General features: G+C 65.5%; 60 protein-coding genes (1 of these 60 running past the window's edge). 48 read left to right on the top strand and 12 right to left on the bottom strand.

The annotated features are described in order from the left end of the window. The 3 genes in view from rplP to rpsQ are tightly spaced (each overlapping or abutting the next) and all read left to right on the top strand, a layout consistent with a single transcriptional unit that may run on beyond the window. Positions 1-390: the 3' portion of a 50S ribosomal protein L16 gene (gene rplP, locus BH95_RS09160; protein ID WP_019663550.1), read on the top strand. Its footprint begins 27 nt before the window's first position; 390 of the gene's 417 nt are visible here — the last part of the coding sequence; its start codon lies off the left edge, out of view; it ends in the stop codon at positions 388-390. After that, positions 390-635 carry a 50S ribosomal protein L29 gene (gene rpmC / locus BH95_RS09155; RefSeq protein WP_019663551.1) on the top strand — a complete coding sequence of 82 codons (246 nt, stop codon included), beginning with the start codon at positions 390-392 and terminating at the stop codon, positions 633-635. Before rplP ends, rpmC begins: the two co-directional genes overlap by 1 nt. Beyond that, entirely contained in the window at positions 632-910 is a 279-nt protein-coding gene (gene rpsQ, locus BH95_RS09150) for a 30S ribosomal protein S17 (RefSeq protein WP_019663552.1), read from the top strand. Before rpmC ends, rpsQ begins: the two co-directional genes overlap by 4 nt. 75 nt (positions 911-985) lie before the next feature. Here the strand turns inward: rpsQ and BH95_RS09145 are convergent, their stop codons facing one another. The 4 genes from BH95_RS09145 to BH95_RS09130 form a co-directional block, all read right to left on the bottom strand. After that, a complete protein-coding gene (locus tag BH95_RS09145) occupies positions 986-4,150 on the bottom strand; it encodes a helicase HerA domain-containing protein (protein ID WP_037144520.1) in 3,165 nt (1,054 codons plus the stop codon). Then, positions 4,147-4,794: a hypothetical protein gene (locus BH95_RS09140; protein WP_020111159.1), complete on the bottom strand. Its 648-nt coding sequence runs from the start codon at positions 4,792-4,794 to the stop codon at positions 4,147-4,149. The genes BH95_RS09145 and BH95_RS09140 overlap by 4 nt, the downstream gene beginning before the upstream one ends. 3 nt (positions 4,795-4,797) lie before the next feature. Then, positions 4,798-5,844 (bottom strand): endonuclease domain-containing protein, encoded by a 1,047-nt coding sequence (locus BH95_RS09135; RefSeq protein ID WP_037181630.1) that lies wholly within the window; start codon positions 5,842-5,844, stop codon positions 4,798-4,800. A gap of 82 nt (positions 5,845-5,926) precedes the next feature. After that, the gene (locus BH95_RS09130) at positions 5,927-7,246 is read right to left on the bottom strand and encodes an AIM24 family protein (RefSeq protein ID WP_037181628.1); all 1,320 of its coding nucleotides are present in this window, start codon (positions 7,244-7,246) and stop codon (positions 5,927-5,929) included. Positions 7,247-7,494: 248 nt separating this feature from the next. Here BH95_RS09130 and rplN point away from each other — a divergent pair, with 248 nt between their 5' ends. The 14 genes from rplN (at position 7,495) to map (ending at position 16,619) form a co-directional block, all read left to right on the top strand. Beyond that, positions 7,495-7,863 (top strand): 50S ribosomal protein L14, encoded by a 369-nt coding sequence (gene rplN / locus BH95_RS09125; RefSeq protein ID WP_008718280.1) that lies wholly within the window; start codon positions 7,495-7,497, stop codon positions 7,861-7,863. Next, positions 7,864-8,181 (top strand): 50S ribosomal protein L24, encoded by a 318-nt coding sequence (rplX, locus tag BH95_RS09120; protein ID WP_019663557.1) that lies wholly within the window; start codon positions 7,864-7,866, stop codon positions 8,179-8,181. It abuts the gene before it with no gap. 1 nt (position 8,182) lies between these two features. Next, positions 8,183-8,746: a 50S ribosomal protein L5 gene (gene rplE, locus BH95_RS09115; protein WP_019663558.1), complete on the top strand. Its 564-nt coding sequence runs from the start codon at positions 8,183-8,185 to the stop codon at positions 8,744-8,746. Positions 8,747-8,750: 4 nt separating this feature from the next. After that, positions 8,751-8,936: a type Z 30S ribosomal protein S14 gene (locus BH95_RS09110; RefSeq protein WP_019663559.1), complete on the top strand. Its 186-nt coding sequence runs from the start codon at positions 8,751-8,753 to the stop codon at positions 8,934-8,936. A gap of 229 nt (positions 8,937-9,165) precedes the next feature. After that, positions 9,166-10,632, top strand: coding sequence for an APC family permease (locus tag BH95_RS09105; protein ID WP_019663560.1), 1,467 nt, complete (start codon positions 9,166-9,168; stop codon positions 10,630-10,632). A 330-nt stretch (positions 10,633-10,962) separates the two neighbouring features. Next, complete coding sequence (gene rpsH / locus BH95_RS09100) at positions 10,963-11,361, top strand: 30S ribosomal protein S8 (protein ID WP_019663561.1); 399 nt, start codon at positions 10,963-10,965, stop codon at positions 11,359-11,361. A gap of 14 nt (positions 11,362-11,375) precedes the next feature. Beyond that, on the top strand, positions 11,376-11,915 hold the full coding sequence (gene rplF / locus BH95_RS09095; RefSeq protein ID WP_026347514.1) for a 50S ribosomal protein L6: 540 nt from the start codon (positions 11,376-11,378) through the stop codon (positions 11,913-11,915). Between the two features lies 1 nt (position 11,916). Continuing rightward, positions 11,917-12,330 carry a 50S ribosomal protein L18 gene (rplR, locus tag BH95_RS09090; RefSeq protein ID WP_020111156.1) on the top strand — a complete coding sequence of 138 codons (414 nt, stop codon included), beginning with the start codon at positions 11,917-11,919 and terminating at the stop codon, positions 12,328-12,330. A gap of 34 nt (positions 12,331-12,364) precedes the next feature. Next, entirely contained in the window at positions 12,365-13,027 is a 663-nt protein-coding gene (gene rpsE, locus BH95_RS09085) for a 30S ribosomal protein S5 (protein WP_019663564.1), read from the top strand. Next, entirely contained in the window at positions 13,027-13,206 is a 180-nt protein-coding gene (rpmD, locus tag BH95_RS09080) for a 50S ribosomal protein L30 (protein WP_019663565.1), read from the top strand. The genes rpsE and rpmD overlap by 1 nt, the downstream gene beginning before the upstream one ends. Positions 13,207-13,208: 2 nt before the next feature. Continuing rightward, a complete protein-coding gene (gene rplO / locus BH95_RS09075) occupies positions 13,209-13,652 on the top strand; it encodes a 50S ribosomal protein L15 (RefSeq protein ID WP_019663566.1) in 444 nt (147 codons plus the stop codon). A 296-nt stretch (positions 13,653-13,948) separates the two neighbouring features. Beyond that, complete coding sequence (gene secY / locus BH95_RS09070) at positions 13,949-15,271, top strand: preprotein translocase subunit SecY (protein ID WP_019663567.1); 1,323 nt, start codon at positions 13,949-13,951, stop codon at positions 15,269-15,271. Next, positions 15,268-15,822, top strand: coding sequence for an adenylate kinase (locus BH95_RS09065; RefSeq protein WP_019663568.1), 555 nt, complete (start codon positions 15,268-15,270; stop codon positions 15,820-15,822). Before secY ends, BH95_RS09065 begins: the two co-directional genes overlap by 4 nt. Further along, positions 15,822-16,619, top strand: coding sequence for a type I methionyl aminopeptidase (map, locus tag BH95_RS09060; protein ID WP_020111155.1), 798 nt, complete (start codon positions 15,822-15,824; stop codon positions 16,617-16,619). Before BH95_RS09065 ends, map begins: the two co-directional genes overlap by 1 nt. 65 nt (positions 16,620-16,684) lie before the next feature. Here the strand turns inward: map and dtd are convergent, their stop codons facing one another. After that, positions 16,685-17,122 carry a D-aminoacyl-tRNA deacylase gene (gene dtd, locus BH95_RS09055; RefSeq protein ID WP_033189899.1) on the bottom strand — a complete coding sequence of 146 codons (438 nt, stop codon included), beginning with the start codon at positions 17,120-17,122 and terminating at the stop codon, positions 16,685-16,687. Positions 17,123-17,344: 222 nt separating this feature from the next. On the opposite strand from dtd, the gene infA reads away from it, so the two are divergent. The 9 genes from infA (at position 17,345) to BH95_RS09010 (ending at position 22,676) form a co-directional block, all read left to right on the top strand. Beyond that, a complete protein-coding gene (infA, locus tag BH95_RS09050; RefSeq protein WP_005140011.1) occupies positions 17,345-17,566 on the top strand; it encodes a translation initiation factor IF-1 in 222 nt (73 codons plus the stop codon). Positions 17,567-17,658: 92 nt separating this feature from the next. After that, on the top strand, positions 17,659-17,772 hold the full coding sequence (rpmJ, locus tag BH95_RS09045) for a 50S ribosomal protein L36 (protein WP_025347279.1): 114 nt from the start codon (positions 17,659-17,661) through the stop codon (positions 17,770-17,772). A gap of 200 nt (positions 17,773-17,972) precedes the next feature. Continuing rightward, positions 17,973-18,347 carry a 30S ribosomal protein S13 gene (rpsM, locus tag BH95_RS09040; RefSeq protein WP_019663573.1) on the top strand — a complete coding sequence of 125 codons (375 nt, stop codon included), beginning with the start codon at positions 17,973-17,975 and terminating at the stop codon, positions 18,345-18,347. Beyond that, entirely contained in the window at positions 18,347-18,760 is a 414-nt protein-coding gene (rpsK, locus tag BH95_RS09035) for a 30S ribosomal protein S11 (RefSeq protein WP_019663574.1), read from the top strand. Before rpsM ends, rpsK begins: the two co-directional genes overlap by 1 nt. Before the next feature lie 20 nt (positions 18,761-18,780). Beyond that, positions 18,781-19,386: a 30S ribosomal protein S4 gene (gene rpsD / locus BH95_RS09030; RefSeq protein ID WP_019663575.1), complete on the top strand. Its 606-nt coding sequence runs from the start codon at positions 18,781-18,783 to the stop codon at positions 19,384-19,386. 97 nt (positions 19,387-19,483) lie between these two features. Next, the gene (locus BH95_RS09025) at positions 19,484-20,548 is read left to right on the top strand and encodes a DNA-directed RNA polymerase subunit alpha (protein ID WP_019663576.1); all 1,065 of its coding nucleotides are present in this window, start codon (positions 19,484-19,486) and stop codon (positions 20,546-20,548) included. Between the two features lie 35 nt (positions 20,549-20,583). Continuing rightward, complete coding sequence (gene rplQ / locus BH95_RS09020; RefSeq protein WP_019663577.1) at positions 20,584-21,192, top strand: 50S ribosomal protein L17; 609 nt, start codon at positions 20,584-20,586, stop codon at positions 21,190-21,192. A gap of 6 nt (positions 21,193-21,198) precedes the next feature. Next, a complete protein-coding gene (gene truA, locus BH95_RS09015; RefSeq protein ID WP_019663578.1) occupies positions 21,199-22,086 on the top strand; it encodes a tRNA pseudouridine(38-40) synthase TruA in 888 nt (295 codons plus the stop codon). A gap of 23 nt (positions 22,087-22,109) precedes the next feature. Beyond that, the gene (locus BH95_RS09010; RefSeq protein ID WP_037181626.1) at positions 22,110-22,676 is read left to right on the top strand and encodes an NADPH-dependent FMN reductase; all 567 of its coding nucleotides are present in this window, start codon (positions 22,110-22,112) and stop codon (positions 22,674-22,676) included. Between the two features lie 7 nt (positions 22,677-22,683). Here the strand turns inward: BH95_RS09010 and eccE are convergent, their stop codons facing one another. Beyond that, a complete protein-coding gene (eccE, locus tag BH95_RS09005; protein ID WP_244164866.1) occupies positions 22,684-24,354 on the bottom strand; it encodes a type VII secretion protein EccE in 1,671 nt (556 codons plus the stop codon). A 213-nt stretch (positions 24,355-24,567) separates the two neighbouring features. Here eccE and eccB point away from each other — a divergent pair, with 213 nt between their 5' ends. Further along, on the top strand, positions 24,568-26,019 hold the full coding sequence (gene eccB, locus BH95_RS09000) for a type VII secretion protein EccB (RefSeq protein ID WP_037181622.1): 1,452 nt from the start codon (positions 24,568-24,570) through the stop codon (positions 26,017-26,019). On the opposite strand, the gene mycP is transcribed toward eccB, so the two are convergent. From mycP to BH95_RS08985, 3 genes are all read right to left on the bottom strand, one after another. Continuing rightward, on the bottom strand, positions 25,968-27,464 hold the full coding sequence (gene mycP / locus BH95_RS08995) for a type VII secretion-associated serine protease mycosin (RefSeq protein ID WP_037181620.1): 1,497 nt from the start codon (positions 27,462-27,464) through the stop codon (positions 25,968-25,970). The genes eccB and mycP overlap by 52 nt on opposite strands. Next, positions 27,422-28,969, bottom strand: a complete 1,548-nt coding sequence (eccD, locus tag BH95_RS08990; RefSeq protein ID WP_244164864.1) for a type VII secretion integral membrane protein EccD — start codon at positions 28,967-28,969, stop codon at positions 27,422-27,424. Before eccD ends, mycP begins: the two co-directional genes overlap by 43 nt. A gap of 125 nt (positions 28,970-29,094) precedes the next feature. Beyond that, entirely contained in the window at positions 29,095-30,129 is a 1,035-nt protein-coding gene (locus BH95_RS08985; protein ID WP_037144545.1) for an LLM class flavin-dependent oxidoreductase, read from the bottom strand. Between the two features lie 219 nt (positions 30,130-30,348). On the opposite strand from BH95_RS08985, the gene eccCa reads away from it, so the two are divergent. The 8 genes from eccCa (at position 30,349) to glmM (ending at position 40,131) form a co-directional block, all read left to right on the top strand. Beyond that, positions 30,349-34,368, top strand: coding sequence for a type VII secretion protein EccCa (gene eccCa, locus BH95_RS08980; RefSeq protein WP_208601152.1), 4,020 nt, complete (start codon positions 30,349-30,351; stop codon positions 34,366-34,368). Further along, positions 34,365-36,137, top strand: a complete 1,773-nt coding sequence (locus BH95_RS08975) for a type VII secretion-associated protein (RefSeq protein WP_037181612.1) — start codon at positions 34,365-34,367, stop codon at positions 36,135-36,137. Before eccCa ends, BH95_RS08975 begins: the two co-directional genes overlap by 4 nt. Before the next feature lie 166 nt (positions 36,138-36,303). After that, positions 36,304-36,612, top strand: a complete 309-nt coding sequence (locus BH95_RS08970; RefSeq protein ID WP_230593817.1) for a WXG100 family type VII secretion target — start codon at positions 36,304-36,306, stop codon at positions 36,610-36,612. Between the two features lie 79 nt (positions 36,613-36,691). Then, positions 36,692-36,985, top strand: coding sequence for a WXG100 family type VII secretion target (locus BH95_RS08965; RefSeq protein ID WP_019663588.1), 294 nt, complete (start codon positions 36,692-36,694; stop codon positions 36,983-36,985). Between the two features lie 118 nt (positions 36,986-37,103). Next, on the top strand, positions 37,104-37,445 hold the full coding sequence (locus tag BH95_RS08960; protein ID WP_019663589.1) for a TraR/DksA family transcriptional regulator: 342 nt from the start codon (positions 37,104-37,106) through the stop codon (positions 37,443-37,445). A 192-nt stretch (positions 37,446-37,637) separates the two neighbouring features. Then, complete coding sequence (gene rplM / locus BH95_RS08955) at positions 37,638-38,081, top strand: 50S ribosomal protein L13 (RefSeq protein WP_019663590.1); 444 nt, start codon at positions 37,638-37,640, stop codon at positions 38,079-38,081. Beyond that, on the top strand, positions 38,078-38,614 hold the full coding sequence (rpsI, locus tag BH95_RS08950) for a 30S ribosomal protein S9 (protein ID WP_019663591.1): 537 nt from the start codon (positions 38,078-38,080) through the stop codon (positions 38,612-38,614). The genes rplM and rpsI overlap by 4 nt, the downstream gene beginning before the upstream one ends. Positions 38,615-38,793: 179 nt before the next feature. Next, positions 38,794-40,131: a phosphoglucosamine mutase gene (gene glmM / locus BH95_RS08945; RefSeq protein ID WP_037181611.1), complete on the top strand. Its 1,338-nt coding sequence runs from the start codon at positions 38,794-38,796 to the stop codon at positions 40,129-40,131. Between the two features lie 7 nt (positions 40,132-40,138). Here the strand turns inward: glmM and BH95_RS08940 are convergent, their stop codons facing one another. After that, positions 40,139-41,179: an LLM class F420-dependent oxidoreductase gene (locus BH95_RS08940; protein WP_037181609.1), complete on the bottom strand. Its 1,041-nt coding sequence runs from the start codon at positions 41,177-41,179 to the stop codon at positions 40,139-40,141. Positions 41,180-41,275: 96 nt separating this feature from the next. Between BH95_RS08940 and BH95_RS08935 the strand changes: the two genes are divergently transcribed. The 3 genes from BH95_RS08935 to BH95_RS08925 are packed head-to-tail and all read left to right on the top strand — an operon-like array spanning position 41,276 to position 43,882. Further along, entirely contained in the window at positions 41,276-41,668 is a 393-nt protein-coding gene (locus BH95_RS08935) for a hypothetical protein (protein ID WP_037181607.1), read from the top strand. Continuing rightward, positions 41,665-43,509 carry a hypothetical protein gene (locus BH95_RS08930; RefSeq protein WP_244164906.1) on the top strand — a complete coding sequence of 615 codons (1,845 nt, stop codon included), beginning with the start codon at positions 41,665-41,667 and terminating at the stop codon, positions 43,507-43,509. The genes BH95_RS08935 and BH95_RS08930 overlap by 4 nt, the downstream gene beginning before the upstream one ends. Positions 43,510-43,525: 16 nt before the next feature. Further along, complete coding sequence (locus BH95_RS08925; RefSeq protein ID WP_230595861.1) at positions 43,526-43,882, top strand: hypothetical protein; 357 nt, start codon at positions 43,526-43,528, stop codon at positions 43,880-43,882. Between the two features lie 24 nt (positions 43,883-43,906). Here the strand turns inward: BH95_RS08925 and BH95_RS08920 are convergent, their stop codons facing one another. Next, a complete protein-coding gene (locus tag BH95_RS08920) occupies positions 43,907-44,761 on the bottom strand; it encodes a dienelactone hydrolase family protein (protein WP_037181602.1) in 855 nt (284 codons plus the stop codon). A 103-nt stretch (positions 44,762-44,864) separates the two neighbouring features. Here BH95_RS08920 and glmS point away from each other — a divergent pair, with 103 nt between their 5' ends. From glmS to tsaD, 8 genes are read left to right on the top strand one after another with little or no spacing between them, the layout of a single operon-like run. After that, complete coding sequence (gene glmS / locus BH95_RS08915; protein WP_026347516.1) at positions 44,865-46,727, top strand: glutamine--fructose-6-phosphate transaminase (isomerizing); 1,863 nt, start codon at positions 44,865-44,867, stop codon at positions 46,725-46,727. An 18-nt stretch (positions 46,728-46,745) separates the two neighbouring features. Beyond that, positions 46,746-48,185: a bifunctional ADP-dependent NAD(P)H-hydrate dehydratase/NAD(P)H-hydrate epimerase gene (locus BH95_RS08910; RefSeq protein WP_037181600.1), complete on the top strand. Its 1,440-nt coding sequence runs from the start codon at positions 46,746-46,748 to the stop codon at positions 48,183-48,185. Beyond that, entirely contained in the window at positions 48,178-49,473 is a 1,296-nt protein-coding gene (gene alr, locus BH95_RS08905) for an alanine racemase (RefSeq protein ID WP_037157529.1), read from the top strand. Before BH95_RS08910 ends, alr begins: the two co-directional genes overlap by 8 nt. Then, a complete protein-coding gene (locus tag BH95_RS08900; protein WP_037144569.1) occupies positions 49,470-50,510 on the top strand; it encodes an alpha/beta fold hydrolase in 1,041 nt (346 codons plus the stop codon). Before alr ends, BH95_RS08900 begins: the two co-directional genes overlap by 4 nt. A 34-nt stretch (positions 50,511-50,544) precedes the next feature. Then, positions 50,545-51,018 (top strand): tRNA (adenosine(37)-N6)-threonylcarbamoyltransferase complex ATPase subunit type 1 TsaE, encoded by a 474-nt coding sequence (tsaE, locus tag BH95_RS08895; protein WP_026347517.1) that lies wholly within the window; start codon positions 50,545-50,547, stop codon positions 51,016-51,018. A 33-nt stretch (positions 51,019-51,051) separates the two neighbouring features. After that, positions 51,052-51,714 carry a tRNA (adenosine(37)-N6)-threonylcarbamoyltransferase complex dimerization subunit type 1 TsaB gene (tsaB, locus tag BH95_RS08890; protein ID WP_037157531.1) on the top strand — a complete coding sequence of 221 codons (663 nt, stop codon included), beginning with the start codon at positions 51,052-51,054 and terminating at the stop codon, positions 51,712-51,714. Beyond that, a complete protein-coding gene (gene rimI, locus BH95_RS08885; protein WP_037181598.1) occupies positions 51,711-52,187 on the top strand; it encodes a ribosomal protein S18-alanine N-acetyltransferase in 477 nt (158 codons plus the stop codon). Before tsaB ends, rimI begins: the two co-directional genes overlap by 4 nt. Continuing rightward, positions 52,184-53,227, top strand: a complete 1,044-nt coding sequence (tsaD, locus tag BH95_RS08880; protein WP_037144573.1) for a tRNA (adenosine(37)-N6)-threonylcarbamoyltransferase complex transferase subunit TsaD — start codon at positions 52,184-52,186, stop codon at positions 53,225-53,227. Before rimI ends, tsaD begins: the two co-directional genes overlap by 4 nt. 12 nt (positions 53,228-53,239) lie before the next feature. Here the strand turns inward: tsaD and BH95_RS08875 are convergent, their stop codons facing one another. Next, a complete protein-coding gene (locus tag BH95_RS08875; protein ID WP_037181597.1) occupies positions 53,240-54,814 on the bottom strand; it encodes an Hsp70 family protein in 1,575 nt (524 codons plus the stop codon). 438 nt (positions 54,815-55,252) lie between these two features. Between BH95_RS08875 and groES the strand changes: the two genes are divergently transcribed. Together groES and groL are read left to right on the top strand one after the other, a co-directional pair. After that, entirely contained in the window at positions 55,253-55,552 is a 300-nt protein-coding gene (groES, locus tag BH95_RS08870) for a co-chaperone GroES (RefSeq protein WP_008718149.1), read from the top strand. A gap of 98 nt (positions 55,553-55,650) precedes the next feature. After that, the coding region (groL, locus tag BH95_RS08865) for a chaperonin GroEL (RefSeq protein ID WP_037181938.1) at positions 55,651-57,231 on the top strand (1,581 nt) is incomplete at its 3' end.

Genomic DNA, 57,231 nt, shown 5'->3' with positions numbered 1-57,231 from the left:
CGGAAGCAGCACCACCCGAAGCGATCGGGTGCGTCCAAGGGCGGCAACCACGTGACGTTCGGTGACTACGGCATCCAGGCTCTCGAGCCCGCCTACATCACCAACCGTCAGATCGAGGCCTCCCGTATCGCGATCACCCGCCACATCAAGCGTGGCGGCAAGGTCTGGATCAACATCTTCCCGGACCGTCCGCTCACCAAGAAGCCTGCCGAGACCCGAATGGGTTCCGGTAAGGGTTCGCCCGAGTGGTGGGTCGCGAACGTCAAGCCGGGTCGCGTGCTCTTCGAGCTCTCGTTCCCCGACGAGGCCGTCGCACGTCAGGCCCTGACGCGCGCAATCCACAAGCTGCCGATGAAGGCACGCATCATCACCAGGGAGGAGCAGTTCTGATGGCTACCGGAACCCCAGCCGCAGAGCTCCGCGAGCTCACCGGTGAAGAGCTGGTCACCAAGCTGCGTGAGTCGAAGGAAGAGCTGTTCAACCTTCGCTTCCAGATGGCTACCGGCCAGCTGGACAACAACCGTCGACTGCGCACCGTTCGTCACGAGATCGCGCGCATCTACACCGTCCTGCGTGAGCGTGAGCTCGGTCTGGCCACAGGTCCTGCCGACGACACTGCAGGTGACGCGGCATGAGCGAGGAAAAGACTGTGACTGAAGGACGCAACAACCGCAAGACCCGCATCGGATACGTCGTATCCGACAAGATGGAGAAGACGATCGTGGTCGAGCTGGAAGACAGGGTCAAGCACCCTCTCTACAGCAAGGTCATCCGTCGGACCACCAAGGTCAAGGCACATGACGAGAAGGGCGACGCCGGCGTAGGCGATCGCGTTCAGCTCATGGAGACCCGCCCGCTGTCCGCCACGAAGCACTGGCGACTGGTCGAGGTCCTCGAAAAGGCCAAGTAAGCATTCACTGCTGCGAAAAAGCCCACTTCCCTTCGGAAGTGGGCTTTTTCGTGTTTCGCTGCTTCGGACTCCGCATCAGCCCCGCGCGATGAGCAGAACCTCTTCTTCGGTCGGCGGACTCTTCGGGTGGTATGTCAGGCAGAGGGGAGTGGCGGTGCGACGGAACTCCGTCCCTTCGATCGCGGCGTAGAACTGCCCTGCGGGCAGGCGCCCGACATCGGGAACATGTCCTCCCTTCACCCGCGCCATCTCCTTGGCGGCCTCCACGTGGGACGGGCTGTTGAGCAACCCGTAGAACTGGGTCGACGCGTTGCCGGCTATGCGGTTGTGCAGCCCCTTCGGAGACTGAGTGGCGTACACGAGCCCCAATCCGTACTTCCGCGCCTGCGACGCGAGGGCCAAGGTGCTCTGCGTTGCCGGGGTCGATCGATCCGATGGCGCGAAGTTCTGAGCCTCGTCCATGACGAACAACCCGCCCAGGGGGCGATCGCCTGCCGGATTTTTCTTGATCCACGCGAACAGCCCCATTTGAAGCTGGTTGACGAAGCTGTGCTTTTGTTCGTCGGTCGTCAAACCCGAGAGGTTGATGACCGAGACCCGAGCCTTCTTGCCGTCGGCTGGTGTCAGTAACACTGCCGGGTCGATCGGCGTTCCCGAGCCCGCGAACATCGGATCGTTGGCCGACGCAGCCTTCAGGTTCTCCGCGAGGCCTGCGGCGATGCGCACCGCGTCGCGCATCTCGCTCGCGTCCTCGGGAAACTCTTCGAGCAGGTCGATGAAGTCCCCGAGTGTGCCTCCTCGAGAACGCCTTCCGAAACCGTCCAGCGCTTGGCGCAGGACGGCTCGTCCGTGCCTCGCCTTCTGTGAGGAACCCATGACCCCCGCGGCGGGTTCGAGCGCAGCCAGCGCAGACTCGACGGAGGCATCGAATTCGTCCGCGTCACCGACAACGCTGGCGAAGTCGGGGAGCGGCTGAAAACTCAGCGGGCGACCCGCTGACTTGCGAGGCGTCCACACCACGATGTCGGTGTTGCGTAGGTAGGCGTCGGCCTTGTTCTCGTCACCGGGCGGCCAGGTTCGTTCATCCGAGGGCCAGGGCGTACCGAGCCGGGCCAAGTCGTTGTTCACGTCGAGAACGATTGCCGAGACACCCTGCAGGGCACATTCTTCGATCAGTCTCCGTATCAGCACCGTTTTTCCCGATCCGGAGCCGGCGAAGATCGCGGTGTGCTTGCGTAGCGCTTCGAGTGGGACCGTGACGTCGGCATTGGTACTGGTTTCCTGGCCGATGACGATCTTGTTCGGTTCGGTTGCAGAGCGGTCTCGAGGAGGAACAGCGTCGGCCGCCGCTGTATCGACAACGGCCGTTCCGTTTCCGTCAGCGGCGGCGGGCGGTGCGATCAGTGCAGTCTCGTCGTCGACGACACTCACTTCGGGGAGAACCGTCCGGAACAGATCTATGGAGTGCGCCGGTTTCCGGGCGAGGAGCCACGACGTCAGGGCAGGCGCGTTTTCCGCAAGCAGGACGCCCAACGCGGTCAGCGCACGTCGATCGTCGTCGCCGAGTCGAACTTCGACTCCACCGGCGCGTCGGAGCGCAGCGATGGTTTGCGCGGTTTTCGCCCCGGACGGCCACGGCTCGTTACGAATCAGGATCAGCCGTCTCCGCGGCATGTCGATGTGAAGTCCTGCCGTGGTGACGGCGCGTTCGACGCGAGCGAGTGCAGCCCGAGCGTTGGGAGACGTGACGGCGCGGAAGCACCAGTGCTCCTCGTCGTCGGTGTCGGTGTCGACGGTATGACGAAGGCGAGCGTGCAGGGCGGGCTTGCCACTGGGCGGAGGATCCTGAGCGAGACTGTCGTCGGAGCTCTGATGTTCGTGAATCCACGCGGTCAAACCGGAGGTCAGCAGGGCGGGTACGACTGAATCTTCGCTGTCGGGCGACAACGGCACGGACACGTCGGCGTTGTTCACCAGGTCCGCATAGTGCTCGTCGAGAGCCAGGAGCTCGCTCGCAGGAGCGACCAACGTGGTTGCCGTCGCCCCGCTCCGGTCCGCAAAGCTGGTCAGTTCCGACGCCGTGGCTGTGTCGAGGCAGTGGCGAATGTGCCGATCCACCGCGATCAGAAGTTGGCGCGGCGTGAAGTCCGGGGCCTGTTCGAATGCCTCGGGAGCGACCGGCCACGTCGGATGAGGAGGCGCGAAGCCCGCCTCGTCGAAGCACGCCGCGAGACGTCGGCCCAGAAGCAGACGGCCGACCTCCGACGACGGAATCGGCTTGAGCGGTTGCATGACCCGGAAGCGATCCTGCACCGGCGCCACGCCGCGCGCCGCGATCAGCTCCCACGCACTGGACAGCGCCGACAAGATCGACGCCGTTCGAGGCAGGGTCTCGCGTAGGGACATCAGGCCGTGAGCGAGGTGCTCGACGACCTTGTCCTCCTGTGCTTCGGCGAATGCCTGATCGGTTCCGGTCCTGGCCTGCGCAACGAGCGTGTCGATCTGGTCGATCGCCAACACCGTGGGTCCGGTGATCGCAAGCAAACGCGAGATGTTCTCCGCAATACCCTGGTGGCCGAGCTCGGCCCGGCGAATACCCCACTCGGAGAATTCTTCGGGATCGACGTCGTCGATGGACTGCAGGTACGCATCGCCCAGATCCTGGACGGACGAGTCGGGTGCGATGGACAACACGAGCGCTCGCAGCGTGTGCTGCGAAGTACGACGATGCCGAGGATGCGCCTTGTACAACGCAGTCACGAACGCGTTCAACGTATCTGCGTCGATCATCGACTCGCCCATGACCTTGCTGCGCTCTGAATCGGCCAGTCCGGCGATGGCGGTCAATCGCCTCAACAGAAGTGCGAGCTGGCTGTCCGACCCATCGCCCGACGGCCGCATCAGGTCGTCCAACATGCCCATGAGCGTCGACCGCCAGAATGCTGCGGCGTCGAGGAGCCGGATGAGGAAGAAATACCCGCCCTTCGCCTGAACTTCCTCCCGCACCTGACCGAGGAGATGAGTCTTACCGGAGCCGGCAGGACCGCGAACCACGACGCCGAGCGGGCTGGCATCGTCCGAGTGCACGGCATCGTCGTAGGCACGCATGACTTCGGCGAACACCCGCTCGTGCATGCCAGGGACATGAACGTTGGACTGCGATCGCCAGACATCGTCCGGTGTGGGCGCCCAGCTCAGCCTGACCGACTCGAGCGCTCGGATCTGTTGGTCGGCGGTCACAGCTCGATCTCGATCAGGTGATTGCGCTGGTTGCCGACGACGACGGCTGCGGCGTGATCTTCTGCGGTCAACGTTTTCTGATTCTCCTCGGGAATGAGCGATACATCGGGGGCTCGGCGAAGCCGCGCCAGGGCCGCGTCGAGCGCGTCTCGGGGGATGTCGGACAGCTCCGGTCGAAGGCGCGACAAGCGGACCGCGGTGCCAGGTTCCCTGACCAGCCGCGCATACACCTCCCGGATCCGTGTTTCGACCTCGTGATCCGTCGGTGCGTCGCTCGCCGTCGTCGACGCAGCCGCGGCACGAGGCGAGAAGATCTCGGCGGGCCGGGTGTCGGATTCGTCGAACCAGCGACGCAGGCCTGCGAGAACGGTGAAGAGTGCCTTTCCCGGCCCCGACGAACGAGCGGGAGGCGCAGTGCCCATCAGATCAGCACACGCCTTCCAACCCTTGTCGGTCAACTCGAGCGTCATCGACCTCCCGGCACGGCCCACTTCGATGAGGCCCGACTTCGTCAACTTGTCGCGAGAGGCCTTCTTCAGCTCGGGCCCGAGATTGTTCAGCTGTGGATTGGGTACCGCGGTGGCTTCGGCCATGAGAACGAGGAGTACGGCTGCCTCGGTGCCAGTCAGGTCGGCGGTGCTCATCGGTCAATTCCCTCTCGATCGTCGTGCTGTCACTACTCGGCGGATGGCCGCCACCACTTGTTGTGGGTCGGATACGACATAAGCATTTGTGAAACGCAACACGACGTAACCGTGAGTCTGAAGTTGATTGTCGCGCAAGCGGTCCTGCGAGAATCGAACTGCCGCACGGTGTTCGTCACCATCGATCTCGACCACGACCTTTTCGGCACGCCAGAGTACGTCGACGGTGAACGGTTGCGACAGATCGGAGAGTTTGACCGAACGATTGTGTTCGCGACCTGTAGCCCAGTCGGAGGCGTCGAGCATCCGGTACAGCGTCGTCTCGGGCACGCTGCCCGGGTGCGGGCTTCCTTCGACTGGGGGATAGCCGAGCGGCCGGATTCGATCCACGACGGTGGACACGGTGTCCGAGACCGCGGGCGCCGCCACTCGAACGGTGGGGAATCGGTCGACGGTGTGTGAGCCGGTGCCCGTGAGCCAGACCCCGAGTCGTCCGTGTGCGCACAGCCATTCGGCGGCGGTGGCGACCTCGGTGGGGTCGTGAGAGTCCGTCACGTCGACCACCAAGGCGCATGCATCACGACCATGGGCGGCAGCGATGATTCCTGCCGCTCCCTCGGCCCGTGTCTCGATCGGAAACGCGAGCGGCCGCGGTGGACTCCCGACGACGGCGGCGTCGGCGAGAGCTGCCAGGTACGGTCCGAAATGTGGCCCCGACGCAGCGACTCTGCGTGCAGCGAGTCGCGCGGCGTGCCGGTCGAGGAGCGACGAACCCGAACTCGAGCCTGCGTCGGGAAGCCAAAGCGACGTCAGTTGTACCGCAGCCGATTCCAGCGCGTTGACTACCTCGCCGACGATCGAGGGCGCGGAGGAGACACGGACGGACGACAACGAATAGAACGTCACCGCAGGCGCGGGCGGCGGAAGCGGATCCACCGACTCTGCGAGGCTCCGGTACGTCGAGCCGTGGAGCCGAGTGACCCTGTCCAGCGGTAGAGTCCGCCACCAGTCAGTGTCGTTGTCGCGCGCTGCAGCCGGCAATTCGATCAAGCACGACCCCCTGGTGCTTCGGACTTTTTCCCCACTCCGTGAACCGTACCGAGATATCGGTTTCGGTGCCCACCGCCACCGGTCACCGACCGAGCAGACCACCCAACGCCCCGCCGACCCCCGCCTGCTCTCCGCTTCCGCTGCCACCGATCAAACCGCCCGGAGGCTGTTCCGACGGTTGAACCACGACGAAACCCTGGCCGCCGAACTCCAGGGTGAACCGCTCGCCGGTGCTGCGCCCGATCAATGTCCCGAGCCCGAAAGAATCGTTCTTCTTCACACGGGTGGACAAGCTCGACGACCAGGCAACCGCGGCTTGCGGGTCCGCGAAAGTGGGCTGATCCACCTGGAGAACCACCGGCACACCGTCGGTCGTGATCGCTATCCGCCCACGCCCGGTGAACACACAGTTGAAGAAGCCGGCGTTACCGCCGGACGCAGCACCTTGAACGCGTTTGACGTCGTAGGACAGGCTGGATTCGAACGCCAGCACGTTGGCGCCGTTGATCGTGAGGCCGTCGGTACCGTCGAGGTCGATCAGATGGACGTCCTGAGCCGCGTTGGCGAGAAACAGATCCCCGCGGCCCGAGACTTTCATCAGTGGTACGCCCTCTCCGGACAGCGCCTGCTTCAGCGCACGGCCGAGCCCGCCGGATCCTTTGGCCTCGAACTGAAGATCGCCTTGGTAGGCGACCATCGAACCAGCCCTGGCCATGATCTCGCCGTTCATGCCGACGCGACACATCTTGCTGCCTTGCTTCTGGATACCCGCCCCTGGCACTTCCGCGTGGGCGGGTGCGAACAATTCGCTTCTCATGGGGAGGTGTCCTCCTGATGTCGGGGTCGGGGTCGGGGTCGGAACTGTGATCGGGGCGGGACTCGGGGGGTCGGCCGGCGCGCTGTCGTCGTCGATGGTGATCCCGAACGCGGTCGCGACACCGGCCAAGCCGTCGGTAAAGCCTTGCCCGACGGCACGGATCTTCCAGGCGTCACCGCGTCGGTAGATCTCGAGGCACACGAGTGCATTCTCGGCGCCCAATGCGTCGGCCGGGTACGTGACGACGGTGGTCCCGGTGGAGTCGACGACACTTGTCTCGACGGGCCCGGAGGCAGCAAACGTCGGTGCACCGGTGCCGTCGAGCGAGGCAGTGATGGCCACTGTGTCGACACCTGCGGGAATTCGTTCGGGTTCGACGGTGATCCGGTGCCCGCTCGGGTCCCGGTGGTACTGCACTCCGGGGCCGGAAGGCTGGTTGTAGAAGATCAGGTCGTCGTCCGAGCTCACTCTTCCGCCAGCGCCGAGCAGCAGTGCCGATACGTCGACTGTCGCTGAAGTTCGGAGCGTGACAGTCAACGTCCCAGGGGGAGCGGGGCAATTCTCCCCGCGGGCGAGGGTCTTCACGTGTTCCAGTGTGCACGACGTGCGGCGCGGCCCACAGGCGCAGGCCGCCACGCGTCGGGTTACCCGGAGACGTAGTGGATGCGTACGTGTCGACCAGCCACGATTTGGATTCGATCCGGTGCGTCCCCTACACTTGACCGGTTGCCTGTGGCAGCGGTGTGCCTTCGTGCGCCCGCTCCGCGGTAGCCGACCGCGCGTGTCGGGACGGAAATCCGGCACGTATGCACATCCAGGTCTAGGAGAAGTTTGTGATTCAGCAGGAGTCGCGAGTACGCGTTGCTGATAACACGGGCGCGAAGGAAATCCTTTGCATCCGCGTTCTCGGTGGCTCGTCACGTCGCTACGCCGGAATCGGCGACATCATCGTAGCTACGGTGAAGGACGCCATCCCCGGTGGAAACATCAAGAAGGGCGAGGTCGTCAAGGCCGTCATCGTCCGCACCGTCAAGGAGCGTCGTCGCCCGGACGGTTCCTACATCCGTTTCGACGAGAACGCTGCCGTGCTGATCAAGCCGGACAACGACCCTCGCGGAACCCGCATCTTCGGCCCGGTCGGCCGCGAGCTGCGTGAGAAGAAGTTCATGAAGATCGTCTCGCTCGCCCCGGAGGTGCTGTAAATGAAGGTGCACAAGGGCGACACCGTTCTCGTGATCGCCGGTAAGGACAAGGGCGCCAAGGGCAAGGTCATTCAGGCTTACCCCGCTGACTCCAAGGTCCTCGTCGAGGGCGTGAACCGGATCAAGAAGCACACCGCGGTTTCCGCGAACCAGCGTGGCGCATCCTCGGGCGGAATCGTCACGCAGGAAGCCCCGATCCACGTATCGAACGTTGCAGTCATCGACTCGGACGGAAACCCAACTCGCGTGGGCTACCGGACCGACGAAGAGACCGGCAAGCGCGTTCGTGTTTCCCGGAAGAACGGGAAGGACATCTGAGATGACTACCACTGAGAACACGCAGCCCCGGCTGAAGGCGCGCTACCGCGCCGAGATCAAGGACGCCCTGAACACCGAGTTCGCATACGACAACGTCATGCAGATCCCCGGTGTCGTCAAGGTCGTCGTCAACATGGGTGTCGGCGACGCCGCCCGTGACGCGAAGCTGATCAACGGTGCAGTTGCCGACCTGGCAGCGATCACCGGCCAGAAGCCGGAGATCCGCAAGGCCCGCAAGTCCATCGCACAGTTCAAGCTTCGCGAAGGAATGCCCATCGGTGCCCGCGTCACGCTTCGCGGCGACCGCATGTGGGAGTTCCTGGACCGCCTGACTTCCATTGCCCTTCCCCGAATCAGGGACTTCCGCGGCCTGAGCGGCACGCAGTTCGACGGCAACGGCAACTACACGTTCGGCCTCAACGAGCAGTCGATGTTCCACGAGATCGACGTGGACAAGATCGATCGTCCGCGCGGCATGGACATCACCGTGGTGACCACCGCAACCAACAACGAAGAAGGCCGCGCGCTGCTCAAGCACCTCGGCTTCCCGTTCAAGGAGAACTGAGTCCATGGCGAAGAAGGCATTGGTCAACAAGGCCAACAAGAAGCCGAAGTTCGCAGTGCGTGGTTACACGCGTTGCAACCGCTGCGGCCGTCCCCACTCCGTGTTCCGCAAGTTCGGCCTGTGCCGTATCTGCGTTCGCGAAATGGCGCACCGCGGAGAACTCCCCGGCGTTCACAAGAGCTCCTGGTGACCTCCAGGCCCTGAAACGGCGATGTCTCAGGGCCTCGCGTAGTTACCACGCTGACGCATCACGCTGACGGGCGTGGGTTCCGACAGGAACCCACGCCCGTTTTTCGTGTGCGCCCTCTACCTGCACTATCGACCTCGATCGACCCGGCTGCAACGGGTGGACGTTTCGAGTATCCAGACCACGCCTGCAGGTCTATCGTGAACCGAACCGACGCTTTCGGAGGTTCGCCATGGCAACACTGAAGCACGACGAAGCGCAAGAAGAACAAGGCGAACTGAAACGCGTCCTCGGGCCAGGGCTACTGCTTCTGTTCATCGTCGGCGACATCCTCGGTGCAGGTGTGTACGCCGTCACGGGCGACATGATCTCCAACGTCGGTGGTATCGCGTGGGTACCGTTCGTGCTCGCATTCGTCGTCGCGACTCTGACGGCCTTTTCCTACCTGGAATTGGTGACGAAATACCCGCAGGCTGCGGGCGCGGCTCTGTACACCCACAAAGCTTTCGGAATTCATTTCGCGACATTCATCGTGGCTTTCGCCGTCATCTGTTCCGGCATCACCAGCGCGGCGACGTCGTCGAACGTCGTGGCCGGTAATTTGCTCGCCGGGCTACACGAAACATTCAGCACCACAGACGGACTCGGTTGGTTCGACATACCAACAGGCTCGACGGCTCAGCTCGTCGTCGCGCTGCTGTTCATGGGCTTTCTCGCAGCGATCAACCTCAGGGGCGTCGGAGAATCCGTGAAATTCAACGTTGTCCTGACCGGAATCGAAATGGCTGCGTTGGCAATCGTCATCGTGATCGGATTCGTCGCGGTGGGCCGGGGGAGTGCCGAGGGCGATATCGCCAACCTCGTGGTGTTCGAGGACCAGAACGAGAAAGGCATGTTTCTCGCGGTGACGGTCGCCACGACGATCGCGTTCTTCGCCATGGTCGGTTTCGAGGATTCCGTGAACATGGTCGAGGAGACGAAAGAGCCGCAGAAGATCTTCCCGAAGATGATGTTGTCCGGTCTCGGCATCGCCTGCCTGATCTACGTGCTGGTCGTCGTCGCGGTCATCGCCGTTCTACCGCTGAACTACGATTCGGGAAGCGAAGGAATTCTGTTGCACGTCGTGCGCGTCGGTGCACCGAGTCTCCCCATCGACGAGATATTCCCCTACATGACGGTGTTCGCCGTGGCCAACACTGCACTCATCAACATGCTGATGGCCAGCAGATGCATTTACGGTCTCGCCCGGCAGCGAGTCCTGCCGACGGCACTCGGAGCAGTACTTCCGAAACGTCGATCGCCCTGGACCGCAATCCTTTTCACGACTGTTCTTGCGGTGGTGCTGATCGTCGTGGTCAATCGGCTGTCCGGCAATTCGGTGGTCAGCGCCCTGTCGGGAACCACCGGCTTGTTGCTGCTCGGAGTGTTCGCCGTGGTCAACGTCGCCTGCCTGGTGTTGAAGCAACGGGCGGACAAGACCTTCTTCCGAGCGCCGTTTTGGGTACCGGTCGCCGGAGCAGTGCTGTGCCTGTTCCTGGTGGGCCCGTGGGCTCGAACCGATGCACAGATGATTCAGTACAAGATCGCCGGTGCCATGCTGCTGCTCGGCGTCGTCCTGTGGGCGGTCACCTACGTCGTCAACCGAGCGACGGGGCAGGGTGCGCCGCGTATCGACGTCGACAGGCTGGATCAGGACTGAGGGCGAACGATTTGGAGTTTGCCCACCGGTTGCCTACACTAGTGCGGTTGCCCGGGCTTCGTCGTGCCTGCACACGAGTCCTTGCAATACAGACGCAACCTCGAGTTCTCCGCACGCGGCATCACCACGCGGAAGCTCGAAACACCTGGCAGTGCAGAGATGCATTGCTTGGAGCGCAACCCCTGACCGGCAACAGTCGGTCAGGACATGTTCACTTCGTTGTAGGCCCACGATGTGACGAGCCAGGCCCGGGTTGTTCGCCAACCCAGGGGGCACCAGTTCGCACGTGTTGCATGGGAACCGCTGCGAGAAAGGTGCACAGGTCACACCATGACGATGACCGATCCAATTGCAGACTTCTTGACCCGTCTGCGCAACGCCAACTCGGCGTACCACGACCAGGTGAAGCTTCCCCACTCGAAGCTGAAGGCGAACATCGCCGACATCCTGAAGCGTGAGGGCTACATCGCTGATTTCCGCACCGAAGACGCCGAGGTCGGCAAGACCCTCATCGTCGATCTGAAGTACGGGCCCAGCCGTGAGCGCAGCCTCGCGGGCGTGCGTCGTATCTCGAAGCCTGGTCTTCGCGTATACGCAAAATCCACCAATCTGCCCAAGGTTCTCGGCGGCCTGGGCGTGGCGATCATCTCCACGTCCACCGGTCTGCTCACAGAACGTCAGGCGGCCAAGCAGGGTGTGGGCGGAGAAGTCCTCGCCTACGTCTGGTAGGGGAGGCCACCACCATGTCACGTATTGGAAAATTGCCGGTCGCGGTCCCCGCGGGCGTCGACATCACGATCGACGGCCAGAACGTCGCGGTCAAGGGCCCCAAGGGTGCCCTGAGCCTGACGATCGCCGAGCCCATCCAGATCGCACGTGCGGATGACGGCAGTATCGCCGTGACCCGCCCCGACGACGAGCGTCGTAGCCGTGCATTGCACGGTCTCTCGCGCACCCTGGTCGCGAACCTCATCACCGGTGTCACCAACGGTTACACCACCAAGATGGAGATTCACGGCGTCGGTTACCGAACGGTGCTGAAGGGCAAGGATCTCGAATTCGCACTCGGGTACAGCCACCCTGTGCTGATCGAGGCGCCGGAAGGCATCACCTTCACGGTCGAGTCGCCCACGCGTTTCACCATCACCGGTATCGACAAGCAGGCAGTCGGCCAGATCGCTGCCAACATTCGTCGTCTGCGGCGTCCGGACCCGTACAAGGGCAAGGGCATCCGCTACGAGGGTGAAGTTATCCGCCGCAAGGTCGGAAAGACGGGTAAGTGATATGAGCCAGCAAACAGCAGACAAGGCGAAGGTCGACCGCACGCCTCGCGGCACGGACATCTCGACGAAGCGTCGCCTCTCGAAGGCGCGTCGCCACTTCCGTCTCCGCAAGAAGATCTCCGGAACGCCCGAGCGTCCTCGCTTGGTCGTCAACCGCTCTTCGCGCCACATCCACGTTCAGCTCGTCGACGATCTGGCAGGCCACACCCTGGCTTCCGCATCGACGATCGAAGCCGACGTGCGTGCGCTCGACGGAGACAAGAAGGCGCAGAGCGCAAAGGTCGGCGAGCTCATCGCCAGCCGCGCCAAGGCAGCTGGAATCGACGCGGTCGTCTTCGACCGTGGCGGCAACAGCTACAGCGGCCGCATCGCGGCTCTGGCCGATGCCGCTCGTGAAGGCGGGTTGGCATTCTGATGATGACTGCAACTGACAACGGAAGGACAGCCTGATGCCGGGACGTCAACGGCGTGACGGCGGAAATGGCCCCGCCGGACAGAACAGTGGACCCAACAGTGGTGGCGACAACCGCGGTGACAACCGTGGTGGACGCGACCGCCGTGACAACTCGCGTGGCGGAAACGCTGCCGAGAAGTCGAACTTCATCGAGCGCGTAGTCGCGATCAACCGCGTCTCCAAGGTCGTCAAGGGTGGTCGTCGCTTCAGCTTCACCGCCCTCGTCATCGTCGGAGACGGCAACGGCTTGGTCGGCGTCGGCTACGGCAAGGCCAAGGAAGTTCCCGCAGCCATCCAGAAGGGTGTCGAAGAGGCCCGCAAGAGCTTCTTCCGCGTCCCGATGATCGGCGGCACCATCACGCACCCCGTCCAGGGTGAAGCAGCAGCAGGCGTCGTCATGCTCCGCCCGGCCAGCGCCGGTACCGGTGTCATCGCCGGTGGTGCTGTTCGCGCCGTGCTGGAGTGCGCAGGCATCCACGACGTGCTGTCGAAGTCGCTCGGTAGCGACAACGCCATCAACGTCGTTCACGCCACCGTCGCAGCCCTCAAGGATCTGCAGCGTCCCGAGGAAGTCGCGGCTCGCCGTGGACTCACCCTCGAAGAGGTTGCACCTGCCGGAATGCTGCGTGCGCGTGCACAGGCAGGAGCGGTGAAGTAATGGCACAGCTGAAGGTCACTCAGATCAAGAGCACCATCGGCCAGAAGTCGAACCAGCGGGACAGTCTGCGGACCCTCGGACTCAAAGGCATCCGCCAGTCCGTCGTCCGCGAGGACACCCCGCAGACTCGCGGACTGGTCAACGTGGTGCGCCACCTCGTAACAGTTGAGGAGGTCTAACCATGACCATCAAACTGCACCACCTGCGCCCCGCACCCGGATCCAAGTCGGCGAAGATTCGCGTCGGCCGCGGTGAAGGTGGCAAGCGTGGCAAGACCGCAGGTCGCGGTACCAAGGGAACCGGCGCACGCAAGAACGTGCCGGCACGCTTCGAGGGTGGCCAGATGCCCCTTCACATGCGTCTCCCGAAGCTCAAGGGCTTCACCAACCCGAACCGTGTCGAGTTCCAGGTCGTGAACCTTCGCGACATCGAGCGCCTGTTCCCCGAGGGTGGCCAGATCAGCATCGCTGACCTGATTGCCAAGGGCGCAGTCCGCAAGAACGAGCCCGTCAAGGTTCTGGGCGACGGCAAGCTGACCGTGAAGGTCGACATCTCCGTCAACAAGTTCACCGGTTCCGCCAAGGAAAAGATCGCCGCTGCCGGCGGTTCTGCAACCGAGGTATAGCCGCGAACTCGACTCCGGTCGAGTGAGCACACAGTGTGACGATGGCCGCAGCGGCAACCCCTTTCGAGGGCAACGCTGCGGCCATCGCTGCAGTGCAGTAGTTCGCCCGCCGACCGGTCGGGTGGTGCGCGGACTGTCCGTCCGGCGGTTCGTCGCGCACTGTTAGAGTTCTAGAGTTACGTGAACATGCGTTTCATGCGGACGACCCGTGTCGTGCGCAATCCAAGATCGAACAGCCGAGAGCCTGGTGGCTCGATGCAAGTTTCGATGCCATCGCAGTCGTGCCAGGAGGATCTTTGCTTTCCGCCTTCGTGTCGGCCCTCAGGACCCCTGACCTGAGACGGAAGATCCTGTTCACACTCGGTCTGGTCGCCCTGTACCGCTTCGGCGCTACGCTTCCGTCGCCGGGTGTGGATTACGCCAACGTCCGAGCCTGCATCGACCAGGTCTCCGGTGGCGACCAAGCGGGTATCTACTCGCTCATCAACCTTTTCTCCGGTGGTGCGCTGCTGCAGTTGTCGGTCTTCGCGATCGGCATCATGCCGTACATCACTGCGAGCATCATCGTTCAGCTCCTGACGGTCGTCATCCCGAAGTTCGAGCAGCTCCGCAAGGAGGGCCAGTCCGGCCAGGCGAAAATGACGCAGTACACCCGTTACCTGTCGATCGCGCTCGCGATCCTGCAGGCGACCGGCCTCGTCGCTCTCGCTTCACGCGGACAGCTCCTTCAGGGATGCCAGCAGGACATCATCGCCGACCAGTCGATCTTCGGACTCGTCATCATCGTTCTCGTCATGACCGCAGGTGCGGCCGTGGTGATGTGGTTCGGTGAGGTCATCACCGAACGTGGTGTGGGCAACGGTATGTCGCTGCTGATCTTCGCCGGAATCGCGTCGCGTATCCCGTCCGAGGGCAAGTCCATCCTCGACAGCCGCGGAGGCCTCGTCTTCGCGCTCGTCTGCGTCGCTGCGTTCCTCATCATCGCCGGCGTCGTGTTCGTCGAGCAGGGCCAGCGCCGAATCCCTGTCCAGTACGCCAAGCGCATGGTGGGCCGGAAGATGTACGGCGGCTCGTCGACGTACCTCCCTCTGAAGGTCAACCAGGCCGGAGTCATCCCGGTGATCTTCGCGTCCTCGCTTCTGTACCTACCGAACTTGATCGCCCAGCTCACGTCCGCAAGCACCGCCGTGGACCCCAGTTGGTGGCAGCGAATCATCAACGAGTACCTGGTGAATCCGGCGAACCCGGTCTACATCGCCATCTACTTCGGCCTCATCGTCTTCTTCACGTACTTCTACGTCGCCATCACCTTCAATCCAGAAGAACGCGCCGACGAGATGAAGAAGTTCGGAGGCTTCATCCCCGGAATCCGTCCGGGCAGGCCGACCGCCGATTATCTGAACTACGTCCTCAGCCGCATCACCCTGCCGGGCGCTATCTACCTGGGCACCATCGCCGTGCTGCCCAACCTGTTCCTCGACATCGGAAGCTCCGGCGGCGCGCAGAACCTGCCGTTCGGTGGCACCGCCGTGCTGATCATGGTCAGCGTCGGCCTCGATACCGTGAAGCAGATCGAAAGTCAGTTGATGCAGCGTAACTACGAAGGGTTCCTCAAGTGAGACTCGTTCTTCTTGGTCCTCCCGGTGCAGGCAAAGGCACCCAAGCAGCAGTCCTGTCGGAGAAGCTGGGCGTTCCCCACATCTCGACCGGCGATCTGTTTCGCGCCAACATCGGTGAGAAGACTCCACTGGGAATCGAAGCGAAGAAGTACCTCGACGCCGGTGATCTCGTCCCGAGCGAGCTGACCGTCGACATGGTCCGCAGCCGCCTCGCAGAGCCGGATGCCGTCAACGGCTTCCTGCTCGACGGGTTCCCCCGATCCGTCGGCCAGGCGGAAGCACTCGTCGGAATCCTCGCCGATCTCGGCGCCAAGCTCGACGCCGTCCTGTCCTTCGTCGTGGACGAGGACGTCGTGGTCGAGCGCATGCTCGCTCGCGGACGTGAGGACGACAAGGAAGACGTCATCCGCAATCGCCTCAAGGTCTACCGCGACGAGACCGCACCGTTGCTGGACTACTACACGGACCAGATCGTCACCGTCGACGCGATCGGCGACGTGGAAGAAGTCAGTGCTCGCGCACTGAAGGCGATCGAGGGCACCGACAAGTAATGGCGTTCGGTCGTAAGCGCAAGGTAGTGCCGTTTCGCAGCCCTGGCGAACTCGACGCCATGGCTGCGGCCGGCGCCGTGGTCGGCGCCGCACTGGTTGCCGTGCGCGACGCGGCCAAGCCGGGTGTCTCGACGTTGGAGCTCGACCGCGTCGCGGAAGCGGTCATCCGTGACGCGGGCGCAGTTCCGTCCTTTCTGGGTTACCACGGGTTCACCGGCAGCATCTGCTCGTCGGTGAACGACCGTGTGGTTCACGGAATCCCTTCCGCGTCGGATGTTCTCGTTGCCGGTGACCTGATCTCCATCGACTGCGGCGCAATTCTCGACGGCTGGCACGGCGACTCCGCCTGGACGTTCGGCGTCGGAGACATCATCGAAGCCGACGAGTTGCTCAGTGAGGCCACGAGGTTGTCGATGGAGGCAGGAATCGCTGCCATGCTGCCGGGCAACCGGCTGACCGACGTCTCACACGCCATCGAGAACGGAACGTACGCCGCCGAGAAGTTGCACGGCCGCAAGTACGGAATCGTCGACGGCTACGGTGGCCACGGCATCGGCCGCGAGATGCACATGGAACCGTTTCTGGCCAACGAAGGCGCTCCGGGCAAAGGTCCCGAACTCGTGGTCGGGTCCACTCTCGCGATCGAACCGATGCTGACACTCGGTACGTACGAAACCGAGATTCTCGACGACGAATGGACTGTCGTCACCACCGATGGCTCTCGTGCCGCGCACTGGGAGCACACTGTCGCCGTGACCGAGGACGGCCCCCGCATTCTGACATTGCGGCCGGAGTAGTTCGACGTACGAGTAGTCCGAGGTTCGAGTAGTTCGACGCACGAGTAGTTCGGCGCTCGAGTAATTCACAGTTCGACGGTGATGGTGACCGGTCCGTCGTTGACCAGTGACACTTTCATGTGCGCTCCGAATTGCCCGGTCTCGACGGTGGCGCCGAGGTCGCGTAGTCGATGTACGACGTGGTCGACCAACGGCTCGGCCGCGGCGCCGGGCGCAGCGCGGTTCCAGGACGGTCGACGTCCTTTCGAGGTGTCGGCGTACAGCGTGAACTGACTGATCACCAGGATCGGCGCGAGTTCGTCGGCTGCAGACTTCTCGCCGTCGAGGATTCGCATCCGCCATATCTTGTCCGCCAGCGCGTCGGCGATCCGTGCGTCGTCGGACTGGGTGACGCCGACGAGGACGACCAGGCCCTGGCCTCCGGGGGCCGGTATCAGGGAGCCGACGACGTGGCCGTCGACCGTGACGGATGCTTCCGAAACCCGTTGGATCACCGCGCGCATCAGTTCAGCTTGCCATGGGTCGATCATGCATTTGGCCTGGTGCGACTTTGCCGGTAGCATAGGTCGGCGGTGCGCTCTGCGTTCCGGTTGTTCGCATGCCTGCGCAAGCTGGCGGTTGTTCGACCGGTTGCTTCCCCCGGCCTTCGGTCGGTGGCCAGTGAGCATCACGGTAACGCAAAACAGATGCAATCAACCAGGTGTTAAGCCAGGGACGCGGAGGATATGGCTAAGAAAGACGGTGCCATCGAGGTCGAGGGCCGGGTAGTCGAACCCTTGCCCAATGCGATGTTTCGCATTGAGCTCGAGAACGGCCACAAGGTGCTCGCACACATCAGTGGAAAGATGCGCCAGCACTACATTCGCATCCTCCCCGAGGATCGCGTCGTAGTGGAGCTCTCTCCGTACGACCTCACGCGTGGACGCATCGTTTACCGCTACAAGTAACAAGCTTCTCCGGCCAGGTCCGGTCGGAGAGAACCATGCTCGCGACGTACCGCTGTGCGGTGCGCGAGGGCTACACACAGGAGATCAACGACGTGAAGGTTCAGCCGAGCGTCAAGAAGATCTGCGAGAAGTGCAAGGTGATTCGTCGTAACGGACGAGTCATGGTCATCTGCGACAACCTGCGTCACAAGCAGCGTCAGGGATAACCACCGAGCATTCGCGTTTCTGCTTGGCACATAGCTAGAAGAAGACCTCCCAGCACCAACCGCAACATTCGAGTTGCGGCACACCCCCGGCACGGAGGCCGGGGCCCCACTGAGTTTTGGAGAGCCGCAAGGTTCTCGGCAGTACAGAGGCACAGGGGACGGACTGGGAGCAGACCTCCGGACATGAAAAGGAATGCCACATGGCACGTCTCGCAGGTGTGGATCTGCCGCGCGAAAAGCGCATGGAGATCGCACTGACTTACATCTACGGCGTCGGCCGTACCCGCTCGAAGGAGATTCTCGACGCAACCGGCGTGAGCCCGGATCTGCGTTCGAAGGATCTGTCCGACGAAGATCTGACCAAGCTCCGCGAGTACATCGAGGAGTCCCTCAAGGTCGAGGGCGACCTGCGCCGCGAGGTGCAGGCCGACATCCGTCGCAAGATCGAAATCGGCTGCTACCAGGGCCTTCGCCACCGTCGTGGTCTGCCCGTACGTGGACAGCGCACCAAGACCAATGCGCGCACCCGTAAGGGCCCCAAGCGCACCATTGCCGGCAAGAAGAAGGCGAAGTAATGCCCCCTAAAGCACGCGGTACAGGCCCGAAGAAGACGCAGAAGACGCGTCGCAGGGACAAGAAGAACGTCCCGCACGGATCTGCGCACATCAAGAGCACGTTCAACAACACGATCGTGTCGATCACCGACCCGGCAGGCAACGTCATCTCGTGGGCGTCGTCGGGACACGTGGGCTTCAAGGGCTCGCGTAAGTCGACTCCGTTCGCCGCGCAGCTCGCAGCCGAGAACGCTGCCCGCAAGGCGCAGGAGCACGGCGTCAAGAAGGTCGACGTGTTCGTCAAGGGTCCCGGCTCCGGCCGTGAGACCGCTATCCGTTCGCTCCAGGCTGCTGGCCTGGAGGTCGGCACCATCTCCGATGTCACCCCTCAGCCGCACAACGGCTGCCGTCCGCCCAAGCGGCGTCGGGTCTAGCGGGAAGGAAGGTTTAGAAAATGGCACGTTATACCGGTCCCGCTACCCGCAAGTCGCGTCGTCTGCGCGTCGACCTCGTCGGAGGCGACCAGGCGTTCGAGCGTCGCCCCTACCCGCCCGGCCAGCACGGTCGCGCGCGGATCAAGGAGAGCGAGTACCTGCTCCAGCTGCAGGAGAAGCAGAAGGCACGCTTCACCTACGGCGTCATGGAGAAGCAGTTCCGTCTCTACTACAAGGAAGCCAACAAGCGCCCCGGCAAGACCGGTGAGAACCTGTTGACGATCCTCGAGACGCGACTCGACAACGTCATCTACCGTGCGGGCCTCGCTCGCACGCGTCGTCAGGCACGCCAGCTGGTCACGCACGGACACTTCCTGGTCAACAACCAGCGAGTGGACATCCCCAGCTACCGCGTCTCGCAGTACGACATCATCGATGTCCGCGAGAAGTCCGCACAGACTCTCCCGATCCAGGTTGCACGCGAGAGCTACGGCGATCGTCCGGTTGCCCCGTGGCTGCAGGTCGTTCCCAACCGCCTTCGCATCCTGGTTCACCGGGTACCGGAGCGCGCACAGATCGATGTGCCGCTCCAGGAGCAGCTCATCGTCGAGTACTACTCGAAGTAAGGCGCAGCACGCCTGCGGGTGTCATCGATACCCGCAGGCGTTCTCGCCTCCACACGTGGACGTCAAATAGCGGACGTCCGTACAGGAGGAATACACAATGCTCATTTCACAGCGCCCGACGTTGACCGAAGAGGTCATCGCCGACAACCGCTCGAAATTCGTCATCGAGCCGCTCGAGCCTGGCTTCGGTTACACCCTCGGCAACTCGCTCCGCCGTACCCTGCTGTCGTCGATCCCCGGCGCTGCTGTCACCAGCATCCGCATCGACGGCGTTCTCCACGAGTTCACCACTGTCCCCGGAGTCAAGGAAGATGTCACCGACATCATCCTGAACCTCAAGGGTCTCGTCGTGAGCTCCGAAGAGGACGAGCCGGTCACCATGTACGTCCGCAAGCAGGGCCCCGGCTCTGTCACCGCAGGCGACATCGTTCCCCCGGCCGGCGTCACGGTGAACAACCCGGATCTGCACATCGCGACCTTGAACGACAAGGGCAAGCTGGAGATCGAGCTCGTCGTAGAGCGCGGTCGCGGTTACGTCCCCGCCGTTCAGAACAAGGCTTCGGGCGCAGAGATCGGCCGTATCCCGGTCGACTCGATCTACTCGCCCGTGCTCAAGGTCACCTACAAGGTGGAGGCCACTCGCGTCGAACAGCGCACCGACTTCGATCGGCTCGTTCTCGACGTGGAGACCAAGAACTCCATCACCGCGCGGGACGCGCTCGCATCTGCGGGCAAGACCCTGGTTGAGCTCTTCGGCCTCGCCCGTGAGCTGAACGTCGAAGCAGAAGGAATCGAGATCGGACCCTCGCCCGCCGAGGCCGACCACATCGCTTCCTTCGGACTCCCCATCGAGGACCTGGACCTCACCGTCCGTTCCTACAACTGCCTCAAGCGCGAGGGTGTTCACACCGTCGGCGAGCTGGTTGGCCGTACCGAGTCCGATCTGCTGGACATCCGTAACTTCGGACAGAAGTCCATCGACGAGGTGAAGGTCAAGCTGCACTCGCTCGGCCTCTCGCTCAAGGACAGCCCCGCGTCCTTCGATCCGACCACCGTGCCCGGATACGACGCCACCACGGGAACGTGGAGCGACACCGATGCTGGATCCTTCGCGGACAGCGAAGGCGCCGAGCAGGACTACGCCGAGACAGAACAGCTGTAATCAGCTCGCTTTGAGCTCTTACTAGGAGATTCATCATGCCCAAGCCCACCAAGGGCCGCCGTCTCGGCGGGTCGGCGTCGCACCAGAAGGCCATCCTGGCCAACCTGGCGACGGCACTCTTCGAGCACGGCCGCATCACCACCACCGAGTCGAAGGCCAAGCGCCTTCGTCCGCACGCCGAGAAGCTTGTCACCCACGCCAAGAAGGGTGATCTCGCTCATCGTCGTGAGGTTCTCAAGACGATCAACAACAAAGATGTCGTGCACAAGCTGTTCGCCGAGATCGGGCCGTTCTTCGCCGATCGCGACGGTGGCTACACACGCATCATCAAGACCGTCCCCCGCAAGGGCGACAATGCACCGATGGCCATCATCGAACTCGTCAACGAGCAGACGGTGTCCAACGAGGCCGATCGCGCTCGTCGCGTGAAGGCGTCGCAGACCGCACCGGCTGCTGCAGAGGCTCCCGCCGCTGCAGAGTCGGCCGAGGAGAACGTCGTCGAGGCTGTCGAAGCCGACGCGACCGACGCTCAGGTCGAGAACGCCGACGCCGTCGTCGAGGGCATCGAGGACAAGGACGCCCACGCGTCGGACGCGTCCGAGGCCGAAGCTGTGTCCACCGAAGACCAGGGCAAGAAGGACTAGTCCACTTTGGTCTCGGAGTTCAGCGCAAGCGGACCCGTCGTTCCCACCGGGAACGGCGGGTCCGCTTTTTCGGCGTCCCGGAGACTGCGCCTCGACATCTCCTACGATGGAACCGACTTCTCCGGCTGGGCACGTCAGCCAGGGATCCGCACGGTGTGTGGTGTTCTCGAGGAAGCCTTCTCGACAGTGCTACGTCAGCCCGTCGAGTTGACCGTCGCCGGCCGCACCGATGCGGGCGTCCACGCACGCGGACAGGTCGCGCATGCCGACGTCGTCGGTGGCGTCGACGAACCGGATCGACTGATACGACGAATGGCCAGGTTTCTACCGACCGACGTGCGTGTCACGGCATTGACGACGGTCAGCAAGGACTTCGACGCACGCTTCTCGGCGCTGCGACGACATTACGAGTACCGGTTCAGCGTGGCACGCTACGGAGTCGACCCGTTGGACCGTCGATCAATCGTGTCGTGGCCGCGGGAGATCGACCTCGACGCGATGCGCGACGCATCGGCGAGGCTCGTCGGGCTCCACGATTTCGCCGCATTCTGCAAGCGCCGCGAGGGTGCAACCACGGTCCGGGAGCTTCAACGGTTCGACTGGAAGCGGGACGGCGACCACGTCACGGCCTACGTGAGCGCCGACGCGTTCTGCTGGTCGATGGTCAGAAGCTTGGTGGGCGCTCTCCAGGCGGTGGGGGAGGGACGACGAAGTCCGGAGTGGACAGCGTCGTTGCTCGAGACCCGCTCGAGGTCCAGCGCGGTGACGGTCGCTCCGGCACACGGTCTTTCCCTGGTGGGTGTCGACTATCCACGGGACGAGGAACTCGCCGAACGTAATGCAGCAACCCGCGAAGTCCGTCCGGAGATTCCGGCCTCCGGATTCTGTTGTTGACCGGTCGCCGTTAGGCTCGACCGATGAGCAGTGGTCGCATCGAACTCGTGGTGATCGTCGGGAGCGTCAGGCCGCAGCGGTTGGGGCCTTCGGTGGCCCAGTGGTTCGTGGATGTCGCCGGGCAGCGGGCGGAGTTCTCCGTGTCGCTGCTCGATCTGCTGGAATTGGAGCTGCAGTCGGATCTGTCGCCGTCGGCGGGTGCCGAGAGACTGGCCGAGACGATCTCGTCGGCCGCCGCGGTCGTCGTCGTGACGCCCGAATACAACCACGGTTACCCGGCGTCGGTGAAGACCGCCCTCGACACGTTGAAGTACGAATGGCGAGGCAAGCCGATCGGGTTCGTGTCCTACGGTGGCATGTTCGGAGGTGCGCGAGCGGTGGAGCAGTTGCGTTCGGTTGCAACCGAACTGCACATGGTGACGGTGCGAGACAGCGTCGGATTCGCACGTGCGCGAAAGGTGTTCGGCGGCAATCGGATTCCTGAGACCGGCCCCGAGTTGGATTCAGCGAACCGAATGCTCGATCAGCTGTGGTGGTGGGCGTCGGCTGCAGCGGCACGAGGCGCTGTCGACCCGTATCCGCATTCCTAGGAGCCGGTCAGTAGGTCGAGTTCGAACGTCGCAGACTGCGCGGTCGGCCGATGAAGGCTGTCTCCTGTGGGATGGTGACCAGGACCAGTTCCACCTCGCTCGTGGACGTTCGAACCCGGATGCGATCACCGGCCGCGCCCGGCTGGTGAATGGACACCGTCGGGTCCGGCATCGGTGTTCGTGAAATCTGCTCGGTGAGTGTCAGCACGGTGACCCCGTCGTTGCGGACCTGACCCGGTGTGCTCATCGTGTCGGAGAAGTCGTGCACCACCAGATCCACCCGTGTACCGGTTCGGTGTGGGCCTCCGTCGATTCTCAACCGCTCCGGAGTTGCGAGCGAGTCGACGAGTGGACCCCACGCGTGGGGTCTGTCGGTACGAATCAGAATACGTGCACCCGTGGCGACAGCCCTGAAGACCAGCTGCTGGGCGAGATACAGCTCGCCGGCGACGTGAACCGATCCGATGTCCGTGCCGTGGATCCGCGCCGCGACTCCGTGGCCGGATGCGTCCGAACCGAGAAGTTGCCCACATCCCGACGTCGGCAACCGGAGCTGTGCTGCGTGATCGTGGTCGATGGATCTGACGGGATCGGCGTACCCGCGGGCGGTGATCGCGAGTGGCAGTGACGTGAGCAGAGCTTCCCGTTGGCGACCACGCATCGACACCGGACGCGGAATGGACGGCGTCGGGACTGCCGACCTGGTGACGAATCCGCAGGATCCGGAGAGCAACACCCCGCCGACACCCGAACTCGGCTGGATGCGGAGGACGACGGTCGACGTGGACGCGGGCACCGACCACAGATCTTCGAGAGTTTCGGTGTCCAGCCCTCGGCAATCGATCCCGAAACCGGTCCTGATCACTCCCGGCAGCGGAGCGAACGACCAACGCTGGGTGAGGGATTCGAACGACGTCCCGCGGCACATGCGTGAGGCGGCGGCGTGAATCTCCGAGCGTGTGAGCGTCCGAGTACGTACGCGACCGGCCTCCAACGCCCGCGCAATCCGTCGGGTAGCGATCGCGATCGTCCGGTCCAGACCGTCGCGGCCGCCGCCACGGGCGTCGACTGCTTCACGGTTCTTCCGCTCGTCCAGCGTCACGGTGACCCACACCGACCGAGCCGAGACGGCGGGGAGCGGGCCGATCAGGTTCTCGTACACGTCCGTCGCAGGTGATCCCGGTGCCGTTCTCGACCCGTGCGAGACGATGTCGATTCGGCTCAGAGAAATGTCGTGTTGGACAAGAGATTCAGTGAGGTCGCCGAGGCCGAACGCAGAGTCGGTCATGGCGGTCGACCGTCCGAGCCTGGTGGTGGCTCCAGGTGTCGGGAGAAGTTCCAACACACACGAGACCATGGTCCCTCGCCTGTGCACTCCGACGGCGGTTCCGTCGCCGTCGATGTACTCCGTGGTGACGCCTGTCGAGGGGACGGTCCCCGCCAGATATCGAGCCGACGCGAACCCCCAGTCGAGGAGGGGGCGTCCGCCCACGACGACGAACGGAAGCAGCGCGAACGGCAGTGCACACAGCACGACGGTGAGGGGCGGAAGCTCGGCAAGAACCGCCGAGAGGCAGACCAGGACCGCGAATACTTCGACTCCCAGAGCTCGACGCAGGGTCGGTGCTCGAAATACCGACGTGCGGGCCGGGCGACGGCGCCCCGGTAGCGCGGCCATCATGAAATCCTCCCCCCGAAGGCTGTCCGTGTGACGAGCCGGACCCCCATCGCGGCTCAGCGGCGACTCTACGCTGTGCGCAACGATGTTGAAACCTCGTGCTCGCCGTCCCCGAGCGGTCGTCGACGGCGGTCGTGGCCGGGTGGGTAGTAGGGTGTGCGCCGGGGACGGACCCGAGGGTGTGTCGGGTCCGAAGAAACGGTAGGGGGCACCGTGGCGGCGACGCCGACAACGAAATGGCAGGTCGGCGGATACAGATTCCTCGTTCGCCGAATGGAACACGCATTGGTTCGGCGGGACGTGCGAATGCTGCACGACCCCATGCGCTCTCAATCCCGTGCACTCGCAGTCGGTCTCGTGATCGCGTGCATCGGACTTGCCGGGTGCGCAGCGCTCGCTCTGCTGCGGCCCCAGGACAAGATCGGCGACTCGGCGATCGTAGTCGGCAAGGAATCCGGCGCGATGTTCGTCCGCGTCGACGAAACCTTCCATCCCGTGCTGAATCTCGCGTCGGCACGCCTCGTCGTCGGGCAGGCGGACGATCCGACGATCGTCAAGGACAGCGAGCTCGCGAACAGGCCGCGAGGGGCGTTGGTGGGCATACCCGGTGCGCCGTCGTCGCTGCCGTACGACGTCGACGGTACGTCGGTCGCGTGGAGCGTCTGCGACACCGTTGGCGCGGCGGGGTCCGTGGCGGGCACGACCGTGATCGCAGGCGATCCCCGACACGGTGACGGCATCGAACAATTGCAGGACACCCAGGCTTTCCTGTGGGAGACCGGAGACGGGGTCTTTCTCGTCTACGACGGTGTACGCGCCGCGATCGATCTGAACGACAGGTCGGTCGTTCGAGCGCTCGGGCTAGAGAACACCGTGCCCTCCGGAGTCAGCGAGGCACTGGCCAACACCGTGCCCGTGGTTCCTCCGATCACACCGCCGCTGATTCCGCGGGCGGGCGAGTCACCCGCCTACTCGCTCGCGGGGAAGACCGTCGGCTCGGTGGTGAAAGTGGTCGACACCGAGGATCGTTACTACGTGGTCCTTTCCGAGGGGATTCAGGAGGTCAGCGTTGCCACCGCGCAGCTGATCACGTTCGCCGACTCGCAGGGGAGTCCGGAGATCGACTCGTTGACTCCCGACGCACTCAGCGATGCACCGTCGGCCGACTCGCTCGCGGTGAAGACTTTTCCGCGGTCCCGTCCGTCGATCGTCGATCGAGAGTCCGAGCCGGTGGGCTGCGTGGCCTGGCTCCCACAGAACGCGCCCGACGGCGGCCCCACCGCACGTCTCGAATTCTCCTCGGGCCGAGTGCTTCCGCTGCCGGACTCTGCTCGACCCGTTGCGTTGGCGCAGGCCGACGGTGGGGGACCTGCGGCCGACGAAGTGTTCGCGGCGCCGGGTAGCGGAGGTTTCGTGCAGACCACGGGGATCTCGCCGACGAGCGTGCGACGAGACGGATACTTCTTCGTGGCCGACACCGGCGTGCGGTACGGGGTCGCGGATGCGGACGCGGCCAAGGCACTCGGCTTCGGAGCGGCTGCGTCCGCACCCTGGCAGATAGTCGAATTGCTCGGCGTGGGGCCGGCTTTGAGTCGAGACGCAGCCTTGACCGCTCACGACGGTGTCGGACCAGATCCGGACGCAGCCCTGCTTCCGTTCGAATGAGGAACGACCCTGCGCCGCAGGGGCAGTGACAATCCGAGACCGAGAACGAGGACGACACCGACCGCCGCCGCGCCGGTCAGAGCCACCGTCCGCGGCTGGGTGTCGGGCGGCTCCGGCACGAGTGGCGCGGCGATGTCGACCGGCGAGGCAGGGAAATGCGCAGAGTCGTCGAGTACCTGCCCGGTAACCGCGGCCAGCGGATCGACGACGCCGTGACCGACGAAAGGATTCCAGCCCTCGGCGGGTGCGTGCGCTGTGGCCTCGATGCGTTCGATGACCTGGGCAGCCCGAAGGTCGGGCCGGTGCGCCCTGATCAGTGCAGCAACCGCGGCGACCAGGGGAGCCGAGAAACTCGTTCCTTGAATCGGAGTCACACCGCCCTGATTGTCGATGGTGCCGCCGGCGAGTCCGGTGCCCGTCGGCGACAGAGACGTCATCGCCGTGCCCGGTGCCGCGACGTCGACCCACGGGCCCGCGAGGGTGAACGCCGCCGGTGATCCGTCGGGGTTCACCGACCCGACGGTGAGAACCTGATCGTCGAACCATGCCGGTGTTGCGATCGTGGCGACGCGATCCCATTGATCGGCGAACGGATCGGTCGGGTCGGGTAGGGGGTTCTGCGTGGCGCACGCGGACCCGCCGCCTCCGGTGTTGCCTGCGGCTGCGACCACGACGACGTCCTTGACCGTGGCGGCGTACTCGACGGCCGCGCCCAGGGGGCCGTCGACAGGACCCGTCCCACCCGGTACGCACGCCACCTCGGAGATGTTGATGACGGTCGCGCCGAGGTCCGCGGCAGTGCGTACGGCCATCGCCATCGTCATCACGTTGCCGTAGCCCGACGCGTTCGCTGCAGCAGGATCCTCGGAGTCGGGCTCACCGCCTTCGCGGACGATCCGAAACGCGTTGCTCGACTGACGGATCGACAGAATCTGTGCTTCCGGAGCGCCGCCGGCGAAGCCGCTGCCCTCCACCCGTGACCCGGCGATGAGACCGGCGACGAGAGTTCCGTGGGCGTCGCAATCGGACAGTCCGTCGCCCGTGTGAACGTAGTCGCCTCCCGGCCGCAGACCAGGCAGTCGCGGGTGCGGTGAGACGCCCGTGTCGATAACGGCGACGACCTGCCCGGCGCCTCGGGTGATGGGCCACACGGACGCGAAGTCCAGAGCCTGAAGCTCGGCGGGAATCGCGCTGCCGTCCGGGATCTCCGAGACAGGAACACAGGCGTTTCGTTGCTCGGTGGGATCGAGAGGGGCGGCAGGCCCCGGTTCGGGCAGCAGCCCCGGATCGACGACGGGCCGGTCCGCGCTCGCGACTCCGGCTCCGACGGTCGCCGATATCATCGCGGCAACGATCGGAACCGTCAGTGTTCGTGCCCGGGCGCGCCGACTCGATCGGACCGTCACAGCGCGCGCATGGCCGTGTACAAACCACACACCCAGCACGCCAGTGGGATCACGGTGGCGATCGCCGCGTACTCGATCAGTTCTGCAGTGCGCCGAAGGACCGGGGAGTACTCCCGGGTGGGCACGGCCGAACCGAAGAACAGCGCCACGAGCGCCACAGCGACGCATGCGACGAAGACTGCCGGCTGGATCGCGTCCGAATCGGATACGGCCGGCGTGAACACGACGGCCGCGAGCAAAGTCAGAAGGATCGAAGCACCGCCGAGGACGAGAGGAAGCGCGTGGGTCACCTGCGCGAAGGTTCGCCCGCGCAACAGCAGGAGCAAGGCCGTCGCGAGTGCAAGGGACACGCCCGGCCGATAGATGGCGTCGCTCGATCCGAGCGCAGCCAGAAGGGCGCCACCCGTGGCCGCCGCGCCGCCGGCACACACGAGACCGGTCAGGTGACTACGGGCTCGCCGCGCCCGATCGGCGAGTTCGGCCGCGCTGGTGGGGTCTTCGTCGCCTGCGTCGTCGAGCGGAGCTCCTGCCGTCGGTACGGGAGGTAGTGGAAGTCCTGCCTGCATCATCGACACACGAGGTGCGGCCGCCAAGGCGGCCAACGCAACCACGGTGGTCCCCGCTCCGATGGTGCTCACCGGAAGATCGGTGAACATCGACACCGTTGCGCCTGCGCACACGGTGACTGCTGCGGCACTCGCCGCGGTGAACACTGCGGATCCGTGGCCGCCGGTACGCAGTGCAAGAACGGCTGAGGCGCCGACCAGAGCCCCGCCGAGCAGGAGGTGTGGTGCCCCGAATTCTCCTGGAACGAACCGAGATCCGGCCACGAACATAAGTGGGAGCGCGCATGCGGACAGAAAAACACCGGTGCTGTCGTCCCGATAGAATCTCCCGACGACGGTTCCCGCGACGATCATCAGCACTGCGGTCGTCGCCGCGGCCACGGCTGCAGTGACGCTCCGGGCGCCGACCTCACCGGCGTCGACGCGACCGCCGAGTTGCAGCAGTGGAAGCATCACGGCGATGCAGGCGAGCAACACCGCCGACGCACTTGTCACGAAACCCACTCGCCGCGCGGTGGCGGCTGTCCAGAGGCCGTCCCTCGAGCCATCCCCCGAGCTGTCGACGGACGCCACCGCGAACATCAGATCGTCGTGAAGGGGAGGTAGCGCCGGGGAGTCGGCGGTACCGAGAACGAGCAGCTCACCGTCGCGAACCGATGCCTCGTTGAGCGTTGCCGTGCCCGAGATCGGCGGCATCCCCACTTTCGACAGCACCCAGTCTCGGCCGTGTCTGTCGTTGGCAGCTGTTGCACGGGAGTCGACGATGTCCACGATGCCGGGGATCAACAGCGAGATCGGCACGTCGGTGGGTAGAGCCATGTCCACCTGTGCGGATTTGCCGAGCACCGTCAGTCGACACAGGTCGAGCGGCGCTGCAGCGCCACGATCCCGCACGTCGCTCCTGGTGCTCGGTTCCACCGAGTTCGGCTGCAACCGCGCGCCGAGTCCGTTCACGGCCTGCGAAACATCCCCCGTCACTGCTCGTCCCTCGTCACTGATGTTCCCCCGTCGTGCACAGTCACCCCGCTCGTGCCCCCCTGGCTACGAGCGTGGCCCACGATACTCGGAAGCAAGGGCCTGCGGCGACGTGCCGGACGGTTCGATCAGACTGCGCTGGTCGCAGGTTCCTCGTTCCGCAGATTCGTCGCCTCGGCAAGGAGTTCGTAGGACCGCAGCCACGACGCTCGGTCGACGACCCCGGACGCCACGATCAACTCGTCGGCGTCGGCGTGGCGTACGAACCGATCGAGGTAATCCCGGACCGTTGCCGGTGTTCCCACCGCCGAATACTTGGTCATCTGCATGATCTGTCGGCCCTGCGGCGCGTCGAGAAGCATGTCCGCTTCCTCGTCGGTGAAGGTTCGCCCACGGCCGAGCAGCAGGCTGACGCGACTGCGTTTGGTCGCGAGGAACTGTTGCTGCGCATCGGCTTCGGTGTCGGCCGCGATCACGTTGACACCTGCGATGACATAGGGGGCGTCCAGCTGGTCCGACGGGCGGAACTCACGGCGATAGATCGATACGGCCTGCTCGAGCGCATCGGGTGCGAAGTGCGACGCGAAAGCGAACGGCAGACCGAGCGCGGCCGCGAGCTGCGCGCCGAACAACGACGACCCCAGAATGTACAGCGGTACCCCCGTGCCTGCTCCCGGCGTGGCCACCACGCCCGGCACGAGAGAATTGTCGGAGAGGAACCCCTGCAATTCCTGAACTTCCTGCGGGAAGCGGTCCGCCGACGACGGGTCTCGGCGCATCGCACGCATGGTCTGTTGGTCGCTGCCCGGTGCTCGGCCGAGGCCCAGATCGATGCGTCCCGGGTGCAGCGTGGCCAGGGTGCCGAACTGCTCTGCGATCGTCAGCGGCGCGTGGTTGGGCAACATCACTCCGCCCGACCCGAGCCGGATGGTGGTTGTGTTCGCGGCGACGTGACCGATCAGCACACTGGTCGCCGACGACGCGATGGTGCGCATGTTGTGGTGCTCGGCGTACCAGATTCGCCGGTAACCCCATTTCTCCGCGTGTCGAGCGAGTTCGACGCTCGCATCGAAGCTGTCCCTGACGCTTTCACCTGGACCTATGTGTGCCAGATCGAGGATCGACACCGGTACGGAGAACGGTTGCGACGGGGATGAGGACATGCGCGCTGCCAGCCTTTCGACGAGAAATATCGTGTTCGAGAGCGACCGAACGCTCTTCGTGAAGACAACCAGCGAGGACTGCGAGCTATTCCGACGCTCGACGCGAGGGCTGGCTCACCGTGCGCGCATGCGTTAGCCTTCGGGCCGGAGTCGCTCTCGCCTGGGAACGAGCGCGGGCTTCGTGTCGGGGGGACAGCGCGAGACGGTGGGGGCAGCAGCGTGAGTACGGTTCGTTTCGTTCGTGGTGCCCGCCGTCCGGTGCCCAGAACCCCTGGTGGCGAGGTCACCCTTCAGGCGCCGCCGGAAATTCCTCGGATCGTGCCGGGAAATCTGCTGATGAAGCTCATGCCGGTGGTCATGGTGGCGGCGATGGTCGGCATGGTCGCGTTGATGTTCACCTCCGGCATGGCCGCGAACCCCATGATGCTGATGTTCCCGGCGATGATGCTGGTATCGATGCTGGGGATGGTCGCGGGCGGAGGAAAAGGCGGCGGCGCGCGGACCGCCGAGGCGAACGAGGACCGCAAGGACTACCTGCGTTACCTGGACCAATTGCGCAAGGACGTGCGCGTCACGGCCGACGCGCAGCGCACAGCCCTCGAATGGTCGCATCCGGATCCGGCCGTCCTCTGGTCGTTCGCCGGAACCCACCGAATGTGGGAACGACGCACCGCGGACCCCGATTTCTGCCACGTGCGGATCGGCCGTGGCACGCAGAGATTGGCCACCCGGCTCGTGCCACCGGAAACCGGCCCGGTCGAGGAATTGGAGCCGGTGTCGGCGGTATCCCTCAGGCGCTTCGTGCGTGCGCATTCGGTCGTGAACGACCTGCCGACCGCGGTGTCGCTGCGCGGATTCGCGGCGATCGCCCTCACCGGGGACCGTTCCGCTGCGAGGGCGACGGTGCGTGCGATGATCGCGTCGCTGTGCACCTTCCACGACCCGGATCAGGTGCGCATCGCAGTGGTGTGCGGGCCGGACACGGTGATGCACTGGGACTGGATCAAGTGGCTCCCGCACGCGCAGCACGAGCTTCTCGAAGACGGAGTCGGCAGTGCTCGGATGATCTACGGCTCGTTCCTCGAACTCGAAGGTGCTCTGGGCGAGCAACTTTCACTGCGCAACAGGTTCACGCGCGGCGCGCCGGCAACAGCCGGTGTCGCGCACATCGTGATCGTCGTCGACGGGGGATTGCTGGACAACAGTGGCACCGACGTGACACGAACCGGGTTGGAGGCGGTCACGGTGCTGGATCTCTCCGGATTCGCGACGTCGCTCGCGTCCAGTCGAGGGCTGCGACTCGTCACCGAGAACGGAACGGTGGGTGCGGTCAGCGGCCCCGGCGTCGAGATCTTCGGGCAGGCGGACACGCTGAGTGTCGCAGCAGCGGAAACGGTGGCGCGGCGGCTGTCTCCCTTCCGTACGACCACCGCTCGGCACAGCGACGTCACCGTCGACGAGGGTGAGTCGATATCGACATGGAACCGACTGCTCGCGATCCCCGATGTCGGTGACCTCGATCCGATGCGTGTGTGGACGCCGAGGCGTGGGCGCGACCGGCTGCGAGTACCGATAGGCGTCGCGCCCGACGGAAGCGCGGTCGAGATCGACCTGAAGGAATCCGCGGAGAACGGCATGGGTCCGCACGGACTGTGCATCGGTGCAACGGGATCGGGAAAATCGGAGTTTCTCCGGACATTGGTTCTGGGGTTGGTGGCGACCCACTCCCCGGATCAGTTGAACCTGGTCCTCGTGGACTTCAAGGGTGGCGCGACGTTCGCCGGGCTCGAGGACGCGCCGCACGTCGCCGCCGTGATCACCAACCTGTCCGACGACCTCGCACTCGTGGACCGGATGAAGGATGCGCTGGCCGGTGAGATGAACCGCCGTCAGGAACTCCTCCGAGACGCCGGTAACTTCGCCAACGTCACGGACTACGAGAAAGCCCGATCGTCCGGCGCGGCCCTGGCGCCGATGCCCGCACTGTTCATCGTCGTCGACGAATTCTCGGAGTTGCTCAGTCAGCAGCCGGAATTCGCCGATCTCTTCGTCGCCATCGGACGTCTCGGACGATCGCTGCACATGCACCTGTTGCTGGCCAGTCAGCGACTCGAGGAAGGCAAGCTTCGCGGGCTGGACAGCCACCTGTCGTACCGGATCGGATTGAAGACGTTCTCGGCGAACGAGTCTCGGACGGTCCTGGGGGTTCCCGACGCCTACCACCTGCCGGCGCAACCCGGCGCGGGCTACCTCAAGTGCGACTCTGCCGAGATCATGCGGTTCGCGGCGTCCTACGTGTCGGGTCCGTACGTTCGTCCGCGTACGGCACGTCAGGTGAACGGACGTACGGACGTCGACATCGTTCCGAAGCTGTTCGGTGCGTTCCCCGTACCGGTTTCGCCCGGCGACCGGGCGCGCGAGGTGGACGAAGCGCACCCGGTCGACACCGCGGACCTCCGGGCGGACGGCGCCACGAGCGTGGACGACACTCAGGACGTCCGTACGGTTCTGGACGTCGTCGTCGAACGTGTTCGTGGGCACGGTAACCCGGCTCACGACGTCTGGCTCCCTCCGCTCGACCGGTCGCCGGCGCTCGACAGCCTGGTCGGAGCCACGGATCCGGCGGCGCTCGCCCAGCGACCGGCGACGCTGCGGGCACCGATCGGCATCGTCGACAGACCGTTCGATCAGCGCCGAGATCTCCTGCAGGTCGATCTGTCCGGCGCACAGGGGCATCTGGCGATAGTCGGTGGTCCCCAGACCGGAAAGTCGACTGCCGTGCGCACTCTGATCATGTCCATGGCGTCGACGCACACGCCGGAGCAAGTGCAGTTCTACTGCCTCGATTTCGGCGGTGGAACCCTCAACGCATTGATCGACCTCCCTCACGTGGGCTCGACGGCGAGCAGGCTCGACGTCGATCGTGTTCGTCGCACGGTCGCCGAGGTGACGTCGGTGATCAGTCGCCGTGAGCGTCTCTTCCGCCAACGGGGTATCGATTCGATGGCCGAATTCAGACGCCGACGGACCGAGCATCCCGTCGATCCCGAGGATTCGTTCGGAGACGTGTTCCTGGTCATCGACGGGTGGGGGAGCATCAGAACGGATTTCGAGCCGCTGGAGCAGCAGCTCGCCGCCGTCGCCGCGCAGGGGCTGTCGTACGGCGTCCATCTCGTCGTCACTGCGACGCGGTGGGCCGAGATCCGGCCCGCGACGAAGGACCTGATCGGTACTCGAATCGAGCTCCGTCTCGGTGACGCATCGGACTCGGAGTTCGGACGGGTCAAGGCGGCCAGGGTGCCGGAGAACAGGCCCGGCCGCGGAATCACGAAGGACGGGCTGCACCTGCTGATCGGCCTACCGCGCCTCGACGGTGCGTCGTCGACCACGGATTTGGGCGCAGGAATCACCGCTGCGCTGCGCAGTGTTTCGGCTCGATACGGCGACAGAGCCGCTCCTGCCGTACGCATGCTTCCGGACAGCTTGCCCCTCGCGGACCTCAGGCGGGTACTGGTCGGTCGATGGCCGCGGGTGCGCGGAGACGTCGCGGAGCTGTGGGTTCCGCTCGGCATCGACGAGGCCGAACTGAAACCCGTCGCGATCGACTTCGCCGAGCAAGCCCACTTCCTCGTGTTCGGAGACACCGAATGCGGAAAGACGTCGTTGCTGAAGTCCATCAGCTCCTCACTCGTGGAAGCGAACACGCCTCAGCAGGTCAAGATCATCTTCGCGGACTATCGACGGACGATGCTCGGTCTGGTGGACACCGATCATCTGGCCGGATACGCCGCGTCGCAGCCGGTTCTGACCACCATGATGACCGAGCTGGCGTCCAAACTGGCCGAACGCATGCCAGGCCCGGACGTCACGTCGCAGCAACTTCGCGAACGGTCGTGGTGGACCGGGCCGGACATCTTCGTGATCGTCGACGATTACGATCTCGTGGCCACCGCGTCGGGAAATCCCCTGACGCCGTTGACGGAATACCTTCCGCACGCGCGAGACATCGGCCTGCACCTCGTCGTCGCGCGGCGGTCCGGCGGAGCCTCGCGGACGATGTACGACCCGGTGATCTCGCGCATCCGCGATCTCGTGTCACCGGGGTTGGTGATGAGCGGCTCTCGTGACGAGGGCAACCTCGTCGGAACGGTCAAACCGTCGCCGATGCCGCCGGGACGGGGAATGTTGGTGGACCGGCGTGGACAGTCGCTCGTGCAACTGGCCTGGTCCCCGGCATGAGAGTGCGGGCCGCCGACTCCGCTGGAACCTATGCCGCAGTTCACCTCGGTGAGGATTGCGTGTCCGTGCTGGTGAGTTCGGCGGCCGGAGTGCAGTGCACCAGGTTCGACATCGCGCTGACGATGGACGAGGGCACCCTGCTCTTCCTGCGCTCCGATCCGCCGGACGTGGCAGCCGAGCATGCAGCGGCCGTCTCCGAGACCGAGCGGCGACCGTGGTCGTTCGTCGACGACGAAGCCGTACTCGTCGGATCGACCGTAGTGCCCACGGCTCGCGTGTTCGGCGGAATCGTGGGCGACGCACTCGCACGGTCCGGCGTCGTGGGCCACGTGGACCTGCTCGAGATCGCGTGTCCGTCGGCGTGGGGTGACGCCCGCCGCGACGTCGTACGGCGAGCCGTCCGTTCCTCGGCCGGTGAGGTGACGGTGATCGACTCCGCGACGGCGGTCGTTCGATCGCTCGGAGAGCGTGCCCCCGAGTCTGCTGTGGTCGTCGAGGTCGACGATCTCAGCTCGGTCGTCGTCGGTCTCGATCGGCGGCGAGACGAGCCGGGGGTCGACGGGCAGCCACACGGCTACGTTTGCGATGTGCGCTGGGACGCGGTGGGCAGCAGAGACATCGACGTCGACGCCGCCGCGAGCCGCTCCGTTCTCGACCGTGTGGCTGCTCTCGTCGCGGCCGAACCCAGGCGTGGACGAGTCGACGTCTTCGTCCTCTCGACGACAGGCGATGAACCCGTCCTGCCCGGACTCACCGGACCCGGCGTCGGCGAGCCAGCGTCGGACGACCTGCACGCGTATCGGATTCACCGTGCGACGGGTCCGACCGTCGTTCGATCGATGGCGGCCGCCGTCGGACTGTCGGATCCGGGTGACGCACCCGGGGATTCGTACCGTTCGGCAGACGCGGGCTCGGCGTACGAGCCGGCCGCGGACACCCCCGACTGGGCCAGTCCGTTCGCAGCAGACATCTACGCGGCCGGGGTGCGCGGTGAAGTGGGGGCCGGTGACTTTCGAGCAGATCCCACGGTGCACCCGCCGGTGCCGTTGGGCCGAGCCGCGGCGTGGTTGACCGAGGCGACCGCGCCGCCGCCTCCGACGCGCCGTGTTCCCGCGCCGGCTATCGGCGCGCTGGCTCTCGTCCTCCTGCTCGGCGGGCTGGTGTTCTTCGTGTTCCGCGCGGAGAAACCTGTACCTTCCGCCCAGCCTGTTTCCGCCCAGCCTGCATCCTCTCGACCCGTCCCGGCAGTGGCGCCGACGTCCGAGCCGCCGGTAGCCGGATCGTCGACGCGGGCCGCCGAGCGCTCGACGCCCGTGTCGACACCGGATTCGACGCCGGACCCGGTCTCACGGTCGGAGTTCGGGAGAGTCAGTATCGCCGGGCCTGCGACCTGGACGACGCGCAGCGAGCAGACGCGAATTCTGTTGATACCGCCGGACTTTCCCGAGCGGCGGATCGTCCTCTCCTCGACGGAACTGACACCGGGTGCATCGTTGGATTCGGTGGCCGAGGATCTGCAGCGACAACTCGACGCGCGCAGCGACGACGGGTCGATCGTGGAATTCACCGCCGCGACCGATTTCGGTGAGCGAGTAGGAATCTCGTACGTGGAGAACCCGCCCGACGGCTCGACGGTGCAATGGCACGTCTTCGTCGACGGCGGGCTGCAGGTCAGCATCGGATGCCAGAGTTCTGCGGGCTTCGCGGACGCGTTGATCGACGACTGTGCGCGGGCGGTGTCGAGCCTGTCCGTCTCGCCGGCTCGGTAGATTCGCACATCGCTTCGAAGATTCTTCGGATCCGATGGAACCGAACCACCGGCCGGGTGCGTCCAATCAGATGTAGGGGGAGATCTGCTGGTACGCCATGGCGAACCGGTGCCTCGACCGAGCATTCACCAGAGTGCTCGACACCGATGAACACGAAGGGGTCGACATGGCACAAACCGATATTCAGACCATGCTCGCAGTGTCTGCAAAGGTCGACGGCCTGCGAGGCGAAATTCACGATCTGCTGTCCGCGCTGCGCGGCGATGTGAACCACGCGGCGTCCGGTATCTGGCAGGGTTCGGCATCGACGACATTCGCCCAGGTCATGACCAACTGGGATTCCAGCGCCAACAAGCTGGAGAACGCTCTGTCCGGCATCGGGGAGTCGATCAAGACCAGTGGTGTGCAGTACGACCAGTCGGAGCAGGACAACACGTCTCAGCTCAACTCCGTCGCGAGCAGCTTGAACCTCTGATCGCTCGCGCTCGGCTCTCGAACGTACGGACCAATCAACTCGTCGGCCTGAAGTCGATGGACACGAATGCGAGGAAACGATGACCAGCGGTGAAATCAAGTACAACTTCGGTGCGATCGGCGATCTGGCCGGCGGCATGACCACCAAGTGGTCGCAGCTCAACGAGAAGCTCGACGACGTCAAGTCGTCCATCCAGCCGCTCGTCGCGACGTGGCAGGGTGCCGACTCCGATCAGTACCAGGTCAAGCAGAACGAGTGGAACGCTGCGCAGGCCGAACTCAACGGCGTTCTGCAGAGCCTGATCGGCGCGGTGAACTCCGGCAACCAGCGGATGCAGGAGCAGGAAGCGGCCAACCGCGCGCGCTTCTCCTGATCTTCGTCGTCCATTCGGCCCCGACGTCCTCGCGACTTCGGGGCCGAATTGCGTGTGCGCCGGACTGTCGGTGACGCGGGGGTTTCCATCGGACGCCGCGCGATGTTCACTGGACCGCGTGACGGATCAGCTGGGCAGGATCGAGGAGGCGAGGTCGGTCGTCGCTGCTCGGCTGGAGTCTCTGCGGTCTCAGTTCGCCGCGATCGTCGAGGGCTCACGGTGGTCCACCGACGACGACGAACACGACCCGGAGGGTTCGACCATCGCGTTCGAGCGTGCCACGGTCGCGTCGCTTGCCCGCGATGCGGAATTGGAGTTGCGCGAGCTCGATGCAGCCACGGAACGCGTGGCGTCCGGCACCTACGGGATCTGCGAACGGTGCGGAGAATGCATCGCCGACGCTCGTCTCGACGCATTGCCCGCGGCACGCCGCTGTATCCGGTGCGTCCGTGCACGGTGAGTCGGGCGCACCTTCCGGTCGACGGGCGTTTTGACCTGGGGGCCACGCAGCCGGTATCGTCCATCGTTGGCGTGTATGGGAACGCCGCGCACAATGCTGCGCGGCCGACTCCTTGATCTCGGGTCTCAACTGGCCGCCGAGGTCATCAATACGTCTTGGCCAGCAGCGACATCATGAAGACAGGACTTTTACGTGTCTACATACAGCCCGAAGGCCGGGGACACCACCCGGACTTGGCATGTGATCGACGCCACGGACGTCGTGCTCGGACGCCTTGCCGTCCAGGCCGCGACTCTGCTGCGCGGCAAGCACAAGCCGACCTACGCACCCAACGTCGACGGTGGCGATTTCGTCATCATCGTCAACGCCGAGAAGGTTGCCATCAGTGGCAACAAGCTCGACGGCAAGTTCCACCACCACCACTCCGGCCACCCGGGCGGACTGAAGTCGCGTTCGACTCGTCAGGTGTTGGAGAACAACCCGGACCGTCTCGTGGAGAAGGCCGTCAAGGGCATGATCCCCAAGAACAAGCTCGGTAATGCAATCGCGGGCAAGCTCAAGGTGTACGCGGGACCGAACCACCCGCACGCAGCTCAGCAGCCCGTTCCGTTCGAGATCAAGCAGGTGTCCCAGTGACGGCGCCGGAGGGAAATGACGTGACGTCGCAGGAAATCCCAGAAGAGGCAGTGGAGATCGCCGCGGACGAGTTCGTCTCCGTGGAAGAGCCCGAGGTCGTCGAGGAGATCGAGGCAGCTGCCGCCGCTCCCGCGCCCATCCTGTTCGACCGCCCGGTTCAGACCGTCGGCCGTCGTAAGGAAGCTGTCGCTCGCGTCCGGTTCGCTCCGGGCACCGGCGGATTCAAGCTCAACGGCCGCAGCCTCGAGGACTACTTCCCGAACAAGGTTCACCAGCAGCTCATCAAGGCTCCGCTGGTGCTCGTCGATCGTGCGGAGTCCTTCGACATCGTTGCACTGCTGCACGGTGGCGGACCGTCCGGACAGGCAGGCGCGCTGCGTCTGGCCATCTCTCGCGCCCTGATCGAGGTCACCCCCGAGGATCGCCCGCCGCTGAAGGCTGCCGGCTTCCTCACGCGTGATGCTCGTGCAGTCGAGCGTAAGAAGTACGGCCTGAAGAAGGCACGTAAGGCGTCGCAGTACTCCAAGCGCTGACGCGCCGCACAGTTCTACCCGCGAGGGCAGGCGTCCACGAAGTATCGGATGCCTGCCCTCGCGGCGTTTGTTCGACAGTTCTACATTCGAGCGGAGCCTGCGGAGCGACCGCATGCTCCATTCGAGCGGAGCCTGCGGAGCGACCGCATGCTCGATTCGGCGAAGGGGGACATGCCCGCATGACTCGACTGTTCGGTACCGACGGAGTACGGGGGCTGGCCAACGACCTGCTCACCCCCGAGTTGGCGTTGAAGGTGGCCAAGGCTGCGGCCGCGGTTCTCGCGCCCAGCTCGCCGGGTACGACTCCCGTCGCGGTGGTAGGACGTGATCCTCGTGCGAGCGGCGAAATGCTCACCGCTGCAGTCACTGCCGGGCTCACAGCGTCCGGAGTGGACGTCGTCGACGTCGGGGTTCTTCCCACGCCCGCAGTCGCATTCCTCACCGCAGACCTCGGTGCCGCACTCGGTGTGATGATCTCGGCATCGCACAATCCCATGCCGGACAACGGAATCAAGATCTTCGCCGCGGGCGGCCACAAGCTCGACGACGATGTCGAGGATCGAATCGAAGCGCACATCGCAGGCGATTTGCAGGGCGCCGCGCCGACAGGTGCAGGAATCGGCCGCGTCCGCGCATCGTCGGACGCCGCGGGTCGATACGTCGCGCACGTCGGACGTGCGTCGACTCATAGTCTCGACGGGCTGACCGTTGTCGTCGACTGCGCGCACGGGGCGGCCTCGGTGGTTGCACCCGCGATCTATGCGCAGGCAGGTGCCGACGTGATCGCCATCAACGCCGACCCCGACGGTCTGAACATCAACGACGGGTGCGGATCGACTCACATGGAGGACCTGCAGAAGGCCGTCGTGGAGCACGGCGCCGACCTGGGAATCGCACACGACGGCGACGCCGATCGGTGCCTCGCCGTCGACTCGACGGGTGCGATCGTCGACGGCGACGCGATCATGGCCGTCCTTGCCGTCGGTCTCAAGGACGCGGGCGTCCTGACCGACGACACGCTGGTTGCCACCGTGATGAGCAACCTTGGCCTGCACATCGCGATGCGCGAGGCAGGGATCTCGGTCCGTACCACCGCGGTCGGTGACCGGTACGTGCTCGAGGAGCTGCGGTCGGGCGGATACGCGCTCGGTGGCGAACAGAGCGGGCACGTGGTGATTCCGTCGTTCGGTACCACCGGCGACGGCGTTCTGACGGCCTTGCTGTTGATGGGGCGGATGGCCGAGACCGGACGTTCCTTGGCCGACCTGGCATCGGTGATGACGACGCTGCCTCAGGTGCTGATCAACGTGAAGGTGTCGGACAAGCGCGCTGTCGCGTCGGCCCCGGCTGTTCTGGATGCGGTGTCCGAGGCGGAACGGATCCTGGGTGACTCCGGGCGAGTCCTGCTGCGCCCCAGTGGAACCGAGCAGTTGGTGCGGGTGATGGTGGAAGCTGCCGAGGTGGATCTGGCGAACCGGCTCGCCGAGGATCTGGCGAGCCGGGTCGGCCAGGTCTGACCGGTGGTCAGGCCGTCAGTTCCCGTAGCTTGGTCAGCTGCGCGACGCGGCCGGCGGTGTTCTCGGCAAGTGGCGCTACGTTCAGCGTGGTGACCCCGGCTTCGGCGAACGCGGCGACACGCTCCTTGACGTAGCTTTCGGGACCGATCAGGTTGACGGCGCGGACCAGCTCGTCGGGTACAGCCGCCGCGGCCTCCTCCTTCTTTCCCGCGAGGTAGAGGTCCTGGATCTTCTCGGCTTCGGCCTCGTAGCCGTATCGCTGCGCCAGGTCGTTGTAGAAGTTCTTGCCCTTTGCGCCCATTCCGCCGATGTAGAGGGCGAGATGCGGCTTCACCCAGGGCAGGAACTTCTCGGCGTCCTCACCGATGGCGAGCGTCGGGCTCGCGAACACCTGCAGGTCGCCGAGCGACGGATCGCGCTTGGCCTTGCCTGCGGCCAGGGCGTCACCCCAGACCTGCTCTGCCTTCTCGGGGAAGTAGAAGATCGGCTGCCAGCCTTCGGCGATTTCGGCCGTCAACTCCACGTTCTTGGGTCCCAATGCTGCGATGACCACGGGGATGCGTTCGCGCACAGGGTGATTGATCAGCTTGAGTGGCTTTCCGAGACCGGTGCCCTTCTCGGCAGGAAGGGGGATCTGGTAGTACTTGCCCTGGTGTTCGACCTTCTCGCGGCGCCACACCTGGCGGCAGATGTCGATCACTTCCCTGGTCCGAGCGATCGGCGCGTCGTATTTGACGCCGTGGAATCCCTCGACCACCTGAGGTCCCGATGCGCCGAGGCCCAGAACGAACCGGCCGTCGGAGACGTAGTCCAAGCCGGCTGCCGTCATCGCCGTCAGCGACGGCGTGCGGGTGTAGATCTGGAAGATGCCCGACGCGATCTTGATCGTCGACGTCTTGGCGGCGAGGAACCCGAGCTGGCTGACGGCGTCGAACGAGTACGCCTCGGGGACGAAGATGATGTCGACCCCGGCCTTCTCCAGCTCCGCGACCTCGGCGACGGTCTCGTTGAACCCGCCCGAATAATTCAACATGGTTCCGATGTGCATGGGACTCCTCGCAGGTAGGTGCTATCCGATGTCGAGTCTTTCCGCTGGCTCACTGTGACCCGGCGGGTTCTTGTTATCGGACGATACCTGGGCACGGTGGAACCGAATGTTCTCGGGCTGCGTCGAACAGAGAAGGAGCACCGAACGGGTGCCGAGCAGTTCGTCGACATGGGGGAACGTCCGAGTATGGAAATCGACATCGAGAAGGTCGGTCGGGTGGCGGTGGAGTTGGACGCGTCCTCCCGGACGGTGGCGGATGTAGCTCTGGTGGCGACGACACTGTCGTTCGGGCCGGCCGCGGCCGGTCGTGACTACGGCGACGTCGGTCTGCGCATCGCCGCAGGGTACGACGGCGTGGAGACGGGAATTCGGCGGTGGAGCGAGGCCGTCGAGGACAATGCGGTGTCCCTGCGTGCCGTCCTCGACGCCTACCAGGCCGCCGACGGCCGGACGTCGTGGGCGATCGCGACCGCGGAAGGTCCGCGGTGAGTCCCACCGGACGCAGTGTCGACGAGATCCTCGACGCGGGGGCAGTGGGCCTTCTGTACTTCGAGAGGTACCTGCCGATCCTGCACCGACTCACAGCCGACACAGCGTGGGCGTACCCGGCCCTGTGCGCGCGGTACGACCAACAGCGTGGGCTCGACCTGGCGGTACTGTCCGAGGACGCGCGGCTTCTCGGCGACGGCGTCGTGTCGGCTCGGCGAGAGCTCGACAAGCAACGCGCACTCTTGGGCGACCTCGCTCAGGCCTGGGTCGGCTCTGCCGCGGAGTCCGCGGTTGCCGACATCGCATCGGACACGACGTTGGCCGATCAGCGTGTGCTCGCGACCGAACAGCTGGCACAGGTGCTCGGTCAGGCCGCCGAGAGGATTCGCGGAGCGGTGGAGCAGAAGGCGTCGGAGACGGCCCGGTTCGATCCGACCGTCGCGTCCGAGTGGGGAGCGATCGACGGCAAGATGCTGGAGATCGTCGAGCGTATCGACACGGTCGCGACGGTGGACCTTGCGGACCCGACGTCGTTGGATCGCGCGAAACAAGCCGCGGATGCGCTGGTGGACATGCTGCCGGTGTTCGACTGGCCTGCATCCAACGGACCGCTGTCTGCCGACTCCGCACCACGGAAGTTGATGCAGAACGCTCGGGACGTGTGCGACGAGTGGCTGCGCACGGTTCTGGTTCCCGTGGTCTCGGCTGCGTGCCGAACCTTCACGGACATCTGCTCATCCATCGATCAGGCAGTGCGGGACCACCTGACGACCGTGGCACTGGTCGCCGAAGCCGTTCGGTCCGAGCCGTTCCCGTCCGCCCCGCAGCCCCCGTGGGGTTGCGACGGTCCGAACCGACGAGCAGACGGGGGAGGGGGCACCCAGACCCTGCCTCCCGCTCAGCAGAACCCTCCCGATCCTCGGCACGACGGAGTGGTCCTGCCGGCACGCGTGCAGGAGTTCGGGCCGGACGTCGTCGACAGCCAACCGGGATCGGCTCCGATCACCCCTGGAAACGTCGCCGTTCCTGGCGATCCCGCCACCTCCGGTGAGCGCCGGATCGATCCGTCGGAGATACGCGCCGGTCTCGAGTCGCTGCTCGGTGAGGTTCCGAGCGGCAAGGACATCATCGCCGCCATCGAGCGCTCCGGCGCCGAGATGGTCGAACGTACCGAGGCGGCAATCGAGGTTCTTCTCGATCGTCTGAGCTCACCCGACGGCGTCGGTGAAAACCTTTTGCCGCCAGCGGAATCGAACGACGCACCGCGAAGCCCGGGGCCGTCCGATGCGGGCGACCCAGCCGACACGACCGAGCGGAATCGGCCCGACGAACGACCGGATCCATCCGTCGCACAGAATCATCCGGTCTCCCCATTCGCTCCCGGACCGCCCGTCATGCCGCCACCCGTTGCGGGCGGCGACGTCGAACGTGGACATGTCGAGGCTGCGTTCGACGGGCACAGTGCTCGATTGTCGTTGGCGCACAATGGGAATGTGGGGTTGCAGCTCGGAACTCCCGACGGCGAGAGTCGTCGTTTCGAACTCAGGCCGGGACCGTTCGGTCTTCCGATCGTCGAGTGCACGACGAACCCGGAGCCTCCCGCTCCCGCACCGGGGCCACCTGCGCTTCCACCGGAATCCACCGCGCTCCCCTCTGAATCCGCCGCGTCCGGAACCGGGCAGGCGCCTGCGCCGGACCTCCCACCAGCACAACTACCGACACCCGAACCGCCGACACCCGAACCACCGACACCCGAACTACCGGTTACTTCAGAGCCGGACATGCCCGCACCCGCACCCGCTGGTTCCGGTGCTCGTCTGACCCAGGCGGGTCCCCTGTGACCCAGGCGGGACCGTCATGAATCAGCCCTTTCTGGATTCGGGCCGGTGGTGGCGGGAACGAATGGACCGCGCATCCCTGGAATGCGCGGAATCGATCGAGGCCGCGGGCCGCGGATACGAGGACGTCGTCAGACGTGTCCTGACGCGTGACTTCGAGGCGGACCCGGTCGCGGCGGCAGCTACAGGGCCCTCGCCGGGGTCCGACGTACATCGGCCCGCGTCGTGGGAGGAGGACGAGTACCGTACGGCGTCGTTCCTGACACCAGCGCAGCACGACCGCACTGTCCGGCCGGTGACCGGGCAGGACCGCAGCGACGGACAGAACGGACAGGGAGATCCGCACCAGGCGGAGACCAGGAGTTGGTTGGTCTGACCCGGCGGCGGTTCCGCAGCGAGTTCAGCGGCCGATCACGCCACGGATCGCGGTCAACGGGTTGGGCTTCGGCTGGTCCTGGACCGGCGCGTGCGGATCGACGACTCGCGTTCCCTTCAGCTCACCCGCTCCGGCGAGTTCGGCGTACTGCTCTTCGCCGGTGAGGTGGAACAACAGGAACGCGGCCAGGAGAGCGCGGGTGGTTCGGACGGTCGACTTCTCTGTCCCGCCGACTCCGAGGGGGCTCAGCAGTCGCCGGCCCTCGACGATTCCGTCGGACGACGCCTTGTCCAGACGCCGGAACGTCGTGGGGGAACGCAGTGCACCTGCGAGAGACACGGTGTTGTCGTTCAACGAGTCGGCCAGGGCCGCGTCACCCAGGACGATGCTCGGGATGTCGAGCGTCGCTGCCGCGTCCTCGGCGCTCGGTGCCGACGGCGCCGGGTACAGAGCAGCGACGGCCTTGACGTCCGATCGCGCTGCAGCGGTGAGTACCGCGATGCTGGCGCCCATGCCGTGGCCGGCCACCGCGAGTTTGTCCGGGTGAACGCTGATGTCTCCGGTTCCGAGCCGCACTCCGGTGACGATGTCGAGGGTTGTGGCGAGGTCGGCTGCCAGTCCGCGGTGTGACGGAACCGGTCCGCGCTCGGTGTCCGGAGCGGCGGCGACGATGCCCCACGACGCCAGGTGCTTCAGCGTGTCCGCGTACCGTTCGGCACTCAACAGCCAGCCGTGGCCGAACGCGACCGCAGGCAGGTTGTAGCCCGTGGCCGGGGTGAACACGACGCCGGGCTGGCCCGCCAACGCGAGGTTGCCGCGGAGCACTGGGTGAGGACCACGTTTCCCGAGCTGGGCGGCGAGCTTCTTCGATGTCGACACAGCGGCAACGCTATCGGATCAAGGCGGAACTGCGTGGGTACGGGGCAGAGAACGAGCAAGCGCCACGCTGATCGGGGTCCGGTGGCGGGTACCCTGAACCACCATGTGTGGAATCGTGGGATATGTCGGCCACCGCCCGGCGTTGGGTGTTGTCGTCGAAGCGCTCAGGCGCATGGAGTACCGGGGCTACGACTCTGCAGGCATCGCCATTCTGGACGGAAACGGCAACACCGCAGTCGAACGCAAGGCCGGTCGTCTCGCCAATCTCGAAGCGGAGCTCGACGAGGTCGGTGCGGAGAAGTTCGTCGGAACGTCGGGCATGGGCCACACGCGATGGGCAACGCACGGGCGGCCGACGGACCGGAACGCGCATCCGCACCGCGACGTGAGCGGCTCGGTGGCGGTCGTGCACAACGGCATCATCGAGAACTTCGGCCCCCTGCGCGCCGAGCTGGAGTCCACGGGCGTCGAGTTCTCCTCCGACACCGATACCGAGGTGGCGGTTCACCTCGTCGCCGCGGCGTATGCAGACGGCCCGACTGCGGGTGACTTCGTCGAGAGCGCCAAGAGGGTTCTCCGTCGACTCGAGGGCGCGTTCACGCTGGTCTTCACGCACTCCGATCATCCGGACACCATCGTCGCTGCTCGTCGTTCCACTCCGCTCGTCGTCGGTGTCGGCAAGGGTGAGACGTTCCTCGGATCGGATGTCGCGGCGTTCATCGAGCACACGCGTGACGCGGTGGAGCTCGGTCAGGACCAGGTGGTCGTCATCACCGCCGAGGGCTACACGATCACCGATTTCGACGGGAGCCCTGCAGAGGGCCGCCCCTTCCACATCGACTGGGATCTCGCTGCCGCCGAGAAGGGCGGTTACGACTACTTCATGCTCAAGGAGATCCAGGAACAGCCGGCCGCCGTCGCGGACACGTTGCTCGGTCACTTCGAGAATCGTCGGATCGTCCTCGACGAGCAGCGACTGTCCGATCAGGAGTTGCGTGACGTCGACAAGGTGTTCGTGGTCGCCTGCGGAAGCTCGTACCACTCCGGCCTGTTGGCCAAGTACGCGATCGAACACTGGACGAGGCTGCCGGTCGAGGTGGAACTGGCGAGCGAGTTCCGGTACCGGGATCCGGTGCTGGACAGGTCGACGCTGGTGGTGGCCATCTCCCAGTCCGGCGAGACTGCGGACACATTGGAAGCGGTGCGGCACGCGAAAGAGCAGAACGCCAAGGTACTGGCTGTCTGCAACACCAACGGATCGCAGATTCCTCGGGAGGCCGACGCGGTCGTCTACACCCGGACCGGACCCGAGATCGGAGTGGCCTCGACCAAGGCCTTCCTCGCGCAGATCACCGCGAACTACGTCGTCGGACTCGCGCTCGCCCAGGCCCGCGGTACCAAGTACCCCGACGAGGTCGCTCGCGAGTACGCCGACCTCGAATCGATGCCGGAGCTGGTGCAGCGAGTGCTCGACACCGTGGAGCCGGTACGGGTGCTCGCGCGCGAGCTCGCCCACACGCCGACGATCCTGTTCCTCGGCCGGCACGTCGGATATCCCGTGGCACTCGAGGGTGCGCTGAAGCTCAAAGAGCTGGCCTACATGCACGCGGAGGGATTCGCCGCGGGTGAACTCAAGCACGGCCCCATCGCGCTGATCGAGGACGGCGTGCCGGTCATCGTCGTGATGCCGTCGCCGAAGGGCCGCGCGGTCCTGCACTCGAAACTGCTGTCCAACATCCGCGAGGTCCAGGCTCGCGGTGCGCTCACCGTCGTCATCGCAGAAGAAGGGGACGAGGCAGTCAGGCCGTTCGCGGACCATCTCATCGAGATCCCCGCCGCTCCGACCCTGCTGCAACCGTTGCTCTCGACGGTTCCGCTGCAGGTGTTCGCAGCCGAGGTGGCACAGGCTCGCGGATACGACGTCGACAAACCTCGGAACCTCGCGAAGTCCGTCACCGTCGAATAGATCCGGCAAGAAGGCATCGTGCGCAGCTACTACACACCCGACCAGGTTCGTGACGCCGAGCGTCCGCTGATGCAGTCACTGCCCGACGGTGCCCTCATGCGGCGTGCCGCGCACGGACTGGCCGGGGTGGTCGCGGCGGAACTGCACAGCAGGACTTCCGGGGTAGTCGGGCGCAACGTGTGCGTGCTCGTCGGATCGGGGGACAACGGCGGCGACGGGCTCTGGGCGGGCGCGATGCTGCGACGTCGGGGCGTGGCGGTCAGCGCTGTGCTGCTCAGCCCGGAGCGCACGCACGCAGCCGGTCTCGCCGCGTTCCGCCGCGCGGGCGGGCGGATCGTGGATTCACCCGGTCGGCCGGACGTCGTCGTCGACGCCGTGGTGGGGATCTCCGGTCGTGGACCGCTGCGGCCCGAGGCCGCCGACGTGGTCTCGCGCGTGTCGGCTCCGATAGTGGCGGCCGACATTCCGAGCGGTGTCGATCCGACAACCGGTGCGGTGGACGGCCCGGCCGTCCGAGCCGACGTGACGGTGGCCTTCGGTGCGCGCAAGCCGGCCCACGTGCTGGCCGTCCCGTACTGCGGCAGAGTCGACGTCGTCGAACTGGGCCTGAAACTCGGATCGCCGTACCTGCGAGCATTCGAGCCGCCCGACGTCGGCGCTCGATGGCCCGTTCCCGCCGCGACCGACGACAAGTACACGCAGGGAGTCGTCGGGGTCCTCGCGGGCAGCGCGCAGCACCCGGGCGCTGCGATCCTGTGCTCCGGAGCCGCGGTCGCTGCGACGTCCGGGATGGTCAGATACGTCGGAAGCGCTGCGGCGGACGTGGTAACGCACTATCCGGAAGTCGTGGCGGCAACCGGAATGAAGGAAGCAGGACGGGTTCAGTCCTGGGTGGTCGGCCCGGGATTCGGCGCCGACACCTCGTCCCGTGACGTGTTGTCGCAGGTCCTGACGTCGGACCTGCCCGTCGTCGTCGATGCCGATGCTCTCACGATCCTGTCGTCGTCGCCGGAGCTGGTTCGCGGACGCACCGCGCCGACGCTGCTGACCCCGCATGCCGGTGAGTTCGAGCGTCTGACCGGTGCGGCTCCCGGCTCCGATCGGGTCTCTGCCGTGCGGGAACTCGCGTCGACGTGGGGTGTGAGTGTTCTTCTCAAAGGTCGCGCAACCGTGATCGCGGGTCCCGACGGTGCCGTGGTGGTGAGCGATGCCGGCGGGTCGGCCGCGTCGACGGCGGGCTCGGGCGACGTGCTGGCCGGGATTCTGGGTGCCCTCCTGGCATCCGGACTGGACACGGTCACCGCGGCAGCTTGCGCGGCGCGGGTCCACGCTTTGGCCGCCGCGACAGCGGCACACGGTCGCGGCGGCGAGTTCGCCGCTCCGATCTCCGCGAGTCCGCTGCTGGGGGCAGTGTCCGACGCAATCCGAACTGTTCGTTCGGTCACAGGGCGTGCGTGATCGTTCACAGATCTCCACGGACCCGATGCACGATCGCGTCGCAGTGGTGGCACTATCGGGTGCTGTGGACAACGTGAGTGCGTCAACGGTGGATGCCGAGGAAGCGGACACCGGTGCGGGCGGGTCGGTGACGATCGACCTCGCAGCAATCGCGCACAACGTCGGTGTGCTTCGTGAACACGCGGAGAACGCCGCAACGATGGTCGTGGTGAAGGCGGACGGATACAACCACGGTGCCGTCCAGGTGGCGCGGACTGCACTCGCGGCAGGTGCCTCCGAGTTGGGAGTCACCACGGTGGGAGAGGGCATCGCACTGCGTGATGCCGGGATCACGGCGCCCATCCTGTCCTGGCTGCACCGTTCGGACACCGATTTCGCGCCCGCACTGACGGCCGGGGTCGGCATCGGAGTGTCCTCGCGCGCACAACTCGCCTCGGTCGTCGACGCCGCACGCCGCGTCGGTACCACCGCGGCAATCACGCTCAAGGTGGACACCGGACTCAACCGCAACGGGATCGAACCACAGGACCTCGACGACGTGTTGACCGTCCTCGGCGGCGCGGTCGCCGAGGGGTCCGTTCACTTTCGCGGCATGTTCTCGCACCTCGCGTGCGCCGACGAGCCCGGGCATCCGCTGAACGACCAGCAGGCGATGGTGCTGCAGGAAAGCGTCGTCAGGGCCGCAGCGGCCGGTGTACGACCCGAGATCGTTCACCTGTCCAACTCCGCCGCCACCGTGACACGGCACGATCTCCGCTTCGACATGGTCAGGCCGGGAATTGCGATGTACGGACTGTCGCCGATCCCCGAACTGGGCCAGTTCGACCTGATCCCGGCGATGACGGTGTCCGCGCAGGTGGCGCTGATCAAGAAGGTGCGGGCAGGAGACAGCGTGTCCTACGGCCACACGTGGACGTCACCCGAGGACACCGTCGTGGCGCTGATACCGATGGGCTACGCCGACGGTGTGCGACGCACACTCAGCGGTCGGTTCGACGTCACCATCGACGGCAGACGGTATCCGTCGGTCGGTCGAGTCTGCATGGACCAGTTCGTCGTGAATCTCGGACCCGACGGCGGATCCGTCGTCGAAGGCGACACGGCGGTGCTGTTCGGCTCCGGCGAGAACGACGCCCCCGTAGCGCAGGAATGGGCCGACGTACTGGACACCATTCATTACGAGGTGGTCACCGGGATAGGCGGACGGGCACGCAGACGCTACGTCGGGTCCGACTCGGCGTCGACCGAGCGACATGCCGCCGACACGACCGAGGAGGTTGCTCGGTGAAGTTGGCCGAGAGCTTCGGGATCTTCGGCAGTGTCGGGATCGCGCTGCGCGAGACTTTGCTGAGGTCCAACAAGGACCCGCTCGCAGGCGAGAACCTCGAGCTGATGGACGCCGACCGAGGATCGATCGTCATCGCCGACGACGGAGTTCCGCTGGCCGTGCGGGAAGTCGGGCCCACCGACGCGCCCATCACCGCAGTGTTCGTCCACGGGTACTGCCTGCGGATGGCGTCGTGGCACTTCCAACGTCAGGCGCTCGAGCAGGAGTGGGGCTCGAAGGTGCGCATGGTGTTCTACGACCAGCGAGGACACGGCAAGTCCGGGATCCCGACGCCGGAGAGTTGCACGATCGCCCAGCTCGGCCTCGACCTCGACGCGGTCATCCGCGCTGTCGCGCCGCGAGGACACCTGATGCTGATCGGGCATTCGATGGGTGGGATGACCGTCCTGTCCATGGCAAGGCAGAAACCCGAACTGGTCCGTGAGCGGGTCGTCGGGGTCGGATTGATCTCGACGACGGCGGCAGGCCTGGCGGAGACAGGGCTCGGTCGCAGCCTCGACAACCCTGTGGTCGACGCGTTCCGGCTGGCCGTACGCACCTCGCCGGGCGTCGTACAGTTCGGCCGCGGCGCGGCGAAGACGCTCATCGCACCGGTTCTGCGCGCGGCGTCCTACGGAACGCGAGTGAGTCCGCGGCTGGTGGATTTCTCGCAGAAGATGATCGACGACACCTCCGTCGTGACCATCGTGAACTTCCTCGAGACGTTGGAACTGCACGACGAGAGCGATGCGCTCGCCGAGCTGCTGCGCATTCCGACGACGGTCGTGTGCGGCGACGACGATTGGATCATTCCGTTCGACAGTTCGGTTGCGCTCGCCGATGCACTTCCGGAAGCCGAGATGGTGCGGATTCGTCAGGCCGGCCACCTCGTTCAGCTCGAATTCCCGGACAAGGTGAACGCCGCACTGGTGCGGCTCGGAACCCGAGCCATGGAGCTGAGGGCACAGCGTCGATCCGGTAGGAGGGGCATTGTCTGACCTCACGGACCCGGGCGCGGACACCGACACGGACATGTTCGACGGCACCGAGCGCCTTCTCGAGACGGCGACCGACACCGAAGCGTTCGGACAGCAACTCGCCCGGCACCTGACCGCCGGTGACCTCGTTGTTCTCGACGGCCCCCTCGGTGCGGGCAAGACCGCGATGACACGCGGCATCGCGGCGGGTCTCGGCGTCCAGGGACGTGTCAGCTCACCGACGTTCGTCATCGCTCGCGAGCATCGACCGGGCCGGCGGGGCGAGGGCCTCGATCCGGTGACGTTGGTTCACGTCGACGCGTACCGACTGGGGATGACCGGCGAATCCGCGCTCGACGAGTTGGATGCGCTCGACCTCGATTCCGACCTCGCAGACGCCGTGGTCGTCGTCGAGTGGGGAGAGGGATTGGTGGAGAAGTTGGCCGATTCCCACATCTCCGTGCGCATCCGTCGTGATCCGGAGTCCGACACTCGTCGTGTACAGGTGCGGCGGATCGCCCAGCACTGACCCGCCGTGCTCGTGCGGGTACTCTGAGATACCGTGCTCGTTCTCGCCGTCGATACCTCCACGCCCGCTGTGACCTCCGGTGTCGTCCGATTCGAGGGCGGTGTCGCGCACACCCTCGCAGCCCGAGTCGTCGTCGATGCCAGATTGCACGCTGAGGTGTTGACGCCCAACATTCTCGAATGCCTCGCCGAGGCAAACCTGACGCCTGCAGATCTCGATGCCGTCGTCGTCGGCGTCGGCCCTGGTCCGTTCACCGGCCTGCGCGTCGGAATGGCAACCGGCGCGGCATTCGGTGATGCACTCGGCGTCCCGGTGCACGGCGTGTGCAGTCTCGATGCCATCGCGGTGCAGGTCGACACCGTGGCCGAGCTGCTCGTGGTCACCGACGCACGCCGCCGTGAAGTCTATTCGGCGCGGTACCGAGCCGGCGTGCGAGTGTCGGGCCCGGACGTGGGTGCCCCCGCTCTGGTCGATCCCGGTGACGCAACCATGGTCGCCGGATCTGCGGGGCATGTCGGATTGTTCGATCTCCCTGCGGCAGAAGCCGAGTCGCCCACACCCGCGAGTCTGGTCCTGACGGCGGCCGACGGTTTGACGTCGGGAATCACCCCCGAGCCGTTGATCCCGCTGTACCTGCGCAGGCCCGATGCCAAGACGATCGCCGAGCGCGAGGCCGCAAAGGCAGCAGGCCGATGAGCGTCGACATCACCCCGATGGTCCGGTCGGATGCGCCGCGGTGCGCCGAACTCGAGGGCATCCTGTTTCCGGGTGACGACCCGTGGACCGAACAGGCGTTTCTCTCCGAACTCGCTGCGCCGCACAATCGTTACTTCGCGGCGCGAGAAGACGGAGAGCTTCTGGGGTACGCCGGAATCGCGTTGCTCGGACACGGCACCTCGGCGGAATCCGAGGTGCACACCATCGGTGTCGACCCGAGCGCGCATCGCCGCGGAATCGGTGGCGCCCTCATGGACCGACTGCTGAGCGAAGCGGATGCTCACGGCGGTTCGGTTTTTCTCGAGGTGCGCACCGACAACGCACCCGCGATCGAACTGTACGTCCGAGAAGGCTTCGTGGTGGTCGGCACCCGCCGCAACTATTACCAACCCAGTGGCGCAGATGCTTACACGATGCAACGGCCCGATCCGAGGGCAGGTGCAACCGCATGAACGTGATGGGGATCGAAAGTTCCTGTGACGAAACAGGAGTCGGCATCGTTCGATGGAAGGACTCGGGAGTGTGCGAACTCCTGGCCGACGAGGTCGCCTCCAGTGTCGACGAGCACGCGCGCTACGGCGGCGTCGTTCCAGAGGTGGCGTCCCGCGCGCACCTGGAAGCAATCGTTCCGACGATGCGGCGTGCGCTCGCCGCGGCCGACCTGGATCGACCGGACGCGGTGGCCGTCACCATCGGACCCGGTCTCGCCGGAGCGCTTCTGGTGGGAGTCGCTGCAGCGAAAGCCTATGCGGCTGCCTGGGGTGTGCCGTTCTACGCGGTGAATCACCTCGGTGGACACGTCGCCGTCGACACGCTCGAACACGGGCCGATGCCGTCCTGCGTGGCGCTTCTGGTCTCCGGTGGCCACACACATCTTCTGCACGTGAACGATCTGGGCGAGCCCATCGTCGAGTTGGGGACGACCGTCGACGACGCCGCGGGGGAGGCGTTCGACAAGGTGGCCCGGCTGTTGGGCCTGGGCTACCCGGGTGGTCCGGCTCTGGACGACGCTGCGCGGCAAGGGGATCCGACCGCCATAGCGTTCCCTCGGGGTATGACCGGACCGCGCGATGCTCGATACGACTTCTCGTTCTCCGGGGTCAAGACGGCCGTGGCCCGATTCGTCGAAGCCAGGCAGCGAGCGGGAGACGCCGTTCCGGTCGCCGACGTGGCCGCCTCGTTCCAGGAGTCGGTCGCCGATGTGTTGACGATGAAGGCCGTGCGCGCCGCGACCGACGTCGGTGTCGACACCATCGTCCTCGGTGGTGGCGCCACGGCCAACTCACGCATTCGATCTCTCATCGGGTCGCGCTGTGAGCAAGCAGGTTTGACGCTCAGGATTCCACGACCGCGGCTGTGCACCGACAACGGTGTCATGATCGCGGCGCTCGGCGCCCACCTCGTCGCGCGAGGGGCCGAGCCGTCGGATCTGCGGGTGGCCACCGACCCGGGACTGCCCGTGTCCACCAGTCGGATCACCGCTGCCCGATAGCGAACTGTCCGGTCACGCAGTCGGCGTCGTCGCTCCGCCGGCCGTGTCCGATTGTGTGGTCGACGACGTGCTCGGAGCGCGCGACGGCGTCGGTTGCGCAGTGTCCTCGTCCGAAGCCCCGGCGTTCGGCGGGGGCGACCATACGGTGGTGGGAGGGCTCAAGCCCGGGGTCGTCGGCGTTCCGTTGACATCGGTGGTCGGGATACTCCCCGGAGTCGACGGAGGAGGGCTGAGTTCGGTAGACCCACCCGGTGCCGAGGTGGGCGGCTGAGGTGTTGTCACTGGCAGCGTCGTCACCGGCGGGGTGGTCACCGTCTCGCCCGGATCGTCGGTCGGCGGGGAGTCCACTCCGCCGCCGGGCGGTGATGTCGGAGACTGCGGCGCGGGCCGGGTCGTCGACTGCTCCGGCGGGCTGGCCGGCCACGGTATGACGGGGAGATCGGGAGCCGGACGCAGCGACGGCGTCGTCGATGGTCGGGTGGTGCTGCCCGACGTGTACTGCGTCGAGTCGACGACCGGCGGCCGAGGCGATCCGGTGCTGGGCGCGGCCGAGGAGCCGCGGGTGCCGGTCGGCGGCGCACCGATCGGGTTGTCGTCTCCGGCGGGAACGTTCACGGCCTCGACGTCCTCGGACGTCGTTGCGGCCGAACCCGCGGGCGAAACGCCGGAATCGTTGCTGGGAGTGAGAGTCTGGATTCCGTAGGCCAAGACGATTCCGCCGACGAGCAAGGCCCCCGCGAGCGCAGTGCCGTAACGGCCGAACGACCGCGCACTCGAACCTCTACCGTCGGTGACGGTAGGAAAACGTCCTGGGGCGGCGTGCAACGCAAGCAGGGCCGCGCCCTGCGCGAGGACGGTGTCCGGGTCGGACGGGAGGATCACCGGAAGATCCAGCACCGACACGAGAACGGCGCGGATGGACGGGATGCGAGCCCCTCCACCGATGAGGACGACCGCCTCTGCATCGGCACCTGCGGATGCCGCGACTCGGCGTGCGAAGTGTCCGACCTTCACCACGTGTGGACGTAGTGCGGTCTCGAACTCGTCCCGGCCGTCGTCGCTTCCACCGCGTTCGAGAAGATCCCACTCCAGACGGTCCGCGAGATCACCGCCGAACTGCGACGTGCGTTCCGCATGGCGAACCTCGCCGGAGGCTGTGTCGATGACCGACGCGGTGGTCCCGGTGGCGCCGACGTCGACGACGGTCACCGTCCGGTAACGCGCGATCGAGCCCGCATCGTCGAGAAACGCATGCGCGGCGGCCGTCTCGGGCACGAGTACGACGGTATGGGTGGAGCGTCCGCACGCCGACCTGATGGATGCGGCGTGGTCCTCGGTGCGGTGGGTGACCGCGATGGCCTCGGGACGAACCCGCTCACCCGTGTGGGCACCGACGCCGTCGGGCGGCGGAGCGAGGGCCAGCACGACATCGATTGCCGACGCGACCAGATCGCCGACGTCGGTGTTGACCTCGCTGTCGGCGGAGACGGTGCGGTATTCGACCGTGCGGGAACCGTTGTCCTCTTCGATGACCAAAGCGGCACAGACGACCTCGGTGCCGGTGGATACGCCGATGGCAGTCCTCACCGTCCACCTCCCGTCCTGTCGGTCCCGTGCTGTGCCTGCGTTCGCTTCTTACGTCCGGTGGACATATCGGAGTCTCGTTATCTTAACGTTACAGAAGCGCCCAAGCGAATGTGAAACGCAGCACCGCCCCTGCGTCGAGGGGCGGCAGGCCTCCACACGTGCGTACGAAAGTTTCCCCTGGCCTACATTTCCGCTCACAACGGCTGGTGAGTGCCGTGGTCGACGGGGTTTCGCTGCGGGCGTACGACTCGCCGACGGCCTTGCACCCTTAGGGGTTGAGTGCTGGCACTCGCGTGTATAGAGTGCTAGACAGCGATGCGCGAAGTCCCGGAACCCGCGACGACGGGAACAAGCGCAGAGCAGTGAACGTGCAGTACAAACACAGCAGTCCGGGGATCCGACCCCGGACGCGTACCCCATAACAATGGAGGGCTCAACGTGGCGAGCGTGAAAATCAAGCCGCTCGAGGACAAGATCCTCGTCCAGGCCAACGAGGCCGAGACGACGACCGCCTCCGGTCTGGTCATCCCCGACACAGCCAAGGAGAAGCCTCAGGAAGGCACCGTCGTCGCTGTCGGCGAAGGCCGTGTCACCGAGAAGGGCAACCGGATCCCGGTCGACGTCAAAGAAGGCGACACCGTCATCTACAGCAAGTACGGCGGCACCGAGATCAAGTACGCCGGCGAGGAGTACCTGATCCTGTCGGCACGTGACGTGCTGGCTGTCATCGCCAAGTAGGCCGTAAACGCTTCCCGCCCCGGAACCCGATTTCGATTCGGTCCCGGGGCGGAGTGCGTTCAATCGAGTTCACTGACTCGAAGGAGTAATACCGAAACATGGCAAAGCAAATCCAATTCAACGAGGAAGCCCGCCGGGCCCTCGAGCGTGGCGTCGACAAATTGGCCGACGCCGTCAAGGTGACGCTCGGACCGCGCGGACGACACGTGGTGCTCGCCAAGGCATTCGGTGGCCCCACGGTCACCAACGACGGCGTTTCCATCGCCCGCGAGATCGACCTCGAAGACCCGTTCGAGAACCTCGGCGCGCAGCTCGTCAAGAGCGTCGCCACCAAGACCAACGACGTTGCGGGCGACGGCACCACCACGGCCACCGTGTTGGCGCAGGCACTCGTGCGCGGGGGCCTGAAGAACATCGCGGCGGGCGCCAACCCGATCGCACTCGGTTCCGGTATCGCCAAGGCGGCCGACAAGGTTGCCGAGGCACTGCTCGCGGCAGCGACACCCGTCGAGGGCAAGGAAGCAATCGCGCAGGTCGCCACGGTGTCCTCGCGTGACCCGGAGATCGGCGAGCTCGTGGGTGAAGCACTCACTCGCGTCGGCGCCGACGGCGTCGTCACCGTCGAGGAGTCCTCGACGCTGAGCACCGAGCTGTCGGTCACCGAGGGCGTCCGCTTCGACAAGGGCTACCTGTCGCCGTACTTCGTCACCGACGTCGACTCGCAGCAGGCAGTGCTCGAGGACGCCTACGTCCTGCTGCACCGCGACAAGATCACCTCCCTTCCCGACTTCCTTCCCCTGCTGGAGAAGGTCGCCGAGAGCGGAAAGCCTCTGCTGATCATCGCCGAGGACACCGAGGGTGAAGTCCTGTCCACGCTGGTCGTGAACTCGATCCGCAAGACCATCAAGGCAGTTGCAGTCAAGGCACCGTTCTTCGGCGACCGCCGCAAGGCGTTCCTCGACGACCTGGCTGTCGTGACGGCCGGTACGGTCATCACCGCCGATGTCGGCCTCAGCTTGAAGGAAGCAGGCCTCGAGCTGCTCGGAACCGCTCGCCGCGTCGTCGTCACCAAGGACGACACGACGATCGTCGACGGTGCAGGCACGCAGGCGGACATCGACACCCGCGTCGCCCAGCTGCGTCGTGAAATCGAAGCAACCGATTCCGAATGGGACCGCGAGAAGCTCGAAGAGCGTCTGGCGAAGCTGTCCGGCGGAGTTGCCGTCATCAAGGTCGGCGCGGCAACCGAGACCGAGCTGAAGGAACGCAAGTTCCGCGTCGACGACGCCGTGAATGCAGCCAAGGCTGCTGTCGAGGAGGGCATCGTCCCCGGCGGCGGTTCGGCACTGACACAGGCTGCGTTGTCGCTCGCGGACAACCTCGGTCTGACGGGTGACGAAGCGACCGGTGTCGCTGTTGTGCGTACTGCACTCAACGCGCCGCTGTTCTGGATCGCCACCAATGCGGGCATCGACGGATCCGTCGTGGTCAGCAAGGTCGCGGCACTCGACAAGGGCCACGGCTTCAACGCCGCGACCCTGACCTACGGTGACCTGCTCGCCGACGGTGTCGTCGATCCGGTCAAGGTGACCCGTTCTGCGGTCGTCAACGCAGCGTCCGTTGCGCGGATGATTCTCACGACCGAGAGTGCTGTCGTCGAGAAGCCTGCCGAGGAAGAG

This window comes from Rhodococcoides fascians A44A (assembly GCF_000760735.1).
Lineage (GTDB): Bacteria > Actinomycetota > Actinomycetes > Mycobacteriales > Mycobacteriaceae > Rhodococcoides > Rhodococcoides fascians_E.
Note: the sequence above shows the minus strand (reverse complement) of the source record. Positions and strands in the feature narration are given on the sequence as shown.

Bases quoted from the DNA above. Each gene is read 5' to 3' on its own strand.
- rpsE (WP_019663564.1), top strand. From the start codon at position 12,365: ATGCCGGGACGTCAACGGCGTGACGGCGGAAATGGCCCCGCCGGACAG.
- rpmC (WP_019663551.1), top strand. From the start codon at position 390: ATGGCTACCGGAACCCCAGCCGCAGAGCTCCGCGAGCTCACCGGTGAA.
- BH95_RS09025 (WP_019663576.1), top strand. From the start codon at position 19,484: ATGCTCATTTCACAGCGCCCGACGTTGACCGAAGAGGTCATCGCCGAC.
- rpsD (WP_019663575.1), top strand. From the start codon at position 18,781: ATGGCACGTTATACCGGTCCCGCTACCCGCAAGTCGCGTCGTCTGCGC.
- tsaE (WP_026347517.1), top strand. From the start codon at position 50,545: ATGTTCGACGGCACCGAGCGCCTTCTCGAGACGGCGACCGACACCGAA.
- BH95_RS08965 (WP_019663588.1), top strand. From the start codon at position 36,692: ATGACCAGCGGTGAAATCAAGTACAACTTCGGTGCGATCGGCGATCTG.
- glmS (WP_026347516.1), top strand. From the start codon at position 44,865: ATGTGTGGAATCGTGGGATATGTCGGCCACCGCCCGGCGTTGGGTGTT.
- rimI (WP_037181598.1), top strand. From the start codon at position 51,711: ATGAGCGTCGACATCACCCCGATGGTCCGGTCGGATGCGCCGCGGTGC.
- BH95_RS09140 (WP_020111159.1), bottom strand. From the start codon at position 4,794: ATGAGCACCGCCGACCTGACTGGCACCGAGGCAGCCGTACTCCTCGTT.
- map (WP_020111155.1), top strand. From the start codon at position 15,822: ATGGCGTTCGGTCGTAAGCGCAAGGTAGTGCCGTTTCGCAGCCCTGGC.
- BH95_RS08970 (WP_230593817.1), top strand. From the start codon at position 36,304: ATGGCACAAACCGATATTCAGACCATGCTCGCAGTGTCTGCAAAGGTC.
- BH95_RS08925 (WP_230595861.1), top strand. From the start codon at position 43,526: ATGAATCAGCCCTTTCTGGATTCGGGCCGGTGGTGGCGGGAACGAATG.
- rpsQ (WP_019663552.1), top strand. From the start codon at position 632: ATGAGCGAGGAAAAGACTGTGACTGAAGGACGCAACAACCGCAAGACC.
- infA (WP_005140011.1), top strand. From the start codon at position 17,345: ATGGCTAAGAAAGACGGTGCCATCGAGGTCGAGGGCCGGGTAGTCGAA.
- rpsH (WP_019663561.1), top strand. From the start codon at position 10,963: ATGACGATGACCGATCCAATTGCAGACTTCTTGACCCGTCTGCGCAAC.
- rpsK (WP_019663574.1), top strand. From the start codon at position 18,347: ATGCCCCCTAAAGCACGCGGTACAGGCCCGAAGAAGACGCAGAAGACG.
- rplO (WP_019663566.1), top strand. From the start codon at position 13,209: ATGACCATCAAACTGCACCACCTGCGCCCCGCACCCGGATCCAAGTCG.
- dtd (WP_033189899.1), bottom strand. From the start codon at position 17,122: ATGCGCGCGGTGATCCAACGGGTTTCGGAAGCATCCGTCACGGTCGAC.
- BH95_RS09010 (WP_037181626.1), top strand. From the start codon at position 22,110: ATGAGCAGTGGTCGCATCGAACTCGTGGTGATCGTCGGGAGCGTCAGG.
- BH95_RS08940 (WP_037181609.1), bottom strand. From the start codon at position 41,179: ATGCACATCGGAACCATGTTGAATTATTCGGGCGGGTTCAACGAGACC.
- BH95_RS09105 (WP_019663560.1), top strand. From the start codon at position 9,166: ATGGCAACACTGAAGCACGACGAAGCGCAAGAAGAACAAGGCGAACTG.
- rplX (WP_019663557.1), top strand. From the start codon at position 7,864: ATGAAGGTGCACAAGGGCGACACCGTTCTCGTGATCGCCGGTAAGGAC.
- rplR (WP_020111156.1), top strand. From the start codon at position 11,917: ATGAGCCAGCAAACAGCAGACAAGGCGAAGGTCGACCGCACGCCTCGC.
- BH95_RS09110 (WP_019663559.1), top strand. From the start codon at position 8,751: ATGGCGAAGAAGGCATTGGTCAACAAGGCCAACAAGAAGCCGAAGTTC.
- rpmD (WP_019663565.1), top strand. From the start codon at position 13,027: ATGGCACAGCTGAAGGTCACTCAGATCAAGAGCACCATCGGCCAGAAG.
- eccE (WP_244164866.1), bottom strand. From the start codon at position 24,354: ATGGCCGCGCTACCGGGGCGCCGTCGCCCGGCCCGCACGTCGGTATTT.
- rpsM (WP_019663573.1), top strand. From the start codon at position 17,973: ATGGCACGTCTCGCAGGTGTGGATCTGCCGCGCGAAAAGCGCATGGAG.
- BH95_RS08975 (WP_037181612.1), top strand. From the start codon at position 34,365: ATGAGAGTGCGGGCCGCCGACTCCGCTGGAACCTATGCCGCAGTTCAC.
- BH95_RS08985 (WP_037144545.1), bottom strand. From the start codon at position 30,129: ATGTCCTCATCCCCGTCGCAACCGTTCTCCGTACCGGTGTCGATCCTC.
- rplF (WP_026347514.1), top strand. From the start codon at position 11,376: ATGTCACGTATTGGAAAATTGCCGGTCGCGGTCCCCGCGGGCGTCGAC.
- rplQ (WP_019663577.1), top strand. From the start codon at position 20,584: ATGCCCAAGCCCACCAAGGGCCGCCGTCTCGGCGGGTCGGCGTCGCAC.
- rplE (WP_019663558.1), top strand. From the start codon at position 8,183: ATGACTACCACTGAGAACACGCAGCCCCGGCTGAAGGCGCGCTACCGC.
- glmM (WP_037181611.1), top strand. From the start codon at position 38,794: ATGACTCGACTGTTCGGTACCGACGGAGTACGGGGGCTGGCCAACGAC.
- tsaD (WP_037144573.1), top strand. From the start codon at position 52,184: ATGAACGTGATGGGGATCGAAAGTTCCTGTGACGAAACAGGAGTCGGC.